General features: G+C 38.6%; 47 protein-coding genes, 5 tRNA genes and 2 pseudogenes (1 of these 54 running past the window's edge). 26 read left to right on the top strand and 28 right to left on the bottom strand.

What is annotated here, in order from left to right; genetic code table 11:
- Positions 1-453: the 3' portion of a 2',3'-cyclic-nucleotide 2'-phosphodiesterase gene (gene cpdB, locus KP713_RS08195; protein WP_215770375.1), read on the top strand. It extends 1,521 nt beyond the left edge of the window; the window shows 453 of its 1,974 coding nt (coding positions 1,522-1,974); its start codon lies beyond the left edge, outside the window; the stop codon is at positions 451-453.
- A gap of 107 nt (positions 454-560) precedes the next feature.
- Here cpdB and KP713_RS08190 read toward each other — a convergent pair whose 3' ends face one another.
- Positions 561-953: a MerR family transcriptional regulator gene (locus KP713_RS08190; RefSeq protein WP_215770374.1), complete on the bottom strand. Its 393-nt coding sequence runs from the start codon at positions 951-953 to the stop codon at positions 561-563.
- A gap of 24 nt (positions 954-977) precedes the next feature.
- On the bottom strand, positions 978-1,655 hold the full coding sequence (locus KP713_RS08185) for a cation diffusion facilitator family transporter (protein ID WP_215770373.1): 678 nt from the start codon (positions 1,653-1,655) through the stop codon (positions 978-980).
- A 503-nt stretch (positions 1,656-2,158) separates the two neighbouring features.
- On the opposite strand from KP713_RS08185, the gene mnmG reads away from it, so the two are divergent.
- Positions 2,159-4,048, top strand: a complete 1,890-nt coding sequence (gene mnmG / locus KP713_RS08180; RefSeq protein ID WP_215770372.1) for a tRNA uridine-5-carboxymethylaminomethyl(34) synthesis enzyme MnmG — start codon at positions 2,159-2,161, stop codon at positions 4,046-4,048.
- Between the two features lie 117 nt (positions 4,049-4,165).
- On the opposite strand, the gene cydC is transcribed toward mnmG, so the two are convergent.
- The 3 genes from cydC to KP713_RS08165 all read right to left on the bottom strand — a co-directional run bounded on the left by cydC (position 4,166) and on the right by KP713_RS08165 (position 10,044).
- The gene (gene cydC, locus KP713_RS08175) at positions 4,166-5,824 is read right to left on the bottom strand and encodes a thiol reductant ABC exporter subunit CydC (protein ID WP_215770371.1); all 1,659 of its coding nucleotides are present in this window, start codon (positions 5,822-5,824) and stop codon (positions 4,166-4,168) included.
- Entirely contained in the window at positions 5,817-7,562 is a 1,746-nt protein-coding gene (locus KP713_RS08170) for an ABC transporter ATP-binding protein/permease (RefSeq protein ID WP_215770370.1), read from the bottom strand. The genes cydC and KP713_RS08170 overlap by 8 nt, the downstream gene beginning before the upstream one ends.
- A gap of 70 nt (positions 7,563-7,632) precedes the next feature.
- Positions 7,633-10,044, bottom strand: coding sequence for a TonB-dependent hemoglobin/transferrin/lactoferrin family receptor (locus tag KP713_RS08165; RefSeq protein ID WP_215770369.1), 2,412 nt, complete (start codon positions 10,042-10,044; stop codon positions 7,633-7,635).
- Positions 10,045-10,260: 216 nt separating this feature from the next.
- Here KP713_RS08165 and hemC point away from each other — a divergent pair, with 216 nt between their 5' ends.
- Genes hemC through KP713_RS08145 form a run of 4 tightly spaced genes read left to right on the top strand, consistent with a single transcriptional unit; the run spans position 10,261 to position 14,478 of the window.
- A complete protein-coding gene (gene hemC, locus KP713_RS08160) occupies positions 10,261-11,190 on the top strand; it encodes a hydroxymethylbilane synthase (RefSeq protein WP_215770378.1) in 930 nt (309 codons plus the stop codon).
- A gap of 12 nt (positions 11,191-11,202) precedes the next feature.
- Entirely contained in the window at positions 11,203-11,949 is a 747-nt protein-coding gene (locus KP713_RS08155) for a uroporphyrinogen-III synthase (protein ID WP_140530043.1), read from the top strand.
- A gap of 9 nt (positions 11,950-11,958) precedes the next feature.
- Entirely contained in the window at positions 11,959-13,206 is a 1,248-nt protein-coding gene (locus KP713_RS08150) for a uroporphyrinogen-III C-methyltransferase (RefSeq protein WP_215770368.1), read from the top strand.
- 9 nt (positions 13,207-13,215) lie between these two features.
- Positions 13,216-14,478, top strand: coding sequence for a heme biosynthesis protein HemY (locus tag KP713_RS08145; RefSeq protein WP_215770367.1), 1,263 nt, complete (start codon positions 13,216-13,218; stop codon positions 14,476-14,478).
- Positions 14,479-14,569: 91 nt separating this feature from the next.
- Here KP713_RS08145 and psiE read toward each other — a convergent pair whose 3' ends face one another.
- From psiE to plsB, 13 genes are all read right to left on the bottom strand, one after another.
- Positions 14,570-14,989 carry a phosphate-starvation-inducible protein PsiE gene (psiE, locus tag KP713_RS08140; protein WP_065265661.1) on the bottom strand — a complete coding sequence of 140 codons (420 nt, stop codon included), beginning with the start codon at positions 14,987-14,989 and terminating at the stop codon, positions 14,570-14,572.
- A gap of 204 nt (positions 14,990-15,193) precedes the next feature.
- Positions 15,194-15,622, bottom strand: coding sequence for a F0F1 ATP synthase subunit epsilon (locus tag KP713_RS08135; protein WP_215770366.1), 429 nt, complete (start codon positions 15,620-15,622; stop codon positions 15,194-15,196).
- Between the two features lie 30 nt (positions 15,623-15,652).
- A complete protein-coding gene (gene atpD / locus KP713_RS08130; protein ID WP_048953132.1) occupies positions 15,653-17,026 on the bottom strand; it encodes a F0F1 ATP synthase subunit beta in 1,374 nt (457 codons plus the stop codon).
- A gap of 16 nt (positions 17,027-17,042) precedes the next feature.
- Entirely contained in the window at positions 17,043-17,915 is an 873-nt protein-coding gene (gene atpG, locus KP713_RS08125) for a F0F1 ATP synthase subunit gamma (RefSeq protein WP_048953131.1), read from the bottom strand.
- A gap of 15 nt (positions 17,916-17,930) precedes the next feature.
- On the bottom strand, positions 17,931-19,472 hold the full coding sequence (gene atpA, locus KP713_RS08120; RefSeq protein ID WP_005629241.1) for a F0F1 ATP synthase subunit alpha: 1,542 nt from the start codon (positions 19,470-19,472) through the stop codon (positions 17,931-17,933).
- Between the two features lie 12 nt (positions 19,473-19,484).
- Positions 19,485-20,018 (bottom strand): F0F1 ATP synthase subunit delta, encoded by a 534-nt coding sequence (gene atpH / locus KP713_RS08115; protein WP_111407834.1) that lies wholly within the window; start codon positions 20,016-20,018, stop codon positions 19,485-19,487.
- Between the two features lie 12 nt (positions 20,019-20,030).
- Entirely contained in the window at positions 20,031-20,501 is a 471-nt protein-coding gene (gene atpF / locus KP713_RS08110; protein WP_046943038.1) for a F0F1 ATP synthase subunit B, read from the bottom strand.
- A gap of 38 nt (positions 20,502-20,539) precedes the next feature.
- Complete coding sequence (atpE, locus tag KP713_RS08105) at positions 20,540-20,794, bottom strand: F0F1 ATP synthase subunit C (RefSeq protein WP_005632219.1); 255 nt, start codon at positions 20,792-20,794, stop codon at positions 20,540-20,542.
- 48 nt (positions 20,795-20,842) lie between these two features.
- A complete protein-coding gene (atpB, locus tag KP713_RS08100; RefSeq protein WP_046943039.1) occupies positions 20,843-21,640 on the bottom strand; it encodes a F0F1 ATP synthase subunit A in 798 nt (265 codons plus the stop codon).
- A 36-nt stretch (positions 21,641-21,676) separates the two neighbouring features.
- Positions 21,677-22,051, bottom strand: coding sequence for an ATP synthase subunit I (locus KP713_RS08095; protein ID WP_048953129.1), 375 nt, complete (start codon positions 22,049-22,051; stop codon positions 21,677-21,679).
- Between the two features lie 125 nt (positions 22,052-22,176).
- The gene (gene rsmG, locus KP713_RS08090; protein WP_111407833.1) at positions 22,177-22,788 is read right to left on the bottom strand and encodes a 16S rRNA (guanine(527)-N(7))-methyltransferase RsmG; all 612 of its coding nucleotides are present in this window, start codon (positions 22,786-22,788) and stop codon (positions 22,177-22,179) included.
- A gap of 183 nt (positions 22,789-22,971) precedes the next feature.
- Complete coding sequence (locus KP713_RS09050) at positions 22,972-24,348, bottom strand: YadA C-terminal domain-containing protein (protein WP_252346340.1); 1,377 nt, start codon at positions 24,346-24,348, stop codon at positions 22,972-22,974.
- Between the two features lie 321 nt (positions 24,349-24,669).
- Complete coding sequence (gene plsB / locus KP713_RS08080) at positions 24,670-27,096, bottom strand: glycerol-3-phosphate 1-O-acyltransferase PlsB (protein ID WP_215770365.1); 2,427 nt, start codon at positions 27,094-27,096, stop codon at positions 24,670-24,672.
- A 174-nt stretch (positions 27,097-27,270) separates the two neighbouring features.
- On the opposite strand from plsB, the gene lexA reads away from it, so the two are divergent.
- From lexA to KP713_RS08055, 5 genes and pseudogenes are all read left to right on the top strand, one after another.
- Positions 27,271-27,894 carry a transcriptional repressor LexA gene (gene lexA, locus KP713_RS08075; RefSeq protein ID WP_005632942.1) on the top strand — a complete coding sequence of 208 codons (624 nt, stop codon included), beginning with the start codon at positions 27,271-27,273 and terminating at the stop codon, positions 27,892-27,894.
- A 142-nt stretch (positions 27,895-28,036) separates the two neighbouring features.
- Complete coding sequence (gene dapF / locus KP713_RS08070; RefSeq protein WP_005646156.1) at positions 28,037-28,861, top strand: diaminopimelate epimerase; 825 nt, start codon at positions 28,037-28,039, stop codon at positions 28,859-28,861.
- A 130-nt stretch (positions 28,862-28,991) separates the two neighbouring features.
- Entirely contained in the window at positions 28,992-32,939 is a 3,948-nt protein-coding gene (purL, locus tag KP713_RS08065) for a phosphoribosylformylglycinamidine synthase (protein WP_215770364.1), read from the top strand.
- A gap of 69 nt (positions 32,940-33,008) precedes the next feature.
- A pseudogene (locus tag KP713_RS08060) lies at positions 33,009-33,350 on the top strand (DUF417 family protein); the annotation flags it as partial.
- A 292-nt stretch (positions 33,351-33,642) separates the two neighbouring features.
- The gene (locus KP713_RS08055) at positions 33,643-35,151 is read left to right on the top strand and encodes an anti-phage dCTP deaminase (protein WP_215770363.1); all 1,509 of its coding nucleotides are present in this window, start codon (positions 33,643-33,645) and stop codon (positions 35,149-35,151) included.
- Positions 35,152-35,309: 158 nt separating this feature from the next.
- Here KP713_RS08055 and KP713_RS09045 read toward each other — a convergent pair.
- The 3 genes and pseudogenes from KP713_RS09045 to selA form a co-directional block, all read right to left on the bottom strand.
- Positions 35,310-35,488 (bottom strand): annotated as a pseudogene (locus tag KP713_RS09045) (glycerophosphodiester phosphodiesterase); the annotation flags it as partial.
- 51 nt (positions 35,489-35,539) lie between these two features.
- Positions 35,540-37,399, bottom strand: coding sequence for a selenocysteine-specific translation elongation factor (gene selB, locus KP713_RS08050; protein ID WP_215770362.1), 1,860 nt, complete (start codon positions 37,397-37,399; stop codon positions 35,540-35,542).
- On the bottom strand, positions 37,396-38,781 hold the full coding sequence (gene selA / locus KP713_RS08045; RefSeq protein WP_215770361.1) for an L-seryl-tRNA(Sec) selenium transferase: 1,386 nt from the start codon (positions 38,779-38,781) through the stop codon (positions 37,396-37,398). The genes selB and selA overlap by 4 nt, the downstream gene beginning before the upstream one ends.
- Before the next feature lie 70 nt (positions 38,782-38,851).
- On the opposite strand from selA, the gene KP713_RS08040 reads away from it, so the two are divergent.
- Both KP713_RS08040 and mutS read left to right on the top strand, forming a co-directional pair.
- A tRNA-Sec gene (locus tag KP713_RS08040) sits at positions 38,852-38,946 on the top strand.
- Between the two features lie 58 nt (positions 38,947-39,004).
- The gene (gene mutS / locus KP713_RS08035) at positions 39,005-41,590 is read left to right on the top strand and encodes a DNA mismatch repair protein MutS (protein WP_215770360.1); all 2,586 of its coding nucleotides are present in this window, start codon (positions 39,005-39,007) and stop codon (positions 41,588-41,590) included.
- 125 nt (positions 41,591-41,715) lie between these two features.
- On the opposite strand, the gene fabR is transcribed toward mutS, so the two are convergent.
- Both fabR and oxyR read right to left on the bottom strand, forming a co-directional pair.
- Complete coding sequence (fabR, locus tag KP713_RS08030) at positions 41,716-42,339, bottom strand: HTH-type transcriptional repressor FabR (protein ID WP_048953364.1); 624 nt, start codon at positions 42,337-42,339, stop codon at positions 41,716-41,718.
- Positions 42,339-43,244 carry a DNA-binding transcriptional regulator OxyR gene (gene oxyR, locus KP713_RS08025; RefSeq protein ID WP_215770359.1) on the bottom strand — a complete coding sequence of 302 codons (906 nt, stop codon included), beginning with the start codon at positions 43,242-43,244 and terminating at the stop codon, positions 42,339-42,341. The genes fabR and oxyR overlap by 1 nt, the downstream gene beginning before the upstream one ends.
- A gap of 124 nt (positions 43,245-43,368) precedes the next feature.
- Between oxyR and pgdx the strand changes: the two genes are divergently transcribed.
- Positions 43,369-44,094 carry a hybrid peroxiredoxin PGdx gene (gene pgdx, locus KP713_RS08020; protein WP_106014309.1) on the top strand — a complete coding sequence of 242 codons (726 nt, stop codon included), beginning with the start codon at positions 43,369-43,371 and terminating at the stop codon, positions 44,092-44,094.
- 91 nt (positions 44,095-44,185) lie between these two features.
- On the opposite strand, the gene KP713_RS08015 is transcribed toward pgdx, so the two are convergent.
- Entirely contained in the window at positions 44,186-44,407 is a 222-nt protein-coding gene (locus KP713_RS08015; RefSeq protein WP_048953360.1) for a SlyX family protein, read from the bottom strand.
- Positions 44,408-44,504: 97 nt separating this feature from the next.
- On the opposite strand from KP713_RS08015, the gene fkpA reads away from it, so the two are divergent.
- The 5 genes from fkpA to KP713_RS07990 all read left to right on the top strand — a co-directional run bounded on the left by fkpA (position 44,505) and on the right by KP713_RS07990 (position 47,016).
- The gene (gene fkpA, locus KP713_RS08010; protein ID WP_215770358.1) at positions 44,505-45,230 is read left to right on the top strand and encodes an FKBP-type peptidyl-prolyl cis-trans isomerase; all 726 of its coding nucleotides are present in this window, start codon (positions 44,505-44,507) and stop codon (positions 45,228-45,230) included.
- A gap of 88 nt (positions 45,231-45,318) precedes the next feature.
- A complete protein-coding gene (locus KP713_RS08005) occupies positions 45,319-45,984 on the top strand; it encodes a helix-turn-helix transcriptional regulator (RefSeq protein WP_215770357.1) in 666 nt (221 codons plus the stop codon).
- A complete protein-coding gene (gene tusD, locus KP713_RS08000; RefSeq protein ID WP_065265680.1) occupies positions 45,984-46,364 on the top strand; it encodes a sulfurtransferase complex subunit TusD in 381 nt (126 codons plus the stop codon). Before KP713_RS08005 ends, tusD begins: the two co-directional genes overlap by 1 nt.
- The gene (gene tusC / locus KP713_RS07995; RefSeq protein WP_215770356.1) at positions 46,361-46,720 is read left to right on the top strand and encodes a sulfurtransferase complex subunit TusC; all 360 of its coding nucleotides are present in this window, start codon (positions 46,361-46,363) and stop codon (positions 46,718-46,720) included. Before tusD ends, tusC begins: the two co-directional genes overlap by 4 nt.
- Positions 46,721-46,728: 8 nt before the next feature.
- Positions 46,729-47,016: a DsrH/TusB family sulfur relay protein gene (locus KP713_RS07990; protein WP_106013771.1), complete on the top strand. Its 288-nt coding sequence runs from the start codon at positions 46,729-46,731 to the stop codon at positions 47,014-47,016.
- 119 nt (positions 47,017-47,135) lie between these two features.
- Here KP713_RS07990 and xerC read toward each other — a convergent pair whose 3' ends face one another.
- Both xerC and KP713_RS07980 read right to left on the bottom strand, forming a co-directional pair.
- Entirely contained in the window at positions 47,136-48,023 is an 888-nt protein-coding gene (xerC, locus tag KP713_RS07985) for a tyrosine recombinase XerC (RefSeq protein ID WP_215770355.1), read from the bottom strand.
- Entirely contained in the window at positions 48,023-48,457 is a 435-nt protein-coding gene (locus KP713_RS07980; protein ID WP_005629228.1) for a GNAT family N-acetyltransferase, read from the bottom strand. Before KP713_RS07980 ends, xerC begins: the two co-directional genes overlap by 1 nt.
- 165 nt (positions 48,458-48,622) lie before the next feature.
- Between KP713_RS07980 and tpiA the strand changes: the two genes are divergently transcribed.
- Positions 48,623-49,414, top strand: coding sequence for a triose-phosphate isomerase (tpiA, locus tag KP713_RS07975; protein WP_215770354.1), 792 nt, complete (start codon positions 48,623-48,625; stop codon positions 49,412-49,414).
- Positions 49,415-49,498: 84 nt separating this feature from the next.
- Here tpiA and KP713_RS07970 read toward each other — a convergent pair whose 3' ends face one another.
- Entirely contained in the window at positions 49,499-49,822 is a 324-nt protein-coding gene (locus KP713_RS07970) for a DUF4298 domain-containing protein (RefSeq protein WP_215770353.1), read from the bottom strand.
- Between the two features lie 290 nt (positions 49,823-50,112).
- On the opposite strand from KP713_RS07970, the gene KP713_RS07965 reads away from it, so the two are divergent.
- The gene (locus KP713_RS07965) at positions 50,113-55,380 is read left to right on the top strand and encodes a YadA-like family protein (RefSeq protein ID WP_215770352.1); all 5,268 of its coding nucleotides are present in this window, start codon (positions 50,113-50,115) and stop codon (positions 55,378-55,380) included.
- Between the two features lie 76 nt (positions 55,381-55,456).
- Here KP713_RS07965 and coaA read toward each other — a convergent pair whose 3' ends face one another.
- Positions 55,457-56,392, bottom strand: a complete 936-nt coding sequence (gene coaA, locus KP713_RS07960; RefSeq protein WP_065265688.1) for a type I pantothenate kinase — start codon at positions 56,390-56,392, stop codon at positions 55,457-55,459.
- 214 nt (positions 56,393-56,606) lie between these two features.
- Here coaA and KP713_RS07955 point away from each other — a divergent pair.
- The 5 genes from KP713_RS07955 to KP713_RS07935 form a co-directional block, all read left to right on the top strand.
- A tRNA-Thr gene (locus KP713_RS07955) sits at positions 56,607-56,682 on the top strand.
- A gap of 29 nt (positions 56,683-56,711) precedes the next feature.
- Positions 56,712-56,796 (top strand) — tRNA-Tyr (locus KP713_RS07950).
- A 42-nt stretch (positions 56,797-56,838) separates the two neighbouring features.
- A tRNA-Gly gene (locus KP713_RS07945) sits at positions 56,839-56,913 on the top strand.
- A 3-nt stretch (positions 56,914-56,916) separates the two neighbouring features.
- A tRNA-Thr gene (locus tag KP713_RS07940) sits at positions 56,917-56,992 on the top strand.
- 102 nt (positions 56,993-57,094) lie between these two features.
- The coding region (locus KP713_RS07935) for a GTP-binding protein (protein WP_215770351.1) at positions 57,095-57,671 on the top strand (577 nt) is incomplete at its 3' end.

Here is a 57,671-nt window from a genome sequence, read left to right as displayed (position 1 = left end):
GAATACGATCTAACCAAACCTGCTCGTTACGATGGTGAATGTAAATTAATTAACCCAGAATCGCATCGTGTAGTGAACCTCACTTATCAAGGCAAACCAGTTGATCCAAAAGCAGAATTTTTGATTGCAACGAATAACTATCGTGCTTACGGTAATAAATTCCCAGGCACTGGCGATCAACATATTGTTTACGCATCACCAGATGAAAACCGTCAAATTTTAGCTGATTACATTAAAGTAACCAGTGAAAAAGAAGGTTCTGTAAACCCTAGCGCGGATAAAAACTGGCGCTTTACGCCAATTAAAGGCAATGATAAATTAGATGTTCGTTTTGAAACCTCTCCAAGTGAACAAGCAGCTAAATTCATCAAAGAAAAAGCACAGTATCCAATGAAACAAGTGGGTACAGATGAAGTAGGATTTGCTGTATATCAAATTGATTTATCTAAATAATAATTAGAAAAATAAAATGCCGTCTGAATATCAAAATTTAGGCGGCATTTTTTCTTCTAAAATGCGGTAAAATTTTTAAGTATTTTCATTAATCTATCTTCTTTCTTTTACAAATTGCATTCGCTTTTCAACCCTTCTATTGCTTTACATTCTTCTCCATTATGTTCATTTTCGGTAACAATAGACTGCAAAAAAGCTTTAATTTCTAATAATTGAGATATTTTATTTTCTACTTGAATAAGTTGATTAAGTACTAATTGATCTGCTTGATAATGATCTTTCGTACTAAATCTAATACGATTGAGTTCCCGAATATTCTCTAAAGAGAAGCCCAACATTCGACATTTTTTAATAAAGTTTAATTGCTCTATACTCTCTTCATCATAAAATCGATAACCATTAGCCAATCGCTTAGGCGGAGGTAATACTCCTTGTTTCTCATAGTAGCGAATAGTTTCAATATTAGTATGTGTAGATTTACTTAATTCATTAATTTTCATTATTTCCTCAAGCAATTTTTTACTTTAATGAGAATGATCATTCGGCAATGAATTGTCATCGCTGCTATATAAGGATTTAATAGCTTGAAAAACTGTAGAAATACCGCTGTGTAATACAAAAATACTTAAGATACCACTAGCAACTACATCAACCCACTGCCAATTTAACCACCAAGCACTTATTCCTGCAATAATAGCAACAACCGAACCAAATAAATCTACTAAAATATGCAAATATGCTGCACGAATATTCAAATTATGGCGATTACTTTTTAGCATTATAAAAGCTACTAACAAATTAATCCCAAACCCTAGTAAAGCTACACCTAACATTGGCAAAGCGGCTATTTCTATCGGAGCCTGCCAACGTGTTACAGCCTCAATAAAAATCCAAATAGCGACCCAAACTAATGAAATTCCATTGATTAAAGCTAACCATTTTTGCCATTTTAGACTTAAAAATAACCCAATCAATGCTAAAAAAATGGATAAACTATCATTTGCCATATGCCCAGCATCAGCCATCAAAGTAAGGCTGTTAAACCAATATCCCCCTAGAAATTCAACAACCATATAAAAGGTAATAATTGTAAAACTGATGCCTAATACCATTTTATTTTTAGAAATTTGACTATGAGGGCAAGATGCATGCTGCTGATATTCTTTAGGAGTATAATTTTTTACTATAGAAACTTCTTTCATTTTATTTCCTTAACTATTTGATTTGAAGGAAGAATAAAACCTGTAGTAACTACAAAGTCAAATCATAAAACTTACATTTAATAAAATTAATTGTTTAAAAAAAGCTAAATTATAGAGATTTCAATAAAAATTCATTTTTATCTGTGGATAACTCATAAATAATCTGTCATAAAACTGTTTTTACTCACTTGGTAACTTTGAGAAAAAATAAAGTTGTTAATAACTTTCCATTTTACACACAAGATTTTTAAAGAAAATGATCGCATTTTCACAAGATCTTTAGATCCTATAACACCTGTTTCCATAAGGATCGAATAAGGTTACTTACAACCTCAAAGGATCTTAATAGTAACAATAATAAGATCTTTATATAAAAAGAGATCTTATTTATTAATACAAACGTGATCTTTCAAAGGATCAATAGATCCATTCTTTTTTTGTCAGGTGTTTTAAATTTCTGTAGAATAATGACAATTTTTTGATCCGAATAAATAGAGATAGATATGTTTTACACTGAAACTTATGATGTGATTGTGATCGGTGGTGGTCATGCGGGTACAGAAGCCGCGCTTGCACCAGCTCGAATGGGATTAAAAACCCTTTTATTAACACATAATGTAGATACTTTAGGGCAAATGTCTTGTAACCCTGCAATTGGTGGGATCGGTAAAGGTCATTTAGTAAAAGAAGTGGATGCAATGGGCGGTTTAATGGCGCATGCTGCAGATAAAGCAGGGATTCAATTTCGTACTTTAAATAGCAGTAAAGGCCCAGCAGTGCGTGCTACTCGTGCTCAAGCTGACAGAGTTTTATATCGTCAAGCTGTTCGTACTGCATTGGAAAATCAACCTAATTTAGATATTTTCCAACAAGAAGCCACCGATATTCTAATTGAGCAAGATCGAGTTACAGGCGTTAGCACAAAAATGGGATTAACTTTTCGTGCTAAATCAGTGGTATTAACTGCAGGTACTTTCTTAGCTGGTAAAATTCATATTGGATTGGAAAATTATGAAGGTGGTCGTGCTGGAGATCCTGCTTCTGTAAATCTTTCACATCGATTAAGGGATCTAGGATTACGTGTAGATCGTCTTAAAACAGGTACACCACCACGTATTGATGCACGTACGATCAATTTTGATGTATTAGCTAAACAACATGGTGATGCAGTTTTACCTGTGTTTTCTTTTATGGGATCTGTTTCAGATCACCCACAACAAATTCCTTGTTATATTACCCATACCAATGAACAAACCCATGAAGTGATCCGTAATAATTTGGATCGCAGTCCTATGTATACTGGTGTGATTGAAGGGATCGGTCCACGTTATTGCCCATCTATTGAAGATAAAGTAATGCGTTTTGCGGATCGTAATTCACATCAAATTTATTTGGAACCAGAAGGCTTAACCAGTAATGAAGTATATCCAAACGGGATCTCTACCAGTTTGCCGTTTGACGTACAAATGGGCATTGTGAATTCCATGAAAGGTTTAGAAAATGCACGTATTGTGAAGCCAGGTTATGCCATTGAATATGATTATTTTGATCCGCGTGACTTAAAACCAACGTTAGAAACAAAAGCTATTTCAGGTTTATTCTTTGCAGGTCAAATTAACGGTACAACGGGTTATGAAGAAGCGGCAGCACAAGGTTTATTGGCTGGGATTAACGCAGGTCTTTACGTACAAGATAAAGATGCATGGTATCCACGTCGTGATCAATCTTATACTGGCGTACTGGTTGATGACCTTTGCACACTTGGTACCAAAGAACCATATCGTGTATTCACTTCTCGTGCTGAGTACCGTTTGTTATTACGTGAAGACAATGCAGACATTCGTTTAACGCCGATTGCCCATGAATTAGGTTTGATTGATGAGGCTCGCTGGGCGCGCTTTAATCAAAAAATGGAAAATATTGAACAGGAACGCCAACGCTTACGCAGCATTTGGTTGCATCCGCGTTCTGAATATTTAGAAGAAGTGAATAAAGTGCTTGGTAGCCCACTTGTGCGTGAAGCCAGCGGTGAAGATTTATTACGCCGTCCAGAAATGACCTATGATATTTTGACTTCTTTAACGCCATACAAACCGGCAATGGAAGACCGAGAAGCCGTAGAACAAGTGGAAATTGCCATTAAGTATCAAGGCTATATTGAGCATCAACAAGAAGAAATTGAAAAACAAAAACGCCACGAAAATACAGCTATCCCAGCTAACTTTGATTACAGCAAAGTGTCTGGTTTATCTAATGAAGTACGTGCGAAGTTGGAACAGCATCGTCCTGTTTCCATTGGCCAAGCCAGCCGAATTTCAGGTATCACCCCTGCTGCAATTTCAATTATTTTGGTGAATTTGAAAAAACAAGGCATGCTGAAGCGTGGGGAATAAGATTTTCTGTGTTTGAAAGTAAAAGTGCGGTGAATTTTCACCGCTCTTTTTTATAAGATTAGTTTTAAAATATAATTAAATCGCACCTTTAACAGTGCGATTTTTTCTTATATTAATTTAGGACATTCTGCCGTTTTCTATACCAATCACCTGATCACAAATTGCCATCGTGGATTGGCGGTGGCTAACGAGAATAATCAATTTTTCAGCTTTAACATCGAGTAATGATTTCAAAATCATTGCTTCGTTTAAGCTATCCAAATTGCTGGTTGGCTCATCAAGCAAGATAATCGGCGCATTATGCAAGAATGCTCGGGCAATACCGATACGTTGTTTTTCACCATCAGAGAGGTTACCGCCCAATTCCGTCATTTTTGTTTGATAGCCTTGTGGTAAGCTTAAAATGAAATCATGAATTGAGGCTTTCTTCGCCGCTTCCATAATCTCTTCTAACGTTGCGTCACGGCGCGCAAGACGAATATTTTCTTCAATGGTTTCGTTGAAAATATAGGTTTGCTGAGTAATGTACGCCATATTGTCACGCAAGCTACGAGTGTTGATATTCGGTAAGGTTTCGCCGTTAATTTTAATGCTGCCTGATTTTGGATCGTAAAAACGCATCAGCAATTTCAACAAGGTACTTTTACCGCTACCGCTTCTGCCGTGAATACCCAAAATTTCACCTTTTTTCACAGATAAGCTCACATCCGATAAAATTTGTTCTTCGCCGTAAGCAAAGTTTACATTCTCCACATCAATGCAAGAAACGTCCTTCAAATCTACCGCACTTTCTACATCTTTTAACTCTGGTTCTTCCGCTAATAAACTTAATACACGCTCACCTGAAGCCAAAGTTTGTAATAAGTTGCTTGAAAGGTTACTTAAGGCGATAACTGGCCCGTAGCTCGACATTAATAAAATCACACCAACTAAAAAGGCTGAGAAATCAATTTTATCCAAGCTAAACAAAATTAAGCCAGTAAACAGCATAATAATGTTGAAAACGGATACTGCCACTTCAGTATAAACGCGCACTTTCGCTTCTTGGTCTTTAATGCGCTCAAAAGCCGTATCAATTTTTTGGCTGCGTTGTTGAATTTCATCTAAACGTTGTTTCGCATAGCCGAAAAGCTGAATTTCTTTCATACCACGCACACTGTCTAGGAAGAAATCATTCATTTCGCCTACTAATTCACGATAGCGTCTGCCATCTTCACGCGCCAATTTGGTAGTGATAATCGGTAAAATCACGCCTACTGTTAAATACGCAGCCAATGCCACAAGCACAAACCAACCAGAAAGATGCGCAAAAACCAACAATAAAATCGCAGAGGTAAAGAACGCGATCATAATTGGTGCGATGGTGTGCGCATAAAATACTTCAAGCAATTCAATATCATTAGTCACTAAAGACACTAATTGCCCTGTTTGTTTATCTTGTAACTTCACAAAAGCTAAGCGGCGCAAAGAAGAAAACACTTTATCACGCAATAATGCCAATAATTTAAAAGCGATGTAGTGCCCTGACATTTGCTCTAAATAACGCAATGCGCCACGAGCCACCGCCAATACAATAAGTGCGGTCAAAATTCCAGAGAAACTTAAATGGGTATCAAAGTTTAAAAGATTCACTAACCCCATCGCACCCAGCACCATAATAAAGATGGCAGCCAGGAAACCGAGCGTTCCCATGGTGATAGTAAACGCCATAATGTGCGCAAGTGGGGTCACTAATTTCAACAAATGCCCCATTACAACAAAACCATTTTTACGCATTTGCCACCTCTCTAATTTGTTCTAAATCTTTTTGTTGTTGGAACATTTCAGCATACGCACCTTGTTTTGCCATTAAGGTTTCGTGTGTGCCTTGCTCAATCAATTTGCCTTGGTCAAGTACGTTAATACAGTCCGCATTTACTGCATTTGCCAAGCGGTGAGAAATCATCACAATGGTTTTTTGTTGTTTAAATTGTTGAATAAACTGCAAAATAATTTCTTCGCTTTCCACATCAATATTACTGGTCGCTTCGTCAAAAATATAAAGCTCCGCATTGTGCAATAAAGCACGTGCTAAGGCTAAACGTTGAATCTGACCGCCGGATAAATTCGCGCCGCGGCTTAATAGCTGCATATCTAATCCGCCATTTTCACGTACAAAGTGGGCAAGATTCACTTGTTCTAAACACTCATAAATTTGTTCATCTGTGGCATCAATTTTCGCCATCGTCATATTTTCACGCAGTGAGCCTTTAAACACGTAACTGCTATGGCTCACCAACGATACTTTTTGATAGAAAGAAGTGCGGTCTATTTCAGCGGCGTTTTGTCCATTAAACAAAATCTCACCTTGTTGCGCTTTATTAAAGCCCATCAACAACGAAACTAAGGTTGATTTACCGCAACCACTTTTACCCACAAACACTGAAAGTTGGTTTGGTTGAATCGTTAAAGTTAAACCCTGAATGGCTGGTTTTTCTGCAGAATACGCAAAATGTAAATCTTTAATTTCCACTTGAACGTTATTTTTGGCCTCAAAATCTACCACACTTTGTTGGGTTTCCACTGGTGTATCAAGCAATGTGAAAATTTTATCTGAAGCCGCTTTGCCATTCATCGCCACATGGAAGAATGAACCAAGCAAACGAAGCGGAATAAAGAACTCGGAAGAAAGTAGAATAAATAAAATCACGCCTAACACGCTGAGTTGTGCGTCTTGGAATTGCAATAAAGCCGTTAAAATCCCAATTGCCGCGCCACCATAAGCGAGTAAATCCATAAGAGAAACCGAGTTAAGCTGCATAGTAAGCACTTTCATGGTAATTTTGCGGAAATGCTCAGCCTCTTTATCCATCTCTTTCGCTTTGTAAGCATCATCTTGATAGATTTTCAACGTAATTAAACCTTGTAGGTTATCTAAAAAGCTGCTGCCTAATCCCACATAAATCGACCAATATTTTGCCAAGAGTTTTTTCGCAATTTTATTCACCGCAATAATCGACATTGGAATAAGCGGCACGCAAATTAATAAAATAATGGCTGTTTTAAAGCTGAAAAAAATCAAGAAAACAAAGAGGGTAAGCGGTGCAAGCAAGCTATAAAAAAGCTGCGGCAAATAACGGCCAAAATAGATTTCAAGCTGCTCTACACCTTCTGATGCCACTTGGATAATGCTTGAAGTGGATTGTTGGTTCACTTGGTTAAGTGGCATAGAAGCCAATTTACGGTAGATAAGGCTACGCAATTCATGCTTCACTTTTGTGCTGGCAAAATAAGACGCCTGCACCGATTTTTTACCCGCAAAAGCACGTAATGCCAATGCTGCAATTAAAATTACACCTAAACCCACCGCACTTGACATCGTCAAGTCTTTAAAATAAGCGGCCTGTAAAATATAAGAAAACACGACGGCACTAATAATCCCGCCAACTAATGCCACCCAATTCCACAACACAGTGACACCAATCCATTTTTTACTATCGGCCACCGTGTTAATTAGGCGTTTATCTATCATCATAATGATTGCTCCTAAAATAAAAAGAAGTACGCACATTACTATGCGTACTTTGCTATAAAAAATTTAATAATTAAAAACGAATTTCAATAGAAGCTGCAAAATTGCGACCTGGTTGATAATAACGTTGAAGTCCTGGATAACCACCATATTTTTCATGAGGATCAAGACCTACGGAATTAATTAGACCTCCAGTACTATCTAAACCACGTAACGCATCCCAAGTGTGATATTTACGATTAAATAGATTATAAACACCAGCACGTAAAGTAACATTATCTGCCACTTTATAGAAACCAAACATATCGAATATAAAGGCTTTTGAATTTAAATGCTTCCATGTTGCTAAAGTTGTCTCATGCACATATTCAGAACATTCTTCTTGATATTCAGGACCATACCCCCATTCATAATATGGATTCTTTTTAAGTTCTTTTTTCACACAACGCTCTCTTTGATTTTTCAAATATTGAGCATCTTTTGCTTTTTTTGCCCCCAAGTATGTTAAACGAGAGAAAATCCCCCATTTACCGTTAGGATCCTCATAATCTAATCCAACAATAGCTTTAATTGGTTGAAGTGACATTAAACTTGCATTATTAGACATGCTTCCTTTGCTATAGCCTAAAGAAGCAAACAATTTCCAGCCATTTGGTATTGGCGTAACTTCATTTAAGTTAAGTCTTCCAGTAAATTCAACACCATAAATTTTGGCAGAATCAATATTTTGCATTTGTTGAACAGGACGCCAACGCCAAAGATCTTTATAATAATTGTAATAAGCCCAAGTCTCTTGTTCATAAAGAAAATCTTTATAACGAGTATGATGCAAATTAAGTGAAAACTCTCCTAAATGCCCCTTGCCTATAAGATTAATATTTTGTGTCAAACTCTTTTCTGCTTTTAAGCTAGGATTTGACATCCAAGCACCAGATGCATTATCTCTGTAATCAAAATACATTTCAGATGCATTTGGAATCCGGAAACCAGTACCAATGTTATAACCTAATTTCCACTCATCGTTGATCATTTTCTCTATTCCAGCTGTCCAACTAATGTTATGGAATTTAGCATTCTCAGCTTTTCTACAAAATTTACAAGCTAATCCATTTAAACTTTTCTGCTCATGCTTAGCCCAATCATAACGCAAGCCTAAATGCCCTTTTAATTCAGGGTTAAATTCAATATTATCTTTTAGAGACACAAAGTGATGATAACTTTCAACTGGCATCATCATAGTTTCTAAAGTTTCCGCTCCATAAGACCACGTATCTGTATCAAAATAAGAATCTTTGTGTAAAACATCAAATTTTCTTTCTGAAAATGATGTTTTTAATAAAAAAGTATGGCCTGTATTAAAGAAATCTAATGGCTGGCTATCAATACCTAAATTAATACGATTAAATTTTGTATTAAAAAATCTTAGGTTCTTATCATTTGGTGTTCTATTTTCATAAAGAGTTCCACCATCTTTTTTAGCTCGAAAACCCTCATAATTATAAGCTGCGGTTTGTGTTTTCTGATAATCTAAATCTAGCTTAACCAATGAAATTACTTTTGAATTTGGTAAATATTCATAAAAAACATTGACAGTATCACGTTTAGCACGATCATCTGCCTCACGCCAAGCTGACGAAGTAGTTGCTGAATCTTCAATAATATAATTTTTATTACGTGAACCACTATAAGAAACGCCAACTCTGTGACTATCATTAAAACGATATGCAAATTTCGCTAAATAGCTATGATTATTATGTGTTGAATCATCTGGAGTTTGTTTATCACGACCACGAGAACGAGTATAAAGTGAGTCTTCAGGAATGGTATAACCACCCGCACTTTTCATTTCATGCCCGTGGCGATTAGAATAAAGTAATAAGGCTTCCGCTTTTTCACCAGCATAGGCAACACCTAAAGTATTTACCCATTCAGTGTTGCGAGAAGCGTATCCTGTACGATATAACGCACCAAATTTTCGACCGTTTCTTACAATATCAAAAGGTTCAAGAGTGCGATAATTAACCCCTCCACCAATATTACCACTTCCTTGATTAAAAGAATCTGCGCCCTTAGCAATATCAATAGTACGAGCAAGCTCAGGATCAATACTCTGACGAGAAGTATTTAAATTACCATAACGTTTGTAAAGTGAGTTTTCTTCAGAATCAGGTAAAGCTACGCCATCAATACTAATACCGACACGGTTGTCTTCTACGCCACGAATAGCAAAACCTTTTTGATGACGACCTTGATCGACCACCCCAACATCAGGACTATAACGCACAAGATCTTTATTATTTTGGATTAATTCTTGTTGAATAATCTTCGCTGTTTTCTTTTCAGAATGATTAGCTTTTGTAGAACTATCTAGTTCTGTAGAAACATTAATAGTTTCTAATTGCTCCTCAGCCAAAGCATAACTCGTAACAGACATGCCTGCAGTAATCAGCAACAAAGCATAAGGGGTTAATTTATGTTGTTTCATTTATGATTTCCTTAAGTTATATAAATGATAATTATTATAAATAATGAATTTTTATTTTGTATATATTTTTGATAATTATTTTTATTTTGTGATCGAGATCAAAAAATTAAGTTGAGCTTTTATTTTGCTAATCATCATCACAGTACAATCAAAATGACTTTTTTTCCTAACAGTGATAGGATGATTAGCAGTTTTATTATGCAAATTGAATCAATTATGACCCAATCTCGAATTGTAAAAATCGCAACGCGTCAAAGTCCTTTAGCTTTATGGCAAGCAAATTTTGTGAAAGACCGCTTAGAGCAACTTTATTCCCATTTAACTGTTGAACTTGTGCCTATGGTGACAAAAGGTGATGTGATTTTAGATTCACCTTTAGCAAAAATTGGGGGAAAAGGTTTATTTGTGAAAGAACTAGAGCATGCATTATTGGAGAAGCGAGCAGATATTGCTGTACATTCAATGAAAGATGTGCCAATGGCTTTTCCTGAAGGTTTAGGCTTAAGTGTGATTTGTAAACGCGAAGATCCACGAGATGCTTTTGTTTCAAATTCTTACTGTTCTTTATCTGAATTACCACAGGGCGCGATTGTAGGAACATCTAGTTTGCGTCGTCAATGTCAGTTAAAACAGCTTCGACCAGATTTAGATATTCGTTCTTTACGTGGAAATGTGGGTACGCGTTTAAGTAAACTTGATGCTGGTGAATACGATGCCATTATTTTGGCTTCTGCAGGTTTAATTCGTTTAGGTTTAGCATCTAGAATTGCTTCTTTTATTGAAGTAGAACAGTCATTGCCAGCTGCAGGACAAGGTGCTGTAGGAATAGAATGCCGAACGGATGATATAGTCGTGAAAGATTTATTAGCACCGCTAGCTGATGAAGAAACAACAGCATGTGTTTTGGCTGAACGTGCGATGAATACTGCATTACAAGGTGGATGTCAGGTACCAATTGGGGGGTATGCTGTGTTACAGGGAGATGAAATTTATTTACGTGCATTAGTGGGTGATGTGGATGGTTCGTTGATTCTTCGAGCAGAAGGCAAAAGTGCGGTAGAAAATGCAGAAGAATTAGGCCGTACTTTGGCTAAACAGTTATTAGCTCAAGGTGCTGATAAAATTTTAGCAAGAATTTATGCATAATAGGGAGAAGTAATGGCTGTCTTAGTGACTCGCCCTGACGAACGTGGTAGACAATTGGTTGAGATGTTAAGTCAATCAGGTGTGGCAGCACTTCATTTGCCTTTATTTACTCTAGAAGAAGGCTATGAGCTTGTTAATTTACCCACTAGATTAAATCAACTCAATGCTGGTGATTATGTGTTCTTAGTTTCTAAAAGTGCGGTGGATTTTGCAGATAAAATATTAAAAAAAACAAATAATATTTGGAGAAAAGATTTACATTTCTTTACAGTTGGAGAACGAACCGCACAGTATTTTTCTTGTCAAAGCGAGCGCAATGTGCGTTACCCTATTCGTTCTGAAAGCAGTGAAGGTTTGTTAGAGTTACCCGAAATGCAATTTTTGCAAGGTAAACAAATTTTAATATTACGAGCTAATAATGGTCGAGATTTTTTCCGCAAACAAGCGGAATTACGTGGAGCATTGGTAAGCTATGTTGAATGTTATCGTCGGGAGCCTCTTCTTTATGATGCAGAAGAAAAAATAAATATTTGTAAGCGTTTAGGTGTAAATACTATTGTGGCGACAAGCTTAGACATCGTTCAATCCCTATTAACATTTGTGCCTGAAAATGATCAGGCATGGTTAAAACAATGCACACTGATTACTGTAAGCCAACGTATTGCTAATTTTACGAAAGAAGCTGGTTGGGCTAATGTCGTCATTTCTCCTAAAGCAGATAACACAAGTTTATTAAATACCTTACTTAAGACTCATTAAGGAATTGATATGGCAAAGAATCAATCAAATGATATCACTGAAAAAGTCAGCGATACCCCTGAAATAGTAGTAGAAAAAACGGAAGCGGAACAATTTGCAGAACAGCCGGTTCTTCAACAAACGATAGTTAAAAAAAATGGTACAGCATTAAGTTTGTTAGCTATTTTAATTGCGCTTGGTGTTGGCGGTGCTGGTTATTATATTGGCCAACAACAAGTTACAGACTTTCAGAAAAAGTTAATTGTTCTTGAAAACCAAGTCGGAGAGTCAGCCTCTCGTGTTACTTCAAATGAGAAAAATGAGCAAGTAAGCCAATTGGAAAGTGGTTTAAAAGCCATGCAGGAAAAGGTAATTCAATTAGAAGAATTTAATAAAAGTAAAACGGAAGAAATTACTACTTTACAGGCACAAATAAAACAAGTGAGTCAACTTGCAAGTGCACAACAACCAAATGATTGGCTATTCTCTGAGGTCGATTTTTTATTGAATAACGCACTACGTAAACTTATTTTAGATAATGACGTTGATACAGCTATTTCTTTATTGAAATTAGCTGATGAAACGCTAGTTAAAATTAATAATGCTCAAGCTAATTCTGTTCGTAATGCGATTAACCAAGATTTGAAGAAATTACTTTCTCTTTCTAGTGTAGATCAAAATTCAGTGATGCAAAAACTTTCACAGCTTGCCAACACAGTTGATGAGTTGCAAGTGCTTAATGTAAATTTTGATGACACCCCTGAAAATAATAATAAATTATCCGATAGTATCGAGGATTGGCAACAAAATGTTGAAAAAAGTGCTACTTCTTTCTTAAATCATTTTATTCGTATTTCGCCAAAACAAAGCGCAAATAAGAAAGAATTATTAGCACCGAATCAAGATATTTATCTTCGTGAAAATATTCGTTTACGTTTACAACTTGCTATTATGGCTGTACCTCGTCAACAGGATGAGCTTTATAAACAATCTTTAGATGCTGTGTCGTCTTGGGTTCGTAGCTATTTTGATACAAATTCTGAAACTACGCAGAACTTCTTAAAATCTGTGGATGAATTGTCAGAACTGTCTATTTATGTGGATGTTCCAGAACAATTGGCGAGTTTAACATTGCTTGATAAATATCTTAATCGCTTACCATTAGATGTACAAAAAGTAGAAATTGAGACAGATAAAGCGGTTGAAAGTATGCCGAAAGTAGAGGATACAATGCAAAAATCTGAAGATAAACCGGCAAAAGCCGAGCATCAACAATAAGGAGAGCCTATGTTTAGAGTGCTTTTTCTAATGATAGCGCTGCTTGCAGGACTTGTGGCTGGACCTTATCTTTCTGGTCAGCAAGGTTATGTCCGTATTGAAACGGCTAACAATATTATTGAAATGTCTATTACAACGCTAGTCATCTTTTTTGTTATCGCGTTAGCAATCATTTATGGATTGGAGTGGATTATTACCCGATTTTTACGTTTAAGTAGAGGATCTTACAACTGGTTTTCACGCCGTAAACGTGTTAGAGCACAAAAACAAACCCTTGAAGGTTTGGTTAAAATGAATGAGGGAGATTATGCAAAAGCAGAAAAATTGATTGGTAAAAATGCCAAACACTCTGCTGAGCCAGTATTAAATCTAATCAAAGCTGCTGAAGCAGCACAACAACGCGGTGATGAATTTAGTGCAAATCGTTATTTAATTGAGGCAACAGAGTTAGCGGGTTCTGATAATTTATTGGTTGAAATCGCTCGGACTCGGATTTTATTACAACAAAATAAATTACCAGCAGCGCGTAGTTCAGTAGATAGCCTGCTTGAAATGTCTAACCGTAATAAAGAAGTATTAAAACTTGCTGTGGATATTTATTTGCGCTCTAAAGCTTATCAAGCGCTTGATGAAATTTTAGACAGTGTAGAAAATGGTGGTTTATTTAGCACAGAAGAGTTTCAAGAACTTCGTACGCAAACAGAAAATGGCCTACTTGATGAAAAGATGAATGAGGAAGGCGTTGATGGATTACTTACATGGTGGGATGAGCTACCTCGTCGTCGCCGTAATAATGTTGATTTAAAAGTAGGCTTAATTCAACGTTTAATTGATTGTAATGATCATGAGTCTGCAGCAGAATTTACCCTTGAAATCTTGAAAAAAATTGGTGACAACACACCAATTGGTAAAGCGCTTTGCACTCAAATTACACGTTTACAGCCGGAAGATAACAGTAAGTTAATTAAACTTGTAGCAAAACGAGCTAAGCGTGCAGGTGATGTAGAAAAATGTTGTATTAATCGAGCGTTGGGCTATTTATATGTTCGTAATAACGAATTTTCCCAAGCTGCTGAAGTTTTTAAAAAGGTGATTGCTTGTCCTAATCAATTAGAATCAAATGATTTGATGATGGCTTCTTACGTTTTTGAACAGTCTGGTGATAAAGTCCTAGCAGAACAAGTACGACAAGATAGTTTAAAATCCGTAATGGCTATAGACAATATTCCTCTTGAAAAAAATGAGGAAAATATGCTAAAAAATGGAGATTAGCTTTCAAAGCAAATTAGAATAAATACTGATTATAATAGATAAAACGCACTTCAATGAAGTGCGTTTTATTATGCTTTGGGATTTTATATCTTTATAGATTTTTAAGTCTGTTAGAATATAAAACAAGGCAAAGCGCAATAACCATAACAAGAATTGAACCAGCAAATAATAAGGTATCAACTGAGCTTTCATGATTTACAATAATGAGTCGTAACATTGCTGTAATCCCTGCGTATATAAAATAGCGCAATGGAAAATGATAGCCACTTTTAAAATATTGAACTATTAATCCTATAAACCCGAAATATAAGAAAAACATTACAGCTTGTTCAGCAACATCATAGGGTACAAAGCTTGATGTATTTAAAACCATCATTGCTAAGGTATAAGTTATTTTACCCAAAGCAATAATTAGTACAATTGCTAATGCAATTAATGCAGAACTTAACACTATTTTTAGGACTCCTGTTATCATTTTTGGGAGTTTTTCTAATTCCGAAGATTCTTCCATTTTTCTTCCTTAAGGATAAAATTTAAAAAGGCGTATATTTTAATCTAATATAGAAAAGTTGGTCAAAGCTATTTGGGAAAATAATATAGTATAGAGTGGCTATAATAAGTGAATAGAGTAGTCAACAGTTGATATAGAAAGGTATGTTTAAAGGATATATTATTAGATATAAAAAGTGCGGTGAAAATTCACCGCACTTTTTTATTACCGTCCTGTTTTCAAGAGTTTTTCAGTCAACTCATAAGCTCGAAGTTTTGCTAACTCTTTAGAAAGTTTTGCAACCAGTAAATCATGATCTACATCTGATGCATGAGATACAATGTTTTCTTCAGCTTTACGTTTTGCTTCGCGAATACGCTCAGCATCTAATTCACTACCACGGATAGCAACATCTGCTAGTACCGTAACAATATTTGGTTGAACCTCTAAAAAACCACCGGAAACATAGATAACTTCTTCATTTCCATCTTGAAGGGTAAATTTAACAATCCCTGGTTTAATTGCCGTTAGCAATGGTGTGTGTCCAGGGAGAATTCCTAATTCTCCCTCAACACCTGTTGCTTGGATCTGTTTCACTTCACCTTCAAAGATTTTTCGCTCTGCGCTTACTATTGTTAAATTAAATGTCGCCATTTTTGTTCTCCTTCAAATGACTTGAAGTGATTACATATTTTTGGCTTTTTCTAGCGCTTCGTCGATTGAACCTACCATATAGAACGCTTGTTCTGGGATATGGTCGTAATCACCGCTTAAAATACCTTTAAAGCCGCGAATGGTTTCTTTTAATGGAACATATTTACCCGGAGTACCGTTAAATACTTCAGCAACGAAGAACGGCTGTGATAAGAAACGTTCAATTTTACGTGCACGTGCCACCACTAATTTATCTTCTTCAGATAATTCGTCCATACCAAGAATTGCGATAATATCTTTCAATTCTTTATAACGTTGTAAAATACCTTGTACACCACGAGCAATATCATAATGTTCTTGACCAACAACAAGTGGGTCTAACTGACGTGAAGTTGAATCTAATGGATCAACAGCTGGGTAGATACCTAAAGACGCAATTTGACGACTTAATACAACGGTTGAGTCTAAGTGTGCGAAAGTTGTTGCTGGAGATGGGTCAGTTAAGTCATCCGCAGGTACGTATACCGCTTGTACAGAGGTAATAGAACCTGTTTTAGTTGAAGTAATACGTTCTTGTAATACACCCATTTCTTCAGCTAAGGTTGGTTGATAACCTACCGCTGATGGCATACGACCTAATAACGCAGATACTTCCGTACCAGCAAGGGTATAACGATAGATATTATCCACGAAGAATAATACATCACGACCTTCATCACGGAATTTTTCTGCCATGGTTAAACCAGTTAACGCAACACGTAAACGGTTACCTGGTGGCTCATTCATCTGACCATAAACCAAAGATACTTTATCTAATACGTTAGAATCTTTCATTTCATGATAGAAGTCATTACCTTCACGAGTACGTTCACCTACACCCGCAAATACAGAGTAACCAGAGTGCTCGATCGCGATGTTACGGATTAATTCCATCATGTTAACGGTTTTACCTACACCCGCACCACCGAATAGACCAACTTTACCACCTTTAGCAAATGGACAAATTAAGTCGATAACTTTGATACCAGTTTCTAATAATTCCGTACTGTTTGATTGTTCTTCATAGCTTGGCGCAGAACGGTGGATAGCCCAACGCTCTTCTTCACCGATTGGACCTTGTTCGTCAATTGGTTCACCCAATACATTCATAATACGACCAAGGGTTTTTGTGCCTACCGGTACTTGAATCGGCTCATTCGTGTTTTCTACTTTTAAACCACGTTTTAAACCATCAGAAGCACCTAATGCGATACAACGTACCACACCGCCACCTAATTGTTGTTGCACCTCAAGTGTTAAACCTGATTCAACTTTTAATGCATCGTAAACTTTTGGCACTGCATCTTGTGGAAATTCAACGTCAATCACCGCACCGATGATTTGTACAATTTTTCCTGCTGACATTACCGTTCCTCTTTTCTTAAATCGCTGCCGCACCGGCTACGATTTCATTCAATTCATTTGTGATACTTGCTTGACGAGCTTTGTTATACACCAACCGCAGATCATTAATTAAATTACCTGCATTATCAGTTGCTGCTTTCATTGCTACCATTCGAGCCGCTTGTTCTGAAGCTAAATTATCTACAACCGCTTGATAAATTTGGGATTCTAAATAACGAACTAAAAGACTATCTAATAGTACTTTTGGTTCTGGTTCATAAAGATAATCCCAAGTCTGTTGTCTTTCATTTAAATGATCGTCTTTAGATTCTGGTAAAGGAACTAATTGTTGTACAACAGGTTTTTGAGACATCGTATTAACAAATTTATTGTATGCAATATAAACTGCATCAATTTCACCATTACGATAAGCATCAAACATTGTATTTGCGACACCAATTAATTCTTCTAGAGCGGGTGTATCGCCTAAACCAGAAAGTTGACCTTTGATATTAATAAATCCAAAGGAACGGAAAAAACTAATCCCTTTTGAACCTATCAGGCCCAAATCTGTAGAGATATTTTGTTCTTTCCAATTTTTGATTTGGTTAAGTGTGGTTTTGAATAAATTAACATTTAATCCACCACACATACCACGATCTGTTGAAATAACCAAGATACCGATTTTCTTCACTTCACGCTCAACTAAGAACGGATGTTTATAACCGACACTTGCTTTAGACACATGACTAATAACGTTACGGATAGTTTCAGAATACGGACGAGATGCAGCCATACGATCCTGCGTTTTACGCATTTTCGAGGTCGCCACCATTTCCATTGCCTTAGTAATTTTTTGTGTACTTTGTACACTGGCAATTTTGGTTTTTATCTCTTTTGCACCTGCCATCTTATCTCTCCGTTACTACCAAGCACTATTCGCTTTAAAACTATCTAAAATACCTTTTAATGTATCTTTGATTTCGTCATTATAGTTACCGGTTTTAGTAAGCTCTTGCATAAACTCAGCGTGATTACGGTTAGAATAATCTAAAAGTGCGGTCTCAAAACTTGCAATTTTTGATAATTCCACGTCATCCAAATAACCAAATTCAACAGCAAACAATACAACCGCTTGTTCTGCAACAGATAATGGAGCAAATTGTTTTTGTTTTAATAATTCAGTTACTTTTTCACCGTGAGAAAGTTGCTTACGAGTCGCATCATCAAGATCTGATGCAAATTGTGCAAACGCTGCTAATTCACGATATTGAGCTAGCGCGGTACGAATACCACCCGCTAATTTCTTAATAACTTTAGTTTGCGCTGAACCACCCACACGAGATACCGAAATACCAGGGTTTACCGCAGGACGAATACCTGAGTTAAACAAGTTAGATTCTAAGAAAATCTGACCATCAGTAATAGAAATTACGTTGGTTGGAACAAACGCAGATACGTCACCAGCTTGGGTTTCAATAATAGGAAGTGCGGTTAAAGAACCTGTTTTTCCTTTCACTTCACCTTTAGTGAATTTTTCTACGTAATCTTCGTTTACACGAGAAGCACGTTCTAGTAAACGAGAATGTAAATAGAACACATCACCTGGATAGGCTTCACGACCTGGTGGACGACGTAATAATAATGAAATTTGACGATAAGCTACGGCTTGTTTTGATAAATCATCATAAACAATTAACGCATCTTCGCCGCGATCACGGAAATATTCACCCATCGCACAACCAGCATAAGGTGCTAAATATTGTAACGCAGCTGATTCAGATGCGGATGCTGCTACCACGATAGTATTTGCAAGCGCACCATGTTCTTCTAATTTACGCACGACGTTTGCAATAGTAGAGGCTTTTTGACCAATCGCAACATAGATACATTTAATACCTGAATTACGTTGGTTAATAATAGCGTCAATTGCTAACGCAGTTTTACCCGTTTGGCGGTCACCGATGATTAATTCACGTTGACCACGGCCGATTGGTACCATTGAGTCAACAGCTTTATAACCGGTTTGAACTGGTTGATCAACAGAACGACGATCGATAACGCCTGGCGCAATCACTTCTACTGGTGAGAAACCATCATTTTCAATTTCGCCTTTACCATCGATTGGTTGACCAAGCGTATTAACTACACGACCTAATAAACCACGACCAACTGGTACTTCAAGAATACGACCTGTACATTGAACTTCCATACCTTCCGCTAAATCTGCGTAAGGTCCCATAACTACAGCACCAACAGAATCGCGTTCAAGGTTAAGTGCCATCGCATAACGATTACCTGGTAAGGCGATCATTTCACCTTGCATCACATCGCTTAAACCGTGGATGCGAATAATACCATCGCTTACAGAAACAATTGTCCCTGTATTACGCGCTTCACTGACCACGTCGAATTGAGCGATGCGTTTTTTAATCAATTCACTAATTTCAGTTGAATTTAGTTGCATCTTGTATTCCTCTTATAATTGCAACTCGTTTGCGAGACGAGTAAGTTGCCCACGGCTACTTCCGTCAATCACAAAGTCTTCAGTACGAATAATCACACCAGCAATAAGTGCGTTATCCACGTTGCAATTTAATTTTACTTTGCGAGCTAATCTTTTTTCCATTGCAGCTGCAATTTTTTCGATTTGTGTTGCATTCAATGGTTGCGCAGATGTTACTTCAACTTCTGCTATAGCTTGGTGCTCCTCTACGTGATGTTTAAATTCTTCAAACACCGCAGAAATAGCACTCAAACGCTTATTTTCAGCCATTAACCGAATAAGATTTTGCCCATATTGATCCAATTGTTCGCCACAAATAGAAATTACTGTATCAGCTAATTTCTGTGCAGAAAGAGAACTACTTAAGTAAGCTTTTACCGTTTCATCTTCAGCTACGGCTGCAGCAAAACCTAACATTTCAGTCCATTTTTCGACCGCACTTTGTTCAATGGCAAAGTCGAATGCAGCTTTTGCATAAGGGCGAGCTATTGTAGTTAATTCTGACATAAGCTAAGCCTCTTATAACTCTGCAACTAATTTATCAATAATGTCATTGTTTGCCGCTTCATCAATAGAACGACCCACAATTTTCTCAGCACCAGCCACTGCCAATGAAGCCACTTTAAGACGTAATTCTTCTTGAACACGTTTACGTTCTGCTTCTACTTCTGCATAACCTTGAGCAATAATTTTTGCTTTTAGTTCTTCGGCTTCTACTTTCACTTCGTCTAATACTTCATTGCGACGTTTATTCGCTGCATCTAAAATTTCTTGAGCTTGTACTTTTGCAGCTGAAAGTTCTTGTTCAACAAGATTTTTCGTATCTGCTTGCTCTTTTTTAGCTGCTTCAGCTGAAGCTAAAGCGTTCGCAATTTGGCTTTGACGTGTTTCAATCGCATTAATAATTGGTGGCCAAACAAACTTCACACAGAACCATACAAAAATAATAAAGGCGATGGTTTGACCAATTAATGTTGCATTAATATTCACAACATACCTCCTTCGTTAATTAGGAAATTTGTTGTTTATTAACCTAATAATGCAGCAAATGGATTTGCGAATGCGAAATATAAACCGATACCTACAGCGATCATCGCAATCGCATCAAGAAGACCTGCAACAATAAACATCTTAGTAAGTAGTGAATTAGCTAATTCAGGCTGACGAGCGGCAGACTCAAGGTATTTACCGCCAAGAAGACCAAAGCCAATCGCAGTACCTAACGCAGCAAAAGCAAGCATAATCGCAGAAGCAATGATTGTTGCACTAATTACAGTTTCCATAAATTTTCTCCGTTGTTGAGAGTTGAGTTGTTAAATAAAAAATAAAAATTAATGTTCCGCTTTATTATATGCAATACTCAGGTAAACCACAGTAAGCATCATAAAGACGAAGGCTTGTAATGCGATAACCAAAATATGGAAAATCGCCCACACCAACTGCAATGGCACACCCAGTGCAGCCACAAACGCATTGGCTGAATACATCACGGCAATCAAAATAAAGATCAGCTCACCAGCATACATATTTCCGAATAAACGAAGTGCTAATGAAACAGGCTTTGAGATCAACGTCACGGATTCAAGAAGAAGATTAACAGGGATAAATGCCCAATGATTAAAAGGGTGTAAAGTGTATTCTTTTGCGAGACCTTTAATACCCTTAGATTTAATCGTATAAAAAAGGATTAATACAAATACTGAAATCGACATTGCAAATGTCATATTCATATCCGTAGTCGGCACGGCTCGTACAGGAATATGATGATCGCCTGTAATAATAGCAAACAACTGGGGAATATAATCCACAGGTACCAAATCAATAGTATTCATAATCATCACCCATACGAAAATAGTTAAAGCCAACGGCGCTATCACATCTCGTTTACCGTGATAATTTTCTTTTACCACACCATCAATCCATTCTACAGCCATTTCAACAGCACATTGTAGTTTACTCGGCACACCTGTTGTTGCTTTTTTAGCCACCTTGCGAAAAATAGCTAAGAAAAGGAAACCGCACAACACAGAGAAGAAAAACGTATCAAGATTAAACGTCCAAAAACCTTCACCTGTTGTAAGATAAGTTAAATGGTGTTGGATATATTCAATTGAAGTTTGTCCAGACATAATCGATCCTTTGTTCTGAAGAAGAATAACCCAAAGCTAAATTTTATTGAGAATAAGTGGAATAACATTATTCAGCACTAACGCCAATAAAAAACCAACAAAAAACGCAATAAAATTGATAACTAATAACCATTTGATGGCAATAATGATAAAAACCATCGTTAAAATAAACTTTATTGCTTCAGCACGATAAAGTGCGGTCAGTTTTGTTGAAAAATTTTGTTTTCTGTAAAAAATGATAAATATGAATGTACAAAAAGGCAAAAAGGCACTTAAAAAACCGTAGCCAAAATCTACCGCACTTTGGCGTTGCCATCCATAAATAAGCAAATAAAAAACTACAAGCAAAAGACTCTCAATAACAATAGCTTTTCTGTAGTTTTTTTTAGCGTGAGATAAAATGCGCGACATCACTTTTACAAAATAATTTTAGCTCGCCGATTATACCTTTGCTGGATTTAGATTCAACTTAAAAACACATAAAAAGTGTTATATAAATCACACTTTTAGAAAATAATTTATCTATTTGTTACTTTTTAACGCAAAACGATTAAATGTCGCTCACCTATAAGTTCGGGAACATGTAGTTCAATCACTTCTTGAATAGTGTATTTTTTATTCAATTCATTAATTTCATCTTCCTGATAAATACCTTTTAATGCATAAAAATGACCGTTTTCTTTGGGTAAATGATGGCACCAATCAGTCATATCTTTTAATGAAGCAAAAGCGCGACTTAATACGCCATCAAATTTATCTTCAGGTTGATATTCTTCTACTCGACTTAAAACAGGCGTTACATTAGTGAGCCCAAGCTCACGTACTGCATTTCGAATAAAACTAATACGTTTGCCTAAACTATCAAGGAGGACAAATTGTTTGGAAGGATTAATAATTGCTAAAGGTAAACCAGGCAAGCCAGGGCCAGTACCGACATCAATAAAACGATCACCTTGTAAATAAGGACTTACAACAAGGCTATCTAAGATATGTTTGACTAACATTTCTTGTGGATCACGAACTGACGTCAAATTATAAGCTTTATTCCATTTATTGAGTAAATTGACCAGATCAATCAGCTGCTGAATTTGTTGATCACTTATTTTTATATTTGCTTGCGCAAGTAAACTAGCTAATTTGGCTTTCATATTTATTATCTCTTTAGAAAATTGCGCTATTTTACTTAAAAGTGCGGTGAAAATCTTTAGTGTTTTTTTACTTATAATAAGATTCCGTCTTAATTTATTTCTAACCAGTCTATTAACGCCAATATTTTGTTTAATAAAGAAAAAAGGACAGACACAATGTCTGCCCTTATAGGTAATATTTATTTACCACTCAAAGTTTACACCAGCGTTATAAGTTACACCGCCACCTTGTGTAAATGCAACCCCTGCTTTAGTCGCAATGTTTTGGTTATAACGATAACCAGTACCAATCGCTACTGCAGTTTGAGATTTATAACCACCTACAGCTGCTGTAAAGTTTGCTTTACCCACAGTATATGGTTGGAATAAACCTGTTAAAGCAGCTTGAGCAGCAAGACCACGTTTAAGATCTTTATCAAGTTTATTTACTCTATTATCTAAATGATCAAGACGTTTTGTATGAACATTAACAACTGAATTATCAGCTTTTAATGCAAATTTATTATCGGTTTCAGTTTTACTATATACGTCAGCTACATTTGCTTTAGCATTTAGTTTGCTGTCACTTTCAGTCTTAGTATATACCTCTGATGCATTTGCTTTAGCATTTAGTTTGCTGTTGCTTTCAGCCTTAGTATATACATCTGACGCATTTGCCTTTCTAGATAAAGCATCTTCTACATCATCAGCATATGCTTTTTTGTTCAGTTCTTCATTTGTAGCATTGGTAAAGACATTATACTCTTCAGTAAATTTTTTAACACCTTCCGCTAATTTATTATGCTTCTCTGAAAGAGAATTATGTTCTTTAACTAAGTCATCAACATCACTATCAACTACATCAACATACTCTTTGACATCGTCCACCATAGCCTTGACTTCCTTTAAAGACTTATAGCCTTCCAGATTTTTAATTTTTTCAATCTCTTTTGTATTTTGCTCTACAGTGGCTTTATCTGCTTTTTTAGCAATATTATCATTTAACTCTTCAACAGCTGAACTTACTGATTTAATTAAACCAGGTTTTTCATCTGTACCATCTCCAGCCAAAGCTTCTTGTAGGTTGTGTACTTTATCTTGAATACTATCAAATCCTTCTTTAACATTTTCAGATAACTTGGTTACATCGTCGAGACTTGCTTTTTCTTTTTGCAATGTCTCTATTGCTTCTGCTCTTGCAGTTAATTCAGTATTTATATCATCTACAGCACTCTGATCTGCTTTTTTAGCAATTTCTGCATCAGTATCTTTCTTATTTTGATCAACTTTTCCTGCCATTTTAATGAGTAAATTGGCATTATCTGTAGCTTGCTTATTTATTGTATCAATAGTGCTTATTAAGCCTGGATTAGCTTCGTCATTTTTGTCACCAACTAATAATTTTGTTATATTTTTAATATTTTTATCATTTTTATTTATAGCTGCTTCAATGTTGTTAAATGAATCAGTGAGTTTATTATTTGGTGAAGTTGCAGGTTGTTCAGCTGCCACTGTATAAGAAGAGATAACACCACCTACAAATAACGCAATTGCAGTACGTTTTAAAAGTTCATATTTCATAAAAAACAGTCCTTTTTTTCATTAAATTATTTGGAATAGATTTGTAGAAATGACAACAAACAATATGTAATAAAACATACTGCTTTATCATTGAGAATGGCAAAAAGGGGGATATTTTTTGAAAGGCTAAGTAAAGATAGATCTTAGTAGATCAAAGATACGACGAGTTCCCCCTCTCATCATCAACAGAAGTTATACACCCACGTAAAATAAAATACAATTGAAAAACATAAAAAATGTGATAGAGATCACATTTTCATTTATCAGGTTGATAATAAAAAATGCGGTGAATACTCACCGCACTTTGTAACATGGTAATATTTAGTTATCTTCAACTTTAGCCACCGTGCCTTTTACAGTGAGGCAAATTTCGGTTGAAATTAAATGTGCAAGAATAGAGGATAATGCCTCTAATTTTTCAAGGTTACCTTGGCTGTTATCATCAAAATAACCTTGTTCTTTCAAATTCGCAATGAACATAGAGAAGACGGCTTTATCAAAGAACTCCGGCGCGTTAATACCATGCAATACAGATAAACGTTGTGCAACAAGTTGACTTTCTTTTTCAAGTTCTGCACGTGAAATATCTGGTTGTTTTTGCAAAATTGTCACTGTAATGTAATAACGTTGCAAGATTTCACGCATTCCCGCCGACCAAAGTTGTAAAATACGTACTTTCGATTTATTGATAGATAAGAAATTATCATTAGAGTTAATCACCTGTTGGCGCGCAAATTCATCAATAATTTGGTGAATTTGAGTTTTTAACTCTTCTTCACTAAAGTGCAAGAATAACTCACCTTTTAAGAACGGATAAATCTTGCCAACAGCTTCCACTAATAAATCTTTTTGAATCGCCTCATAATGCAAAATAATGCTTGCAACTAAAGATGGCAATACAAATAAGTGTTGTATGTTATTGCGATAGTAAGTCATCAAGACGGCTGATGCACGTTCCAAACGCACAATTTCCCCAAAGTTATCTTTTTCGACTAACACGCCAACACGATCAAGCGTTAATACATGATTTAACATCATTTCAGGCGTAGCCGTTGGCAATACAACATCTGTGGAATAAGGCACGTTTTGTAGTAATTGTTGGTAACTCGCCAGTTGTTCTAAAAGTTGCTCACGAGAAAGTGCACGCTGACGAGAAGACAATAATGCTGTCCCAACCAAATTCATTGCATTCACCGCGGCAGCTTTATTAATGTTCACCATTATTTGTTTTGATACAGAATCAACAGCAGGAGCAAACCATTGTGGTTTTTCTTCGTGATTTTGCTCTTTCCAATCAGGGAAATGCTGACTCAAATAGTTTGAAAGTGTAATTGGCTCACCAAAATTCACAAAACCTTGACCAAGATTGCGTAATTTTTTAATTACTCGAATAACCAAACCTGCATTTTCTTTTTCTTTCGCCGCACCACGTAATTCTTTTGCGTAAGTATCCACCTCTAATACGTGCTCATAGCCTACATAAACTGGAACAACAGAAATTGGGCGAGTTTGATTATGTTGCAACGCTTGAAGTGTCATCGACATCATACCTGTTTTTGGCGCAAGTAAACGACCAGTACGCGAACGACCACCCTCAATAAAATATTCTACCGAATAACCACGGTGGAATAATTCTGATAAATATTCGCGGAAAATGGCGGAATACAATCTGTTTCCTTTAAAAGTGCGGCGAATAAAGAATGCGCCCCAACTGCGGAACATTCTACCCACAGGCCAGAAGTTTAAATTAATTCCTGCTGCGATATGCGGTGGAACAAGCCCTTGATGATAAAGCACATAAGAAAGCAATAAATAGTCGATATGACTACGGTGACAAGGCACATAAACAATCTCATGACCTTCAAGTGCTAATTTACGTACGCGATCTGCATTTTGTACATCAATACCAGAATAAAGTTTATTCCAAAGCCAACGTAAAAAACGATCAGCAGCTCGTAAACTTGAATGGCTTACATCTGCTGCGATTTCATCCAAAATCTTATGCGCTTCTTTTTGCGCTTTTTCAATACTGATATTTTTCGATTTTGCTTCATCTTCAATCGCATGTTGAATCGCTTCTGATTGCAATAATTTATTAAACATAGCTTGGCGATTCGGTAAACGCGGGCCTGTGGCAGAAATGCGCTGTTTAGCAAAATGCATTTTTGCCACTCGAGCCAGCTTTTGCGCAATTTTTTCATCGGAGCCATGCTCATTCACCATATAACGTAATGAAACGGCTTGAGAAAAACGTACAAAGGTATCACGTCCAAACCAAATAGCCGCAAAAGTTTTTTGCATGCCATTTAACAAACGCAAGTTAGGCAAACCAGATTTATCTTCATGCCCAGGAGAACGCCCCCAAAGAACGGAAACTGGAATAAGTTGCACATCTAAACTCTCAGAAGTGCGGTGTAATTCGAGGTATTTATTGAAAATCGTGGTGGTTTCATCTTTCGCACCTTTCGATTTAAAAATGCGGCGTCCCTCATCTAAATACACATAACGAGGTAACTTCACACCATCAATTTCATTTTTCTCAGCAGGATCAGGTAAACCTAGCACCAAACAATTTCGACGGAAAATAACGAAATCGGTTTGAGAGGTATAAGGCAAAACATAAACAACAGGTTGGTGAATATTGAGGGAAAGCTCTTCTATCGGATTAGCTGGAATTGGATTATTTTTTACTAATACTGACAGAGGCAAGCTCAATAATTGACGATACATATTTACAAAATTTGCCATGATAAATTTTCTCTTTGTTGTAAATTTGAAATATTTTAACACATCCGATCTCAACCGCTTTAAAAAATTTAGTAGCAGAATGTGACCTAATACACAGATTTAAAAAATAACTATTGCAACTTCACTCAATCTGTATACAATACCAGTTATCTGTATTTAAAAACAGGAGTGTATATGAGACCATTAACAGCACGCCAACAAGAAGTGTTGGATTTATTAAAACGTCATTTAGAAACAACAGGAATGCCACCAACACGAGCCGAAATCTCTCGAGAATTAGGCTTTAAATCACCCAACGCGGCTGAAGAACATTTAAAAGCACTTTCACGCAAAGGTGCGATTGAAATTATTCCAGGTGCATCTCGCGGTATCCGCATTTTAGACAATAGCGCAAATGAAGAATTTGATGGTTTACCACTCGTGGGTCGCGTAGCGGCTGGAGAACCAATTCTCGCAGAACAACATATCGAAGCAACTTATCGCGTAGATGCCGATATGTTTAAACCACAAGCAGATTTCTTACTCAAAGTTTATGGTCAATCCATGAAAGACATTGGTATCTTAGATGGTGATTTATTAGCTGTACATAGCACCAAGGATGTACGTAATGGGCAAATTGTCGTTGCCCGTATTGAAGATGAAGTGACGGTAAAACGCCTTGAGAAAAAAGGTTCTATCATTTATCTACACGCAGAAAATGAAGAGTTTGATCCAATCGTAGTAAATCTTGAAGAACAAGAAAACTTTGAGATTGAAGGCATTGCAGTAGGGATCATTCGCAATAATGCTTGGATGTAATCTTAGTAAATTAGCGAATCAAGTGCGGTAAAAATTTCCTGTGTTTTACCGTACTTTTCTTAATCTAAAATTCTGAATTTGCCATTCTTTTTACCGCTCTCTATAATGCAATCAATCTTGAATTTAAATAAAGGATGGAAAAATGCAGTTTTCCAAAATGCACGGATTAGGCAACGATTTTGTTGTAGTTGATGGTGTTACTCAAAATGTTTTTTTTACGTCAGAAACCATTCAACGCTTAGCTGATCGCCACCGTGGAATTGGTTTTGACCAGCTTTTGCTTGTTGAACCACCTTATGATCCTGAACTCGACTTTCATTATCGTATTTTCAATGCCGATGGGAGCGAAGTTTCGCAATGCGGAAATGGTGCCCGCTGTTTTGCTCGTTTTGTGACATTAAAAGGACTAACTAACAAAAAAGACATCGCGGTTAGCACGCAAAAAGGTAATATGGTTCTAACGGTAAAAGACGATAACCAAATTCGCGTGAATATGGGTGAACCGATTTGGGAGCCAGCAAAAATTCCATTTACCGCAAATAAATTCGAGAAAAATTACATTCTGCGGACGGACATTCAAACCGTCTTATGTGGTGCCGTTTCAATGGGGAATCCTCATTGTGTTGTGCAAGTAGATGATATTCAAACAGCAAATGTTGAACAACTTGGCCCTTTGCTAGAAAGTCACGAACGCTTTCCCGAACGGGTCAATGCTGGTTTTATGCAAATTATCAATAAAGAACATATTAAACTTAGAGTTTATGAACGTGGTGCTGGAGAAACCCAAGCCTGTGGAAGCGGAGCTTGTGCAGCTGTTGCAGTTGGAATTATGCAAGGTTTATTGAACAATCGAGTTCAAGTCGATTTGCCAGGCGGTTCATTAATCATTGAATGGAATGGCGTTGGTCATCCACTTTATATGACTGGCGAAGCGACCCATGTATATGATGGTTTTATAACCCTTTAATCTTCTTATCCCCATCTAATTCTTAAAGATGGGGATTTTATTCCTCATAAACGCAAACGTTTTCGTTTCTAGAAATATCCTTTATAATAGCCCGCGATTTTTACCTCAAACACAACTCAAAGGTACCCGTATGTTTCAAACTTTTCGTGGCTCCCCCGCCCTTTCTGAATTCCGTATTCAATGCTTAATGCAAAAATTCCAACAAAATCAATTACCGGTGAAATCGGTTTATGCGGAATATTTGCATTTTGTGGAATTAAATCGACCGCTTGTTAGCGAGCAGGAAGCAAAACTAAAAGCATTGTTACATTACGGCCCAACTTTGGCAGAACACGACACCAAAGGCGAAACTTTTATCGTGATTCCACGTGTTGGTACGATTTCTTCTTGGTCTTCTAAAGCGACAGATATTGCGCATAACTGTGGTTTAAATGAAGTGGAGCGTATTGAGCGTGGTTTGGCGTATTATTTTGAGTTAAGCCAACCGCTTGATGAAAAAACAACTGAAAAATTGACCGCACTTTTACACGATCGAATGATGGAAACCGTGGTGCGTAATCCAGAAGATGCTGAGATTTTATTCCGTCATCAAGATCCGAAACCGTTTAAAACCGTGGATATTTTAAAAGGGGGACGTGAAGCTTTAGTGACAGCCAATGTAGAATTAGGTTTAGCATTGACAGAAGATGAAATTGATTATTTGGTTGAAAACTTTACCCAATTAGGACGCAATCCGCACGATATTGAACTTTATATGTTCGCGCAAGCCAACTCCGAGCACTGCCGCCATAAAATCTTTAATGCGGATTGGGTTATTGACGGCAAAAAACAGGATAAATCCCTGTTTAAGATGATTAAAAATACCTTTGAGAAAACCCCTGATTTCGTGCTTTCAGCCTATAAAGATAATGCAGCGGTGATGGAAGGCTCAAAAGTCGGCCGTTTCTTTGCCGACCAAGATGGACAATATCGCTATCACAATGAAGATGCACATATCTTAATGAAAGTGGAAACCCATAACCACCCAACCGCAATTTCGCCATTCCCAGGTGCCGCAACGGGTTCGGGCGGTGAAATTCGTGATGAAGGTGCAACCGGTCGTGGTGCAAAACCTAAAGCGGGTTTAACCGGTTTCTCGGTATCAAACCTTGTCATTCCAAACTTTGAGCAACCTTGGGAAAATCCACTCTCCAAGCCAAACCGTATTGCATCAGCCTTAGATATTATGATTGAAGGCCCATTAGGTGGTGCAGCATTTAACAACGAGTTTGGTCGCCCTGCGTTATTGGGTTATTTCCGTACCTATGAAGAGAAAGTCAACAGCTTCAATGGTGAAGAAGTGCGTGGTTACCACAAGCCGATTATGTTAGCGGGTGGTATAGGTAATATTCGTGGCGAACACGTTCAAAAAGGCGAAATACCAGTGGGTGCGAAATTGATCGTATTGGGTGGTCCTGCAATGAATATCGGCTTAGGCGGTGGGGCAGCGTCTTCGATGGACAGTGGAAAATCAAAAGAAGATTTAGATTTTGCTTCCGTTCAACGTGAAAACCCAGAAATGGAACGCCGCTGCCAAGAGGTGATTGATCGCTGCTGGCAATTAGGTGATGAAAACCCAATCCTCTTTATCCACGATGTGGGGGCGGGTGGTTTATCCAACGCCATGCCTGAATTGGTGCACGATGGTGAGCGTGGCGGTAAATTTGATTTACGTTCTATTCTTTGCGATGAAAAAGGCATGTCGCCATTAGAAATTTGGTGTAACGAATCGCAAGAACGTTATGTATTAGCCGTTGCGCCAGAAAAACTCGAATTATTTACCGCACTTTGTGAACGTGAGCGCGCGCCGTTTGCGGTCATTGGTGAGGCAACGGAAGAGAAACATTTAACCTTGTACGATAGTCATTTCAACAATAACCCAATTGATTTGCCAATGAATGTGTTATTAGGCAAAACCCCGAAAATGACGCGTGAGGTTTCGTCAAAAACTGTCGAAAATCGACCGCTTGCAACGGAAAATATTCAATTAAAAGAAGCCTTCCATCGTGTATTACGTTTACCGGTGGTGGCAGAAAAAACTTTCTTAATCACCATTGGCGACCGTTCGGTAACTGGTATGGTGGCACGTGATCAAATGGTCGGCCCATGGCAAATTCCGGTGTCTGATGTTGCGGTCACAACTGCATCATTAGACAGCTATCACGGCGAAGCCATGGCAATGGGCGAACGCGCACCCGTGGCATTATTAGACTTTAGTGCTTCTGCACGTTTAGCGGTAGCCGAATCCATTACCAATATTGCAGGTACCAACATTGGCGATATTAAACGCATCAAACTGTCTGCAAACTGGATGTCTGCAGCGGGTCATGGTGGTGAAGACGCTGGCTTATATGAAGCCGTAAAAGCGGTCGGTGAAGAACTTTGCCCTGCATTAGGCATTACCATTCCAGTGGGTAAAGACTCTATGTCGATGAAAACCACTTGGGAAGAAAATGGCGAGAAAAAATCCGTTACTGCACCACTTTCTTTAGTAATTTCATCTTTTGCTCGCGTGGAAGATGTACGCAAAACCGTGACACCTCAATTACGCACAGATAAAGGCGCAAGCCGTTTATTGTTGATTGATTTAGGCGAAAGAAAAAATCGCTTAGGCGCGACTGCACTTGCGCAAGTGTATAAACAATTAGGTGACAAACCAGCCGATGTAGTGAATGTTACTAAACTGAAAAACTTCTTCGATGCAATGCAAGCATTAGTAGCAGAACGTAAATTATTGGCTTACCACGACCGTTCCGACGGTGGTTTAATTACCACTCTTGCAGAAATGGCGTTTGCGGGTAACTGTGGCGTGGATGTTGATATTTCTCCGTTATTCGATAGCGGAAAAGGATGGGCGCTTGAGCTCGGTGCGGAACACTATGCGCAAGAAATTTCTGAGTTAGCCATTTTATTTAACGAAGAATTAGGCGCGGTGATTCAGGTATTAGAGGCGGAACTTGACGCTATTTATACGGTGTTGAAAACACATGGATTAGAGGGAATTACCTACGACATCGGCAAGGTTAGCAACGATGATCGCATTGTGATCCATCAATTCGGAAGGGAAATTTTGGATGAAAAACGCTCCGAATTGCGTGGCATTTGGGCGGAATTGACCCATCAAATGCAACGCTTACGCGATAACCCAGAATGTGCTGACCAAGAATTTGAAGCGAAAAAAGCAACAGACAACAAAGGCTTATCCGCTCACTTAACTTATGATGTGAATGAAGATATTTCTGCACCTTACATCAGCAAAGGCGTGAAACCAAAAGTGTCAGTATTACGTGAACAAGGCGTAAACAGCCATGTTGAAATGGCTGCGGCCTTTGATCGTGCAGGCTTTGCGGCGATTGATGTTCACATGAGTGATTTAATGGAGGGTCGTTACAACTTAAACGACTTCAATGCAATGGTGGCTTGTGGTGGTTTCTCTTATGGTGACGTATTAGGTGCTGGCGGCGGTTGGGCGAAATCTATTTTGTTCAACCCACAATTACGCGATCAATTCAGCCAATTCTTCGCCAATGAAAACACCCTTTCATTAGGTGTATGTAACGGCTGTCAATTTATCTCCACCCTTGCGGAAATCATTCCTGGTGCAGAAAACTGGCCACGTTTCGTTCGTAATAAGTCAGAACGCTTTGAAGCGCGTGCCGCGATGGTGAAAATCAACGACACCAACTCATTATGGTTTAAAGGCATGGCAGGTTCACATATGCCGATTGCGGTTTCTCATGGTGAGGGTCGCGTAGAATTCAAAACGCCTGAGAATTTGACCGCACTTCAAGCGCAAAACTTAATTGTGGCGCAATATATCGATAGCCATTTAAACGTGACTGAAACTTATCCAGCCAACCCGAATGGTTCGGCATTAGGGATTACTGCTATTTCTAACGTCGATGGTCGTATTGCCGCAATGATGCCACACCCAGAGCGTGTATTCCGTGCTGTGAGCAACTCATGGTATCCAGAAGATTGGTCTGAAGATGGTGCATGGATGAGAATTTTTAGAAATGCGAGAGTGAATTTCAAATAATGTGAAATTGATCACGGAAAATTAATTAAAAATAAGAGATACTAAGAAATTAGTATCTCTTTTTTATTGTATAAAGCCAACGGCATCTATACTGCTTCTCATATTATTGGCGCAATCATTGTGACAATTGGTATTTTAGTATTAGTGGGCATTTGGTCTCCAACATTAGGTTTATTTGGTGGTTTACTCACCTTTGGCATGTCGATAGTCACGCTGTCGTTCCTGATATTTACGCCAGAAACCTGGGTGCCGAATTTAGGTGGGGACTTCCCAACACCTAATTATGGCTTCCCATATCTCTCAGGGGCTGGCCGAGTCGTGATTAAAGATATTATTATGATGGCAGGTGGCTTAGTTGCTGCAGCAGAATGTGCGAAACGCTATTTAGATAATAAAAAGCAGTTTGCTTAATTAGTTTATTTAAAAGGCTTGCTGGGATAAATGGCAAGCCTTTTTGTTATTAAGATATAAAAGCTTAATAATACAGAGAGGATTAATAACGTTCATAAGCGAATTGTCGCTATGAGACTACACCTAAAATGTGTATTTCGAGAAGCAGGTAACTCATGGTATCAAGAAGACTGATCTGAGATGGTACTTTAATGGAGATTTTTAGAAACAGTAGGATAATATTTAAATAAATATTTGATAAAACTAATTAATATTATTAAACTGTTTATAAGTTCAAATGTATGGAGATTATATGAAATCAGAACTTGAAATTTTAAATGATAAAAATGATTTTCTTGTTATTGGCTTAGTAGGAGCTGTAGGTTGTAGATTGAAATCATTATCTAATATTTTAAAATCTTTACTAGATTCAGAATTTGGCTATGACGTTAAAGAACTTCATGTTTCGAAAGAGTTTTTACAAACACATTCGTTAGTAAGTACATATAATAATTCATATGAGAGATATACTGACTTAATGAATGTCGGTAATAATCTAAGAAAAAAATATGACAATAATTATCTCTCTTTTAAAATAGCAAAGGAAATATCTAAATTAAGAAAGGATAATTTAGATTGTAAAAGAAAAGCTTTTATAATTAACTCATTAAAACATGATAAGGAAATTAAAACTCTTAGAGATATTTATGGGAAGAATTTTTATCAAATATCGTTATATGAATCTCCTAATATTAGAAAAGATGTGCTAATAAATGATATTGGAATGAATGAGTCTCAAGCTATAAAGCTGATGGAGAGAGATCAAAGTGAAGAGAATGATTATGGTCAACATACAATTGATGCTTTTCATTTGGCTGATTATTTTATCAAATATGATAATAAGACTAATGAGCATATAAAGAATTCTTGTAAGAGATTTTTAGAGTTAATATTTGGAAATCCATATATTACACCTACATTCAATGAATTCTCAATGTATATGGCGTACACATCTGGATTAAGATCTGCAGATTTGTCTCGTCAGGTTGGAGCTGTTATTACTAAAGAACGTAATATTATTTCTACTGGGGCAAATGATATTCCTAAATTTGGTGGTGGATTATATTGGCCAGAATATAATGAAGAGAATGGTGAAATTTATGATATAGGTAATGGACGTGATTATGTAAGGGGATATGATTCTAATCAAAAAGAAAAAGAAAAGATTATAAAATCTATATTTTCTGAAATTAAAAATAAGTTCGATTGTATATTCAATGAAGAGAACTTAACGCATAAGGAGAATATGAAGAATTTATTAACTATATTAAAAAATAGCCCTCTTAAAGATATAACGGAATATGGAAGAGTAGTTCATGCGGAAATGGATGCTATTTTAGCCTGTGGAAGAACAAATAATTCAACTGTTGGTTCGTCAATATTTGTTACTACTTTCCCATGCCATAATTGCGCTAAACATATTTTGGCTGCAGGTATTAAGGAGGTATTTTTTATTGAACCTTATCCTAAAAGCAGAGCTTTGGATTTATGGGATGATTCAATGGAGTTAAAACTGCCAAATTCTTCGAATGATAAACTACAATTTTCTCCATTTGTAGGAGTTGGTCCAAGAAGTTTTTTAGATTTATTTTCTATGGCTCAAAGTGCGGGTAGCAAAATTATAAGAAAATCAAATGGAGAGAAAATTTCTTGGGATCCTAAAGAAGCAACGTTACGCCTTAGTTCTAATACTTTTTCACTAAATGAGATTGAAAAAGATATTATTGCTAAGTTAGAAGAAATAGAGCAACCGGTTAATTAATTTATATAAATAGAATCTTTCTTGATTAGACAAAACTAAGTGCGTATGTGATGAAACCCATACTGGTTTTAGTAGAGATTGATTTTTTCAGTTTATAAAAAAGCGGCCAAAAATCACAATGAATTTTGACCGCTCTTTTTATTACTTTTACTTACATATTATTTTTGTTTTTTCAAAAACTCAACGCCAGTATCTGGGAAGCCGGTGAATACACCAGTTGCGCCAGATTTTATTCAATAACGCATCGTACATTTGATTTACGTCAGTGAAGAACTGATAAAATATTTTTACGCACGTTGTATGGGAGCAATTACACTTTGTATTGTTCGAGCTCTTCACTTGGTTATTTACTTCATTGAAGTTAGTTATATATCAGTAAAATGTTTCCTTATAAATCAAAAACGTTTTTATCGCGTAGGATATGATCGTTTCCTTTACGACGTAAGAAACCAGTACGATCAAAATATTCCATGAGTTGAACTGTCAGTTTTCGCCCAAAATTTAATCGATCTCGAATTTCATTTACTGATGCTTTCCCTTCTTTTTCTGCGATTTGCTTAATAAGGCGAGCATAGGCATAAATGTTTTCAGTTAAGAAAAACCTATCTTTTACGATGGGTGTGAGATACCCTAGTTTGCCTGCTTTATACATAAAGTTACGCATTTGGGATTCATCCATAGCCAAGGCATTTGCCATATCACGCACCCAAATTGCTTGTCCTTGAGCTTTTTCAAATTCATCGAGTACACTTGCCCAATATTTTTGTTCTTCTTGGCTAAATTGGATTTTATGTTCGGGTAAGTGAAGCCAACCTCGAGTTTGCTGTAATCTTCCCTCTTCTAACATTTCATCAATAAAATGATTGATCAAGTTTTCAGGCTGGTTTAAAGCGGCCATTCGGTAGAGACGTGCTTTGCTTACACCAAGTTGATCATTGTGTTGCTCGTGATAGGTATTAAGTGCGGTTAAAATTAGTTGTATTTTTTCTTTTTTGTAGTCTGTATTAAAGCACCAATCTTGATAACGAACGGCGCTACGTTCGTTAATTGCATCATCTAGTTGTTTATTTGTGAGTTGTTCTATCCACATCAGTTTATGAGCTGATATTGCATTATGTTGAAGGATGAATGCAATACGTTGGGCTGCATTTTCAGCAAGCGCTAAATTTGCCAAGAAGCTTAATCGCCCCTCTGTCCGTTTATGGCGTTTGGGTGAATCAATTTCTAATACGCGCGCACCTGCAATTAACGATTTAGCATCACCACTGCGTAAAATAAGTTTGTCTCCGAAAGCCAAGAATAAAGGTGAATCTAATATGATTTCAGCCAAAGTGCGGTCATTTTTAGCGGCATTTTTTCCTTGTAATAAGGTGAGCTTACCCGTAGTGCGACTCGCTCCGTGATAAATATGCACAGGTTGGCTTTCATTTAATGGTACTTCAGCTAAAATTTGTACACTAATGCGATCTGTTGGTGAGAGCGGTTCATCCTGCAATAACCAATCGCCTCGTTTCATTGGCGTGCGGTCTAAATCAGCATTTAAATTTAACGCTAAACGTTGCCCCGCAATACCTTGTTCGCTTGATGTATTTTGTGCGTGAATTGCTTTTACACGAACTTTCTGTCCAGTAGAAAGGTAAAGTTCATCGTTTACTTTCACTGTTCCTGAAAAGGCTGTGCCTGTCACGACGGTACCCGCCCCTTTTACACTGAATACTCGGTCTATTGCGTAGCGGAAAGGTTTTTGAGTATCAGCTAATTCTGCCAAATTAGCTAAGCAATGACGTAATTCACTGATGCCTTGTCCCGTTTCTGCAGAGGTAACGAAGTAGTTAGCATCGCGTAAAAAACTATAATCTTGTTTAATTGCTTGGATTAACGATTCAATTTGCTCTGAATTTGTACGATCTGCTTTTGTGATGACAACAATAATTTCGTGGAATTGAAGCTGGCGTAATATTGCTAAATGTTCTTTCGTTTGCGCCGCAATACCTTCATCCGCAGCCACAATTAACATTGCATAATGCACACCACCTAAACCCGCCAGCATATTTGACAAGAATTTCTCGTGCCCAGGTACATCAATAAAGCCAAGCACTTTGTTTTCTAAAGGCAGATAGGCATAGCCCAAATCAATGGTCATACCGCGTTTTTTTTCTTCTGGTAAATGCGCGGTACTTGTGCCAGTTAATGCTTTTAATAATGCTGTTTTGCCGTGATCAACGTGGCCTGAAGTAACAATAATCATAGTTCATCCAATGTATTTAATAATGTTTCAATATCTGCAAGGCTACGTAAGTCTAGCCACATTTTTCCGTTTTCCATTCGCCCAATAATAGGTTGAGAAAGTTGTTTAAAACGAGCTGAAAGTGCGGAAAGTTTTGCATTTGTTTTTTCTGCAATAGTGACAGCCACAGAAGGGATTCTTTCCATCGGTTGTGATCCGCTACCGATTTGTGCTTGGCTATCTTCAATTTGAAGCTCAAATTGCGAATTTAAGCGAGATTCCAACCGCTCTTTTAGACGCATAGCATTTATTTTGAGTTGTTCTAATGGTTGCGTGAGTAAGCGCAAAGTTGGTAATTTTTCAGTTAATTTTTCAGGATTTAAATATAAACGCAATGTGGCTTCTAAGCCTGCTAAAATGACTTTATCGCAACGTAATACACGCTTGAGTGGATGGGCTTGTAATTGTTCGATCCATTCTTTTTTACCCACAATAATGCCAGCTTGCACACCACCAAGTAATTTATCGCCAGAGAAAGAGACCAAATCCACACCTTGTGCGACTTTTTCTTGCACGGTTGGTTCTTTTGGTAAGCCATATTGGCTTAAATCAACTAATGCGCCGCTACCTAAATCAGTTATTACAGGCACATTCATTTCTCGGCCTAGTTTCGCAAGCTCTTCTTCTGAAACAGAAGAGGTAAAACCACAAATTTGATAATTGCTGCTATGCACTTTCATTAAAAAAGCCGTATTTTCAGTGATAGCATAACGATAATCTTTCAGGTGAGTACGATTAGTGGTACCCACTTCCACTAAATAGCATCCAGCTTGTTCCATAATATCTGGAATACGAAATGCACCGCCGATTTCAATTAATTCGCCACGAGAAATAATTACTTCTTTACCTTGAGCAAAGGTTGCCAGCATTAACAATACTGCAGCGGCGTTGTTATTCACTATACAGGCTGCCTCAGCACCTGTGAGTTTGCATAATAATTCACTGATGTAATTGTCGCGATGACTACGCTTACCTTCATCTAAATCATATTCAAGCGAAACATTTTTTTGCATCGCAGAAAGCGCTGCCTGTTGTGCTGCTTCAGACCAAAGTGCCCGCCCAAGATTTGTGTGTAAAACTGTACCAGTTAGATTATGCACCGCTTTGATTTGTACTTGGTTTTGTTTTTGTAGGTGAGAATGAATTTCTACAAAAGTGCGGTCAAAATTAGAAAAATATTCAGGAAGTTGATTATTTTTTTGAATAAATTGACGAGCCTGTATTAATAATTCTCGACATGTTTCCACGACTGCAGAGTGGCCAAATTCAGTAATGAGTTGTAACCCTTGAGAGGTTTTGAGAATCTTATCAACGGAAGGAAGTTGTTGAAAAAGTGCGGTCATTTTTGAATCCGTTTAAAATAACGTTGAATTGCCGATTAATTTACGCTAAAGTAACTGTAATTTCAACCACGGAAGGTCGTCATCTCCGGTGAGGTGGCAGGACTTCAAATCCTGTTGGGGACGCCAGCGTTCCCGGGTGGGTTCAACTCCCATGACCTTCCGCCAATCTATATAAATCCGCATAGATTCACTTAAATATCTCATCTTACAAGTAGGTAGCCCCATGTTTTCCGGAGAAACATTTCAACAACATACGCCAATGATGCAACAATATCTAAAACTCAAAGCTGAGAATCCAGATATTTTGTTGTTTTATCGCATGGGGGATTTTTATGAGTTGTTTTATGACGATGCGAAAAAAGCGGCGGCATTGTTGGATATTTCTTTGACGAAACGAGGTCAATCTGCTGGACAAACCATTCCAATGGCTGGGGTGCCTTATCATGCGGTGGAAGGTTATTTAGCAAAATTGGTTCAGTTGGGTGAGCCTGTGGCGATTTGCGAACAGATTGGCGATCCTGCTACAAGCAAAGGGCCGATGGAACGCCAAATTGTGCGAATTGTTACGCCTGGTACGGTGAGTGATGAAGCACTTTTGCCCGAGCGCCAAGACAATCTGATTGCTGCGGTATATCAAGAAAAAGAAAAATTTGGATTAGCCACTTTGGATATGACCTCTGGCCGTTTTCAGCTTTGTGAACCTGCAGATAAAGAAACATTGCGTGCAGAATTGCAACGTATTGCCCCAGTTGAATTGCTGTATTGTGAAGAATTTAATGAAATGGCTGCGATTGAACATTGCAAAGGATTACGTCGTCGCCCAATTTGGGAGTTTGAACTTCGCACTGCCATAACCTTACTGAATCGCCAATTTGGTACAAAAGATTTACGCGCCTTTGGTGTGGAAAAATCCCCTCTTGGCTTAAGTGCGGCAGGTTGTTTATTGCAGTATGCAAAAGAAACGCAACGTACCGCATTGCCACATATTCAAAGCATTAGCTTAATTCAAAATCAAGACTGCATTCAGTTAGATGCCGCCACGCGCAGAAATCTTGAATTGACACAAAATCTTGCGGGTGGCACAGAAAATACACTAGCATCTGTCTTGGATAAATGCGTTACGCCAATGGGCAGTCGCTTGCTGAAACGTTGGATTCACCAGCCTGTTCGTAATGTGGAAAAATTAAAACAACGCCAACAAGCGATTGCGGAAATTCTGAATTTTGATTTGGTCGATGAGCTCCAACCTTATTTGCAATTAGTCGGCGATATGGAGCGTATTTTAGCGCGTGTGGCGCTGCGTTCAGCACGTCCTCGAGATCTGACGCGCTTGCGCACGGCATTAGAACAAATTCCAGCATTGCGCGTGATTGTTCAACAAAAAACACCGCCATTTTTAACTGCACTTTTCAGCCAAATTGCCGATTTCAGCGAGCAGTGCGATTTATTGCAACGAGCATTGATTGAAACGCCTCCGCTTTTAATTCGGGATGGTGGCGTGATTGCAGAAGGATACAATGCGGAGTTAGACGAATGGCGTATGTTGTCTGATGGCGCAACGCAATATTTGGAAAACCTCGAAAAACGGGAGCGTGAAAGCACGGGTATTGATACGTTAAAAATCGGTTTTAATGCAGTGCATGGTTATTACATTCAAATTAGCCAAGGCCAAGCGCATAAAGCGCCGATTCATTATGTTCGCCGCCAAACCTTGAAAAATGCAGAGCGTTACATTATTCCTGAGCTCAAAGAGTATGAAGACAAAGTGCTTAAATCAAAAGGCGCAGCGTTAGCATTAGAAAAGCAACTTTACGATGAATTATTTGATTTATTATTACCACACCTAGGCGCGTTACAGCTGGCGAGCCTTGCACTTTCTGAATTGGATGTTTTAGTCAATTTTGCGGAGCGCGCAGACACCCTCAATTACGTGATGCCAACATTCTGTGATGAAGTGAGTGTGAAAATTGAAAATGGTCGTCATCCTGTCGTGGAACAAGTATTGAAAGATCCTTTCATCGCCAACCCTGTGGAGTTAAATCACCATCGTCATTTGTTAATTATCACTGGGCCAAATATGGGCGGTAAAAGTACTTATATGCGCCAAACCGCATTAATTACATTGCTGGCGTATATCGGCAGCTTTGTGCCGGCTGACAGCGCGCGAATTGGACCGATTGATCGTATTTTCACTCGAATTGGTGCGTCTGATGATTTAGCCTCAGGGCGTTCAACCTTTATGGTGGAAATGACCGAAATGGCAAATATTCTTCATCAAGCTACTGCGCAAAGTCTCGTTCTTATTGATGAAATCGGTCGCGGAACATCCACTTATGATGGCTTATCTTTAGCGTGGGCTTGTGCTGAATGGTTAGCCAAAAAAATCCGCTCGCTTACATTATTTGCCACCCATTATTTTGAATTAACCGCGTTGCCAGAACAGCTAGAAGGCATCGCCAACATTCATTTAGATGCCCTTGAGCATAACAACACCATCGCCTTTATGCATGCCGTACAAGAGGGCGCAGCAAGTAAAAGTTATGGCTTGGCAGTAGCGGCTTTGGCAGGTGTGCCACAATCCGTTATTAAACTGGCAAAACAGAAATTGACACAATTAGAAAAAACATCAGGCCATTCAGCCGATCAACAAATTCAGGCATTGCGTGAAGCCAATCACACTCAAGGTGAATTATTGTTTGAACAAGAAACGGATGCATTAAGAGAAGCTATTGAAAAACTGGAACCCGATGATTTAAGCCCTAAACAAGCCTTGGCGTATTTGTATCAGTTAAAGAAAATGGTAAGTTAAGATATAGAGAAGAATGGCCACATTTCGTAAAGCAAAATGTGGCCATTTGTTATGTTATAAATGAATAATAGGATAACTAATCCAGTTTTGCGGATTTGGTTGTAAGACAAAAAGTGCGGTTAAGTTTATATGTGTTTTCCTTTTTCTTTTTGAGCCGCGAAATCTGCACCTTTTGCTAACATTCTTAATTGTAAAATTACGCGTGTTTTGAGTTGTTCTCTTTCAGCTTTATTCATATCTAAAGCATTTGCTCCAGCGGTGAAGACGATAGTCACAATGCCTTCAGCTTGAACATATGCAATATATTGAGAATACTGATGCTTAGATGAAATATACTCTGCGAGTTCATCGACAAAATGTTTGATTTCTCGTGCGGCTGCAGTGCGAAATGCTTGGGAGGTCCCCGAGCTTTCACGTAATAATAAGCGGAAAACATTTGTGCTATTGGTAATAAATTCAAAAAACGTATCAACAGAAACAGAAATTACACTACCACCAGCATCGATACGTTTACGCGCTTGTCGCATTAATTGACGCAAAATTAAACCAGCTTCATCTACCATTTCTAAGCCTAATTCATCCATGTCACTAAAATGACGATAAAATGAAGTTGGCGCAATACCCGCTTCACGAGCGACTTCCCGTAAACTTAAGTTGGAAAAGCTTTTTTCCGCACTGAGCTGATTAAACGCGGCATTTACTAAGGCTCGACGTGTTTTCTCTTTTTGAATTGCACGAACCCCGGCCATTATTTTTCTCCGGCTAAAATCAATTTTACTTCACTGCTGATTGCACCAGCTACGCGTTCGTAACGGTTACGTAAAGGTGAACCAGGTCGATAAACCAAAGCAATAGTGCGTGATGGTTCAGGTGAGTGACAAGGAATATATTTTACACCTTTACGAGCACCTTCATTTAATACAGCAAGTTCAGGCATAAACGTGATACCAGCATTTGCAGAGACCATATTGCGCAAAGTTTCTAGGCTTGTGGCTTGGAAGTGGGCATTTTCTTTTGCGCCTGCTGTGAAGCAATAATCTAAAGCCTGATTACGTAAGCAATGACCATCATCTAACATTAGCATTTCTTGCCCTTTCAGCTGATTCATTGACATTTTCTTTTCTTTTGCCCAAGGATGTTCATCTGATACGGCGAGTAACATTTTCTCGTTGAAAATAGGTACTTCAATAAAAGCCTCAGTTTCCGGAACAGTGGCAACGATGGCACAATCTAAACGTCCCGTTTCCAATTGTTCTAATAATTGATGCGTTTGCGCTTCATAAAGAAAAACTTCTAAATCAGGGAATGCCGCTTTTAACGTTGGCACAATATAAGGGAGCAAATAAGGACCAACTGTTGGGATTAAACCGATGTGTAATGGCCCTGTCATTTCTTTACCTTGATTGCTCGCCATTTCTTTCAATAATTTTACTTCTCGAAGAACTGTGCGAGCCTGATCAACCAATAACATCCCAGATTGAGTAAACAACACTTTACGGCTAGTGCGCTCTAACAAGATGATACCGAGTTCATCTTCTAATTTACGAATTTGGCCACTTAATGTTGGTTGACTCACATTGCAAGAATCGGCAGCGCGGCGGAAATGTTTATATTCTGATAAGGCTACAAGGTATTCTAAATCTCGGATATTCATTTGATTCTTCCTATAGAAAACTTCAATTAAAAAAATAGAATTAATTGATTGTAACTATACCATAAATTTCCCTATAATCCAGCGCATTCAAATTAAATCAACAACCAATAGGAGAATAATGATGATGTCTAATATGGAAGGCAAAAAAGTCCCTCAAGTGACATTTCGCACTCGTCAGGGTGATAAATGGGTTGATGTAACTACCTCTGAATTATTTGATAACAAAACAGTGATCGTGTTCTCATTACCGGGCGCATTCACTCCAACTTGCTCATCATCACACTTACCACGTTATAACGAATTAGCACCAGTATTCAAAAAATACGGTGTAGACGATATTCTCGTTGTATCTGTAAATGATACTTTCGTGATGAATGCGTGGAAAGAAGACGAAAAATCTGAAAACATCACTTTCATTCCAGATGGTAATGGTGAGTTTACAGAAGGCATGGGAATGCTTGTTGGTAAAGAAGATTTAGGTTTTGGTAAACGTTCTTGGCGCTATTCTATGTTGGTGAAAAATGGCGTAGTAGAAAAAATGTTTGTTGAACCAAATGAACCGGGTGATCCGTTCAAAGTTTCTGATGCAGACACAATGTTAAAATATCTTGCGCCACAGCATCAAATTCAAGAATCTATTTCAATCTTCACTAAACCAGGTTGTCCGTATTGCACAAAAGCAAAACAACTTTTACATGATAAAGGATTAAGTTTTGAAGAAATTGTATTAGGCCATGATGCTACTATCGTGAGTGTACGCGCGGTTTCTGGTCGTACTACTGTTCCACAAGTGTTTATTGGTGGTAAGCATATTGGCGGTAGCGACGATTTGGAAAAATACTTTTCATAAGCAGGCAAGTATTTAGCTGATTATTATTTGGGAATGTAATTTAAAGGGCGCATAATGCGCCCTTTTTATTTGTACGAATTTATTGCAGAAATTAATAATGCGGTGGTGGCGTTTCTTCCGCTTGGCTTGCAATATTTGTGGGATGAAAATCTTTTAATTTACTTGCCACATAGCGTAGCTGAACTTGCATTTTATCAAGCGCAAATTGTTGTTGAACTAATGCATGATTCAGTTCGTCTAATAGTTGCTCTTGAAACGCGATTTTGGTTTCAAGTTCAGCAATACGATTTTCTAATATTTGTTCAATGTGCATAAAATTTCTCTAAATTTTAAAAAAAAGTTGAGAATAGGTTAAAAGCGATTTAATCTAGCCTCAGAATTATTTCATTTATTATAAAGGATTAACGCATATGTTAAAAATTCAAAAATTATCTATCGCAGCATTAATGGTAAGTGCGGTGATTTCTGGCCAAGTTTTTGCGGAAGAAAAAGCGCTTGATGAAAAAGCTGCCTCTTATGCCGTGGGTGCATTAATGGGTGGGCAAATGAAAGATTTGGTCGATGCGCACAAAGAAGTGATTACTTATGATAATGCTCGTATCTTAGATGGTTTAAAAGATGCTTTAGAGGGTAAAGTTGATGTGCGTAAAGATGAAAATGTACAAAAAACTTTAGAAGCTATTGAAGCGAAATTAGTATCTGCATCAAAAGCAAAAGCGGAAGCCATTGCGAAAAGTGCTCAGGAAGAGGGAGATAAATATCGCGCTGATTTTGCTAAAGACAAAGATGTTAAAACGACTAAATCAGGTTTACTTTACAAAATTGAAAATGCAGGTAAAGGTGAGGCAATTAAGGCTACCGATACTGTAAAAGTGCATTACACTGGTAAATTACCAAATGGCAAAGTATTTGATAGTTCTGTGGAACGTGGTCAACCGGTTGAATTCCAATTAAATCAAGTTATTCCAGGATGGACAGAAGGTCTTCAATTGGTGAAAAAAGGTGGCAAAATTCAGTTAGTGATTCCACCAGAGTTAGGTTATGGTAAACAGGGTGCCGGTGCTTCTATTCCACCTAATTCAACTCTCATTTTTGATGTAGAAGTTTTAGATGTAAATCCTAAATCAGAAAAATAATACTTCTAGTCATGGCACGTGTTTTTTTAATGCGTGCCATTTGTTATAAAAACTCAGTGAATTTTGACCGCACTTTTAACCTCGAACCATGACATTAAACGATAAACAACCTTTCACGGATGAAGATCGCACGATTATTAATTCTTATAAAGCGGTTGTTGATGGCGTTAGCGCGCTGATTGGCGAACACTGTGAAATCGTTTTACATTCTTTAGAAGATATTGAGCATTCTGCTATTTGTATTGCAAATGGCCATAATACGAATCGTCAAGTAGGCTCACCAATTACTGATTTGGCATTACGTTCACTCCGTAATATTCAAAGTGAAAGTGTTTCTAAGCCTTATTTTACTCGCACTAAAGGCAGTGTGTTGATGAAATCTGTCACGATTGCGATTCGTAATAAAGCTCAACGTATTATTGGTTTACTTTGTATTAATATTAATTTAGACGTCCCCATTTCACAATTTGTACAGGCTTTTATGCCAACAGAAAAAACAGAAGAAACATCAGCCGTCAATTTTGCAAGCTCTGTTGAGGATTTAGTCAATCAAACTATTGAGAAAACCATCGAGGAAGTAAATACTGATCGTATGGTGGCCAATAACACTAAAAACCGCCAAATTGTCTTATCCCTGTATGAAAAAGGCATTTTTGACATTAAAGATGCGATCAATTTAGTAGCTGAGCGTTTGGATATTTCCCGCCATACGGTCTATCTGTATATTCGTCAAATAAAACACGAGCAAGAATAATGCGCTATGTACTTGCAGTTAAAAGCCCTATTTATGGTCAGCAAGGGGCTTTTTTAGCTTACCAATTTGCCAAAGCATTGATTGAAAAAAAACATGAGATCGCCCAAATTTTCTTTTTCCAAGATGGTGTGACGAATGGAAACGCATTAGTTTATCCTGCTAGTGATGAAGTCAATTTGCAAAAGTGTTGGCAAGATCTTGCTATGATGCATCAAATCCCATTGCACCTTTGTGTTGCCGCTTCACAACGTCGTGGTATCGTGGATACTTTAATGGCAGAAAACCCAGAAAACATCAATCTTGCTGAGGGCTTCACGATTGCGGGGCTAGGTGAATTTATATCGGCAACATTAAAGGCTGAGCGAGTCATCACATTATGAAAATTGCTTTTTTGTTTAAAACCGTTCCCCATGGCACCGCACTTTCCCGTGAGGGATTAGATGCATTACTTGCCGCAACGGCTTTTTGTGATGAAGAGGATATTGGCGTATTCTTTATAGATGACGGTGTGCTGAATCTTGTTTCTTATCAACAACCAGAACATATTCTCCAAAAAGATTTTATTCGCACCTTTAAATTGTTAGATTTATATGAAATAACACAACGTTTCATTTGTTCAGAAAGTTTGGAAAAATTCGGTATTTCGTCAGAGCAATGTATTATTTCAGCTGAAAAAATGGATCGTGCTTCTTTTATGTCCAAACTGAATCAAGCTGAAAAATTGCTGACTTTTTAAGGAAAATCATGCTTTATACTTTTTCACAAGCAGATTATGCGCAAAGAGAACTTGAGGGGTATTTTGCGAATATTACTGAGAATGATGCGGTGGTGTTATGGCAAGATGGCGTCTTGCTCGCAATTAAATATCCGCATTGTTTTGAACAATGCCCAGCTGAATGTCTGTTGTTAGAGCAAGATATTCTGGCAAGAAATCTCACCTCACTTTTACCTAGAGAAAGTAAAGTGCGGTCTATTACTACGCTGGATTTTGTGGCGATAACGCAGAAGTTTTACCCGCAATTAGCACTTTGAATTAAACTAAATTTGTCACAGTGTATTAAGCAGGTAAAGTTTTTTCTCATTTGTTCCCCATTCCCTTCTAGCCAGAATCATGCCTTACCTCTTTTTATTATAATCGGTTTAGCGGGCGTTTATTTTTTACGTTTCGCTCTTGGATGAGCCTGATCGTACACTTCCGCCAGATGTTGAAAATTTAAGTGAGTATAAATTTGTGTGGTGGAAAGATTACTATGCCCAAGCAATTCTTGCACGGCGCGTAAATCAGAACTGGCTTCCAACATATGCGTCGCAAAGGAATGACGTAGTTTGTGCGGATTAAGATGGCTATTTAAGCCTTGACGAATTCCCCAAGTTTCCAAACGTTTTTGAATGGCACGATGAGAAATACGATTTCCAAGCTGGCTAACAAATAACGCCTCATCTTTTGGGTTAAATAATGCCCGCACTTTTAACCATTCTTGAATGGCATGTGAAGCATAACGCCCAAATGGCACTACACGCTCTTTGTTACCTTTCCCGATAACACGCACTTCCCGCACTCGGGTATTAATGCTGTTTAAATCTAAGCCTTGTAATTCCGATAAACGTAAACCTGAACTATACATTAATTCCAAAATCGCACGATCACGAATATCAATCGGCTCTTTGCTATCGTTGGCAAGCAACTGTTGAACTTGCTCGCCATCCATATTTTTCGGTAAATGTTTGCCTTGTTTCGGTGCGGAAATGCCTGTGGCGGGATTTACTTTCAATTCGCCTTGTTGCACCAAAAAACTGAGAAATCGCCGCAATGCGGATAAACGCAAAGCCAAGCTTTTTTCTTTTAAACCTTGTTTTTTACTTTCCGCCAAAATAAAGCGCACCACGCTGGGTGTCACTTGTGCCCAAGCATGAATATCTTGTTGCGCTAAAATTTTGATGATGGCATCAAGTTGATGTTGATAATTGGTGAACGTGTGAGGGCTCATTTGGCGTTCAATCCGCAAATAATCCCAATAACGATTTAACGCGGTTAGCATTACAGACTCAATTCAAATAAACGTTCTTTCGGGTTTAATTTAAACCCTTCCGATTCCAACATTGAATATTGATTTTGCGCTAATTCTGCCACTAAACGATTGGATTGCGTGAAATGCACGAAGTCTTTTGCTTTAGAAATCAACGCCGCATAAATCTCCGTTTGTTGCGCATGTTCCAACACAAAAATATCGGTGATTTGCCAATAGCGTTGTAATTGTAAAGAAGAAAGGCGAGGGAAAAGCTGCACAAAGCCAATAGCCTTTTCATTTTCATCCACTGCAATAAAAAACAGGCTTTCATTAAAACGCATACGATTAGTTAAAAAAGCCAAGGTGCGTTCTGGATTCTCTGCTTGTCCATAGGCTTGGCGATAAGCTTCAAAAAGAGGAAGAAGCACGTCAATATTCCATTGTTCAGCTTTGAAAAGTTTCATAATTGGTTATTTTTTATTGGTTCCATACAGGTAATTGTAGCTTTTTAGCACAAGATAATCATCTTTCTATGAGAATTTTTTTAATTTTATGATCTTCTGCAAAGAATCGTGGCGAAATTTTGGTATAGTAAGCGAGTTAATTTTATCAACTATGGAGAAACAAAAATGGCACGTCGTCCTTTAGTGATGGGTAACTGGAAATTAAACGGTTCCAAAGCGTTCACCAAAGAATTAATCGAGGGATTAAAAGCAGAATTACATGATGTAACAGGTTGTGATGTGGCAATTGCCCCCCCCGTTATGTATTTAGGTACGGCTGAAGCAGCACTTTCTGGTTGTGGTTGCAGCTGTGGCGGTAAAAGTGTGATTCAATTAGGCGCACAAAACGTAGATGTGAACGTAAAAGGCGCATTTACCGGTGACATTTCTAGCGAAATGTTAAAAGATTTTGGTGCAAAATATATCATTATTGGTCACTCTGAGCGTCGTACTTATCATAAAGAAAGTGACGAATTTATTGCGAAAAAATTCGCCGCACTTAAAGAAGCAGGCTTAGTGCCAGTATTATGTATCGGTGAAACTGAAGCTGAAAACGAAGCAGGCAAAACAGAAGAAGTGTGTGCCCGCCAAATTGATGCAGTAATCAACGCATTAGGTGTAGAAGCATTCAACGGTGCAGTGATCGCATACGAACCAATCTGGGCGATCGGTACGGGTAAATCTGCGACCCCAGCACAAGCACAAGCAGTTCATGCATTTATCCGCAGTCACATCGCTGCGAAATCTCAAGCCGTGGCAGACCAAGTGATTATCCAATACGGCGGTTCTGTAAATGATGCCAATGCCGCTGAATTATTTACTCAGCCTGACATCGATGGCGCATTAGTAGGTGGCGCATCATTAAAAGCGCCAGCATTTGCAGTAATTGTAAAAGCAGCGACAGCAGCGAAAAATTAATTTTCATTTAATTAGAATAACAACAAAGTGCGGTGAATTTTCACCGCACTTTCGTTTATGAATTCAAGCAAACTGCATCGCCAATTACTGCCCATTCGTTTGATCAAGAATTTTCGTCACCACTTTCAAATACTCAATCGCTAAGCCCTGTTGTGCAACACTGGCATTAAAAACCAAGTCTTCGGAAAGTACACCACAAGGTTGGTCTTTTGGTACTTCACCATTTTCGTAAGCCTCAAAATCCTCTCGCCAATCGCCTTCGAAGTAATAATGTTCTAAGCGTTTCATTTTGGGCAAAAACGCCTGCCATTTTTCCAAAAACTGTTCAGCCTCGGCAAGAAAACTATTTGCTTCATCTAAAATACTTTCCATTTCGGCAAGTTGGGATAAACGTTCTTTTGATAGCATATTTTTTCCTTATTAAATAGTGATGTGGTCGGAGTAGATTGTATCCCACTTTCATCACTGAGGTATTTTATCTATATTTCAGGAAAAATGAGGTTAAATAGATTAAAAATTTAATGTCAATCTTTGTAAAGTTTGGTAAAGATACTTTCTATTTAATTTGATAGTCTGTAGAATCCCTGCGACAATTTAAAATTGCAAGGTGTAGGTAGTATTTAGTCGTTTATCTACTATTTTTCACAAGTCGAGCAATGGACTGACATTTATCTATTCAATTTTAGGAGAAAAACTGAATGAACAACATTTTCAAAGTAATTTGGAATCATGCCACCCAAACTTGGACTGCTGTAGGTGAATTGGCATCAGCCAAAGGCAAATCAAAATCTATAAAATTAGCCGTAATTTCTACCGCACTTTTTTCTACTGGAGTATATGCTGCACAACATACCGCAGCAGATGGTTTAATCTCAGTATCAGATAGAGCAGACGGTACTGCACTTACTAATACTGAAAACGCACAAGCTACGGGTAACAATGCGATTGCCGCCGGAAGAAAGGCAAAAGCAGAAACCGCTAACTCAGTAGCCATCGGTCCGAGCGCCGAAGTGCTGCTACAAACTACAGTACCGTACAATTCAAATGGTATTGCCATCGGTGCGCAGGCGCGTATCCAGCCCAAAGTTAACGGCAATGCCGAATCAGGCACTTTCGACGATTCGATTGCAATCGGTACGCGTACACTTGCAACGGCAAGCAATGCCATTGTGATCGGCCGTGACGCAAGCGGTATGCGCAATCAACAGGCCGCAACTTATCAAAGTGGTGAAAATATCATTGCCATCGGTAACAGCGCCAGAGCAGACTGGGAAAAAAGCATTGCCATCGGTACAAATTCCAGCACCGTCTCCCCTGAAGCAATAGCGGTTGGTACCAATTCGATGGCATCCGGCGGCGGCAACAAAGGCGGCGTTGCCATCGGCTCGATTGCTCATGCCAATGCCGTCGGCACAGTAGCCTTGGGCTCCGGTTCCAATGCAAGTAATGAGAACAGCATTGCAATGGGTTTTAAAGCCAGCTCAGTTCGTAAAAATACAGTTACGGTAGGCCCTAATGCTTTCAGCAAGGGCGACAATGCCGTAACTATCGGTGATGGCGCAATGTCCGGCTGGAACAGTGCAAACCGTGCGGTTACAGTTGGTGCCAATGCTCATACTGTAACGGATGACGGACTGTCCGTCGGATACAATGCATTTGCCGGCAATTTCCGCTCTACTGCGATTGGTAAAAATGCCGTCAGCTATGGCGAGCAAGCATTGGCTTTGGGTTCTGCAGAAGCAGGTGGCGGCGTAAATAACGCATCTGCCGGAGCCGCCTACCAAAAAAGCACGATGGCCATCGGCAACAATTCATCTGCCGTAGGCACGAATTCTATTGCCACGGGCGACAACAATATCGCATTCGGTACCGGAGCAACCGCCGGTGTCGCACAAGCATCTGTCAACGACATCAAAACAGCTTATACGAATTATCGTACGGCATACGAGACATACGCCAATTTGGACAAAACGGCTGAAAATGCAAAAGCCAATGCCGGCGCGCTCAAAAATATCGTTGCCGACCTTTCGAGCAATCTGAAAACATTCTATTATAACTATACAAATGCTGGCGCTTTATACAGACATGCCTCTGAGTTCCAAGCTGCCTTGACAACCGCGGGCCTCAGCTTTGAAGCGCTGGGAACGCTAACGAATGAATTTGCAAAACAATCAGACACCTCAGATGCCAATATTGCAAAAGTCCTTGCCAAGAAAGCTGATATTGAAAAATTTGCCAATATCACTGATACACAGGTTGGCGGGAAAAACGAAAAATTGGCCCATCTTGTTGCCTTGGCGAAAAAACTGAACAACAAGATTACCGAGTTGGAAAAGGCAAATGCTGAGTCTGCTGCAGCAGCCAAAGCATTCTCTGACGGTAAAGCCGCACACGATGCAGCTAAAACAGCTTTTGAAACAAGCTATGCCGGCAAGAATGCAACTAATGCCATCGCAATCGGTGCATCTTCTGAAACTGCATCTAACAGCTCTACCGCAGTAGGTCACGGAGCCAAAGTGCACGGTACCTCACCTAATGCAGTGGCAATCGGTGCTAATACTCGTGCTGGTGAATCAGGCTACACTACTCGTGACGGAGCTAAACGATACTTCACGACAGATGCAGCCAATGCAACCGTCGTAGGTTCAAACAGCCTTGTTGCTTTAGAAAACTCTACTGCCGTTGGTTACGACAACATAGTAAGAGCTAAAAATGCAGGTGCATTTGGTACTAAAAATAGAATTGGCGAATGGGATTACAAGGTTACGGGTGCAGATACAGCTTCAGCCACGCCTAAAGAAGGCCAAACCGGAGAGAATTCTTTCGTTGTTGGTTCAAACAACGGGGTATGGGCAAAAAATGTCATGGTGTTGGGTAATAATGTCAGAGTCTATGGCATAGGCCGCCGCCAGGAAAACCGTGAAAACGCCGTTGTACTAGGTAACAACAGTGATGGCGAGCCGACCGTGAAAAAAGTCAACTCCGCCAATGTAAACGGTATGGTGTACAGCGGTTTCAAAGGCAACTTGGGCGCAACCAAAACAGATGGCTCTGAAGCTGAAAAAGCAGATAATGAATTGCAAGGCCGTTTCGTTTCTATCGGTGCGGCAACTACAGATAAAAACGGAGCCACCGTTTACGGCGAACGCCAAATCAAACACGTTGCAGCGGGCGAGATTTCTTCTACCTCGACCGATGCGATTAACGGTTCGCAACTTTATGCAGTCGCTTCTGGCTTGCGTGATGCCTTCCCTGTGGTTTATACCGATGCAGCAGGCAATAAAGTCGTGAAATACCCTGACGGTAAATACTACCCTGAAGGTACGACTTTTGATGCACAAGGCAACCCGTCCAAGCCGGCCGTAACCAATGTTATCGCTTCTATGAACAACCCAGACAACACCGAAGCAGGCAAAGCGGGCGATAACGTAACCTTAACCAACGTGGCACCGGGTGCGAATACTTACGACTTCGACAAAGACGGCAACCCGTTAGTCAAAATCGGGGATAAATACTATGCTCAAGATAACGTTGAAAATGGTGTACCTAAAAAACCAGATGAGACAAAAACTCCAGCAACAGAAGCAGAGAAAGACCCGTATGAAAAAGCAGCTACAGGCTTGGCTAATTTGGAAGGTTCCAAAGGCAGCAATGCCCTAACCGTTGCCGATGCGAATAAAATGGGCTGGGTGGTTTCTGCTAATGGTAATGATTATGCCGATAACGTAACCAATGCACGCCAAGTTCGCTTCAACGGCAAAAACGGTATTAAAGTAACGGGTAACACCGACGATGAGACCGGCATCCGCAATATCAACATCGAGTTGGAAAAGAGCGATGTGGTTAAAGCGGGCGAATATAAAATCGGCGATAAGACTTACGTCAATGTCAACGGCAAGCTTTACGACAAAGACAGCATCGATCCGAAAACAGGAAAAGAGAAACCGAATGCACAACCTTCTGACTATACTGTAGATGATAACGGTAATGTGACTAATACCAAAAAACCAACGGAAACAGTAGCAGTAGATAAAGGTGACAACTTTGTTAACGGCAACACGGTTTACAAAGCAATCCAAGAATCCGGTTGGACTGTAGGGAAAGCGAAAGATGCCCTTGCAAACGACAAATTCGAAAATAAGGATGAAAAAGTTAATCCGAATGATGAAGTTCGTTTTGCAGATGGCAAAGGTATCACAGTAAAAACTGCGACTGTTGATAAAATCGATGCTAAAGGTGACAAACAAACCACAACCGTGGTGAAATTTGACACTGATTTGCCTATTAATTACGCAAACGTGAAAAATGCAGCTGGTGATAATTTAACACAAGCGAATGATGGTAACTGGTATAAAGCAGCCGATGTTAATGCAGACGGTACGTTGAAACCGACCGACGGCAAAGCGCCTGAAGCTCAAAAACCAGTGAAGACAGGGGCAACTTTAGCTGATGGTAAGTCAAACGCTACTACCCCATATAAAAATGAGGATGTTTATACTTACACAACAGATCCTAAGACAGGCGAAGTAAAAGCTACACCAAAAGGTTATGATGCAGCAAAACCTGAGAATAAAGATTCGATTGTGAAAGGTAAAGACGGCGTTCAATTAAATAATGTAGGCTGGGCTGAAAAACCTGATCAAGCGGTAAATAAAGACCAACTCGACCAAACAGTAAACAAATCGGGCTTCTTTGTTCAACAAAACGGTAAAACAACCGTAGAAAAAGCTGAAGACAAAGAAGAAAAAGATCCGGCGAAATCTGAAAAAGTAACGCCTAATGATGTGGTTAACTTTGTAGATGGTAAAGGTACTACGATTAGAGCAGTAACTAAACGTGATGCTAACGGCGTGGATACCACAACGGTTTCTGTAGATGTAGACACCAGCAAGTTAAGCGTGCCAAAAGGTGCAAATACCATCGCCTATAACGATGCCGGTGAGCAGATCGTAAAAGTAGACGACAAATACTACAAACCGAGCGACTTGACCAATGGCAAGCCGAATACCGGTGCAGTAGAACAAAAACCGGCTACACCGGCAACGGACAAACCAGTTGATCAGGCGAAAAATGGTTTGGTTGATTTAGCCAACTCAAATGCTGGAAACGCAATGACCGTCAAAGATGCGCAAAACCTGGGTTGGGTCGTTTCAACCTCCGACAACAACAAAGCCGCACCTGTGAAAAATGCGGATGTAGTTGACTTTAAAGCTGAGCCAAACACAGGCATTACCGTGAAAGGCGATGTTAAAGACGGCAAGATGACCGTAACCGTAGGCAACGACTACTTCAAAGCAAACGCTACCGGCGAAGCTGCGAAAGCAACCGGACCAAACAGTGTGGCAATCGGCGGAAACAGCAACGCTGCCGTTGAAGATGCAGTTGCCATCGGCAACGGTGCCGCAGTCAAACCGGAAGCAGCCAAAGGCTCTGTCGCAATCGGAGCAGGTGCGCAGGCAGGTAAAGCACATACCGGTGCTTACAGTCTTGATCCTTCGGCAACTGTTGCAGGCCAACCAAGCGACGCCACCCGTGTCGTTTCCGTAGGCAGCAAAGGTAACGAAGCGCAAATTCAAAATGTTGCAGCAGGTGTTGTGTCTAACACCTCAACAGATGCTGTAAATGGTAGCCAATTACATGCAACTAATGTTCAAGTGAATAATCTTAGTCAGGTTATTAACAATCATGCAGGTGAACTTAACCGCCTAGACAGAAAAGTCAATAAATATGGCAAAGAGGCTCGTGCTGGTATCGCTGGTGCAAATGCAGCAGCTGCGTTACCACAGGTTTATACACCAGGTAAATCAATGGTTGCCGCAGCAGCTGGTACCTTCAAAGGTCAAAATGCTTTAGCGGTTGGTTACTCTCGTGCAAGCGATAATGGCAAGGTGATCTTTAAACTTCAAGGTAACGCAAACACCAGTGGTGATGTCGGTGCCGGAGTTGGCGTAGGTTACCAATGGTAATGGCATAATCGTCCATGATGGGATTTTCCCATCATGAATAAATCCTAAAAGTGCGGTGAAAATTCACCGCACTTTTTTATTTTCTTAGCTTCACCAATTCTACTTCGTGATTTTCCCCTTTTTTTAGAATTAAATTGGCTCGTTCTCGTGTTGGCAATATGTTCTGATTAAGATTTAATCCATTAATTTCATCCCAAATTTTGCTTGCTGTGGCAATGGCTTCTTCTTTTGATAACTTTGCATAGTGCTTGAAATAAGAATTAGGATCAGTAAAGGCACTTTCACGGAATTTTAAAAATCGTTTGATATACCATTCTTTTAATAAATGTTCTTCTGCATCAACATAGATGGAGAAATCAACAAAGTCAGACACGAAGGTTTGATTTGCTTTATTGTTGCCTGTTTGTAGCACATTTAATCCTTCTAAAATGAGAATATCCGGTTGATCGACAACATCAAATTTATTGGGAATAATGTCGTATGTCAGGTGAGAATAAATTGGTGCATGAACGTTTCTTTTACCCGATTTTACATCAGCAAGAAAGCGAATGAGTTTGGGCGTGTCATAGGAAATGGGAAACCCTTTCTTTTGTAACAGATTATTTTGCTTGAGTTTCTCAAGTGGATAGAGAAAGCCATCAGTAGTAATAAGTTCAACTTTTCGCTCTGTTGGCCAATGGGAAAGAAGGGACTGTAATATCCGTGCAGATGTGCTTTTCCCTACAGCCACACTGCCAGCAATACTGATAATATAGGGAATTTTAGTATTGTTTCTGCCGAGAAATCGATGTAATACCGTTTGGCGACGTAAATTCTCATCGATGTAATAATTAATTAAGCGTGTCAGGGGTAAATAAATTGTGCTGACTTCATCCAGTGAAAGTTCTTCGTTAAAACCTAGGAGAGGCTTAAGATCTTGCTCTGTGAGTTTTAACGGAACGGATTTACGTAATTCAGCCCACTGTGTGCGATTGAAGCTTAAAAACGGGGTTAATTGATTTGAAAATTCCATGATGTAGTGATTTTATCGTGAAATAAATGCGAGAAAATATACTCTATAACATGAAATTTCGCATTGATTTTTCAGCATACTTCATGATTTCTGACTAAAAAATCACATTTTTGCTTGTGATTTAAACGAATAGACAAAAAAAATAAATTTTTTAGAAAAAACACTTGTCAGGAAAAGTTTTTTCCATATAATACGCCTCACTTGCTTACGACACGCCGACTTAGCTCAGTAGGTAGAGCAACTGACTTGTAATCAGTAGGTCATCAGTTCGATTCCGATAGTCGGCACCATTCCTTCGTATCAAGTATTCATTTAGCGTGGAGGGGTTCCCGAGCGGCCAAAGGGGGCAGACTGTAAATCTGTTGGCTCAGCCTTCGAAGGTTCGAATCCTTCTCCCTCCACCATCTTTTAGATGAATCCTGATGGGACAGACGAATTTAGGACTTGCGGGCATCGTATAATGGCTATTACCTTAGCCTTCCAAGCTAATGATGCGGGTTCGATTCCCGCTGCCCGCTCCAAACGCTGATATAGCTCAGTTGGTAGAGCGCACCCTTGGTAAGGGTGAGGTCGGCGGTTCAAATCCGCCTATCAGCACCATCCTTCATTTCTCTCTTCCTTCAATTATAGCAAACAATTTTATTGGTTAATGTGGTTTAATTTACCCATCGATAACCGTGTCTATTTAGAGGGACTCTTTAAATGTCTAAAGAAAAATTTGAACGTACAAAACCGCACGTAAACGTGGGTACAATCGGCCACGTTGACCACGGTAAAACAACTTTAACAGCAGCAATCACCACCGTATTATCTAAACACTACGGTGGTGCAGCTCGCGCATTTGACCAAATCGATAACGCGCCAGAAGAGAAAGCGCGTGGTATCACCATCAACACTTCACACGTTGAATACGATACAGCAACTCGTCACTACGCACACGTTGACTGTCCGGGACACGCTGACTATGTAAAAAACATGATTACTGGTGCGGCACAAATGGATGGTGCTATCTTAGTAGTAGCAGCAACTGATGGTCCAATGCCACAAACTCGTGAGCACATCTTATTAGGTCGCCAAGTAGGTGTTCCATACATCATCGTATTCTTAAACAAATGCGACATGGTAGATGATGAAGAGTTATTAGAATTAGTGGAAATGGAAGTTCGTGAACTTCTATCTCAATATGACTTCCCAGGTGACGATACTCCAATCGTACGTGGTTCTGCATTACAAGCATTAAACGGCGTAGCAGAATGGGAAGAAAAAATCCTTGAATTAG

The sequence above is a fragment of the Haemophilus sp. SZY H36 genome (assembly GCF_018829625.1).
Taxonomy (GTDB): domain Bacteria; phylum Pseudomonadota; class Gammaproteobacteria; order Enterobacterales; family Pasteurellaceae; genus Haemophilus; species Haemophilus haemolyticus_K.
This window is presented reverse-complemented; position numbering and strand designations above follow the sequence as displayed.

What these genes read in the sequence shown, in the direction of transcription:
- KP713_RS08190 (WP_215770374.1), bottom strand. Translation starts at nt 953, where the DNA reads ATGAAAATTAATGAATTAAGTAAATCTACACATACTAATATTGAAACT.
- KP713_RS08185 (WP_215770373.1), bottom strand. Translation starts at nt 1,655, where the DNA reads ATGAAAGAAGTTTCTATAGTAAAAAATTATACTCCTAAAGAATATCAG.
- mnmG (WP_215770372.1), top strand. Translation starts at nt 2,159, where the DNA reads ATGTTTTACACTGAAACTTATGATGTGATTGTGATCGGTGGTGGTCAT.
- cydC (WP_215770371.1), bottom strand. Translation starts at nt 5,824, where the DNA reads ATGCGTAAAAATGGTTTTGTTGTAATGGGGCATTTGTTGAAATTAGTG.
- KP713_RS08170 (WP_215770370.1), bottom strand. Translation starts at nt 7,562, where the DNA reads ATGATGATAGATAAACGCCTAATTAACACGGTGGCCGATAGTAAAAAA.
- KP713_RS08165 (WP_215770369.1), bottom strand. Translation starts at nt 10,044, where the DNA reads ATGAAACAACATAAATTAACCCCTTATGCTTTGTTGCTGATTACTGCA.
- hemC (WP_215770378.1), top strand. Translation starts at nt 10,261, where the DNA reads ATGACCCAATCTCGAATTGTAAAAATCGCAACGCGTCAAAGTCCTTTA.
- KP713_RS08155 (WP_140530043.1), top strand. Translation starts at nt 11,203, where the DNA reads ATGGCTGTCTTAGTGACTCGCCCTGACGAACGTGGTAGACAATTGGTT.
- KP713_RS08150 (WP_215770368.1), top strand. Translation starts at nt 11,959, where the DNA reads ATGGCAAAGAATCAATCAAATGATATCACTGAAAAAGTCAGCGATACC.
- KP713_RS08145 (WP_215770367.1), top strand. Translation starts at nt 13,216, where the DNA reads ATGTTTAGAGTGCTTTTTCTAATGATAGCGCTGCTTGCAGGACTTGTG.
- psiE (WP_065265661.1), bottom strand. Translation starts at nt 14,989, where the DNA reads ATGGAAGAATCTTCGGAATTAGAAAAACTCCCAAAAATGATAACAGGA.
- KP713_RS08135 (WP_215770366.1), bottom strand. Translation starts at nt 15,622, where the DNA reads ATGGCGACATTTAATTTAACAATAGTAAGCGCAGAGCGAAAAATCTTT.
- atpD (WP_048953132.1), bottom strand. Translation starts at nt 17,026, where the DNA reads ATGTCAGCAGGAAAAATTGTACAAATCATCGGTGCGGTGATTGACGTT.
- atpG (WP_048953131.1), bottom strand. Translation starts at nt 17,915, where the DNA reads ATGGCAGGTGCAAAAGAGATAAAAACCAAAATTGCCAGTGTACAAAGT.
- atpA (WP_005629241.1), bottom strand. Translation starts at nt 19,472, where the DNA reads ATGCAACTAAATTCAACTGAAATTAGTGAATTGATTAAAAAACGCATC.
- atpH (WP_111407834.1), bottom strand. Translation starts at nt 20,018, where the DNA reads ATGTCAGAATTAACTACAATAGCTCGCCCTTATGCAAAAGCTGCATTC.
- atpE (WP_005632219.1), bottom strand. Translation starts at nt 20,794, where the DNA reads ATGGAAACTGTAATTAGTGCAACAATCATTGCTTCTGCGATTATGCTT.
- atpB (WP_046943039.1), bottom strand. Translation starts at nt 21,640, where the DNA reads ATGTCTGGACAAACTTCAATTGAATATATCCAACACCATTTAACTTAT.
- KP713_RS08095 (WP_048953129.1), bottom strand. Translation starts at nt 22,051, where the DNA reads ATGTCGCGCATTTTATCTCACGCTAAAAAAAACTACAGAAAAGCTATT.
- rsmG (WP_111407833.1), bottom strand. Translation starts at nt 22,788, where the DNA reads ATGAAAGCCAAATTAGCTAGTTTACTTGCGCAAGCAAATATAAAAATA.
- KP713_RS09050 (WP_252346340.1), bottom strand. Translation starts at nt 24,348, where the DNA reads ATGAAATATGAACTTTTAAAACGTACTGCAATTGCGTTATTTGTAGGT.
- plsB (WP_215770365.1), bottom strand. Translation starts at nt 27,096, where the DNA reads ATGGCAAATTTTGTAAATATGTATCGTCAATTATTGAGCTTGCCTCTG.
- lexA (WP_005632942.1), top strand. Translation starts at nt 27,271, where the DNA reads ATGAGACCATTAACAGCACGCCAACAAGAAGTGTTGGATTTATTAAAA.
- dapF (WP_005646156.1), top strand. Translation starts at nt 28,037, where the DNA reads ATGCAGTTTTCCAAAATGCACGGATTAGGCAACGATTTTGTTGTAGTT.
- purL (WP_215770364.1), top strand. Translation starts at nt 28,992, where the DNA reads ATGTTTCAAACTTTTCGTGGCTCCCCCGCCCTTTCTGAATTCCGTATT.
- KP713_RS08055 (WP_215770363.1), top strand. Translation starts at nt 33,643, where the DNA reads ATGAAATCAGAACTTGAAATTTTAAATGATAAAAATGATTTTCTTGTT.
- selB (WP_215770362.1), bottom strand. Translation starts at nt 37,399, where the DNA reads ATGATTATTGTTACTTCAGGCCACGTTGATCACGGCAAAACAGCATTA.
- selA (WP_215770361.1), bottom strand. Translation starts at nt 38,781, where the DNA reads ATGACCGCACTTTTTCAACAACTTCCTTCCGTTGATAAGATTCTCAAA.
- mutS (WP_215770360.1), top strand. Translation starts at nt 39,005, where the DNA reads ATGTTTTCCGGAGAAACATTTCAACAACATACGCCAATGATGCAACAA.
- fabR (WP_048953364.1), bottom strand. Translation starts at nt 42,339, where the DNA reads ATGGCCGGGGTTCGTGCAATTCAAAAAGAGAAAACACGTCGAGCCTTA.
- oxyR (WP_215770359.1), bottom strand. Translation starts at nt 43,244, where the DNA reads ATGAATATCCGAGATTTAGAATACCTTGTAGCCTTATCAGAATATAAA.
- pgdx (WP_106014309.1), top strand. Translation starts at nt 43,369, where the DNA reads ATGTCTAATATGGAAGGCAAAAAAGTCCCTCAAGTGACATTTCGCACT.
- KP713_RS08015 (WP_048953360.1), bottom strand. Translation starts at nt 44,407, where the DNA reads ATGCACATTGAACAAATATTAGAAAATCGTATTGCTGAACTTGAAACC.
- fkpA (WP_215770358.1), top strand. Translation starts at nt 44,505, where the DNA reads ATGTTAAAAATTCAAAAATTATCTATCGCAGCATTAATGGTAAGTGCG.
- KP713_RS08005 (WP_215770357.1), top strand. Translation starts at nt 45,319, where the DNA reads ATGACATTAAACGATAAACAACCTTTCACGGATGAAGATCGCACGATT.
- tusD (WP_065265680.1), top strand. Translation starts at nt 45,984, where the DNA reads ATGCGCTATGTACTTGCAGTTAAAAGCCCTATTTATGGTCAGCAAGGG.
- tusC (WP_215770356.1), top strand. Translation starts at nt 46,361, where the DNA reads ATGAAAATTGCTTTTTTGTTTAAAACCGTTCCCCATGGCACCGCACTT.
- KP713_RS07990 (WP_106013771.1), top strand. Translation starts at nt 46,729, where the DNA reads ATGCTTTATACTTTTTCACAAGCAGATTATGCGCAAAGAGAACTTGAG.
- xerC (WP_215770355.1), bottom strand. Translation starts at nt 48,023, where the DNA reads ATGCTAACCGCGTTAAATCGTTATTGGGATTATTTGCGGATTGAACGC.
- KP713_RS07980 (WP_005629228.1), bottom strand. Translation starts at nt 48,457, where the DNA reads ATGAAACTTTTCAAAGCTGAACAATGGAATATTGACGTGCTTCTTCCT.
- tpiA (WP_215770354.1), top strand. Translation starts at nt 48,623, where the DNA reads ATGGCACGTCGTCCTTTAGTGATGGGTAACTGGAAATTAAACGGTTCC.
- KP713_RS07970 (WP_215770353.1), bottom strand. Translation starts at nt 49,822, where the DNA reads ATGCTATCAAAAGAACGTTTATCCCAACTTGCCGAAATGGAAAGTATT.
- KP713_RS07965 (WP_215770352.1), top strand. Translation starts at nt 50,113, where the DNA reads ATGAACAACATTTTCAAAGTAATTTGGAATCATGCCACCCAAACTTGG.
- coaA (WP_065265688.1), bottom strand. Translation starts at nt 56,392, where the DNA reads ATGGAATTTTCAAATCAATTAACCCCGTTTTTAAGCTTCAATCGCACA.